The sequence below is a fragment of the Arthrobacter sp. sptzw42 genome (genome assembly GCF_059089685.1).
Genome location: NZ_JBNHEX010000014.1, coordinates 1 through 51,873, shown reverse-complemented (window position 1 = coordinate 51,873; position 51,873 = coordinate 1). Strand labels below are relative to the sequence as shown.

General features: G+C 57.3%; 71 protein-coding genes, 1 tRNA gene and 1 pseudogene (1 of these 73 only partly in view). 30 read left to right on the top strand and 43 right to left on the bottom strand.

Annotated elements, in window-relative coordinates:
• The 6 genes from AC5RT4_RS15535 to AC5RT4_RS15510 form a co-directional block, all read right to left on the bottom strand.
• Positions 1-1,368, bottom strand: partial view of a hypothetical protein gene (locus tag AC5RT4_RS15535; RefSeq protein WP_494106365.1) — the 5' portion only. Its footprint begins 519 nt before the window's first position; only the first 1,368 of its 1,887 coding nucleotides appear in the window; the start codon lies at positions 1,366-1,368; the stop codon falls past the left edge of the window.
• Positions 1,369-1,441: 73 nt separating this feature from the next.
• Positions 1,442-1,555: transfer RNA gene (locus AC5RT4_RS15530), tRNA-OTHER, on the bottom strand.
• Between the two features lie 269 nt (positions 1,556-1,824).
• Entirely contained in the window at positions 1,825-2,634 is an 810-nt protein-coding gene (locus AC5RT4_RS15525) for a hypothetical protein (RefSeq protein ID WP_494106364.1), read from the bottom strand.
• Positions 2,609-4,543, bottom strand: coding sequence for a phage portal protein family protein (locus AC5RT4_RS15520; RefSeq protein ID WP_494106363.1), 1,935 nt, complete (start codon positions 4,541-4,543; stop codon positions 2,609-2,611). Before AC5RT4_RS15520 ends, AC5RT4_RS15525 begins: the two co-directional genes overlap by 26 nt.
• A 16-nt stretch (positions 4,544-4,559) precedes the next feature.
• Positions 4,560-5,873, bottom strand: a complete 1,314-nt coding sequence (locus AC5RT4_RS15515; protein WP_494106362.1) for a PBSX family phage terminase large subunit — start codon at positions 5,871-5,873, stop codon at positions 4,560-4,562.
• Positions 5,845-6,387 (bottom strand): terminase small subunit, encoded by a 543-nt coding sequence (locus AC5RT4_RS15510; protein WP_494106361.1) that lies wholly within the window; start codon positions 6,385-6,387, stop codon positions 5,845-5,847. Before AC5RT4_RS15510 ends, AC5RT4_RS15515 begins: the two co-directional genes overlap by 29 nt.
• 66 nt (positions 6,388-6,453) lie before the next feature.
• Between AC5RT4_RS15510 and AC5RT4_RS15505 the strand changes: the two genes are divergently transcribed.
• Complete coding sequence (locus AC5RT4_RS15505) at positions 6,454-6,831, top strand: hypothetical protein (protein ID WP_494106360.1); 378 nt, start codon at positions 6,454-6,456, stop codon at positions 6,829-6,831.
• 63 nt (positions 6,832-6,894) lie between these two features.
• On the opposite strand, the gene AC5RT4_RS15500 is transcribed toward AC5RT4_RS15505, so the two are convergent.
• From AC5RT4_RS15500 to AC5RT4_RS15490, 3 genes are read right to left on the bottom strand one after another with little or no spacing between them, the layout of a single operon-like run.
• Positions 6,895-7,056: a hypothetical protein gene (locus AC5RT4_RS15500; RefSeq protein ID WP_494106359.1), complete on the bottom strand. Its 162-nt coding sequence runs from the start codon at positions 7,054-7,056 to the stop codon at positions 6,895-6,897.
• Positions 7,057-7,068: 12 nt separating this feature from the next.
• Positions 7,069-7,587 carry a hypothetical protein gene (locus AC5RT4_RS15495; protein WP_494106358.1) on the bottom strand — a complete coding sequence of 173 codons (519 nt, stop codon included), beginning with the start codon at positions 7,585-7,587 and terminating at the stop codon, positions 7,069-7,071.
• A 16-nt stretch (positions 7,588-7,603) separates the two neighbouring features.
• Positions 7,604-7,876 carry a hypothetical protein gene (locus AC5RT4_RS15490; protein ID WP_494106357.1) on the bottom strand — a complete coding sequence of 91 codons (273 nt, stop codon included), beginning with the start codon at positions 7,874-7,876 and terminating at the stop codon, positions 7,604-7,606.
• Between the two features lie 121 nt (positions 7,877-7,997).
• Here AC5RT4_RS15490 and AC5RT4_RS15485 point away from each other — a divergent pair, with 121 nt between their 5' ends.
• The 3 genes from AC5RT4_RS15485 to AC5RT4_RS15475 all read left to right on the top strand — a co-directional run bounded on the left by AC5RT4_RS15485 (position 7,998) and on the right by AC5RT4_RS15475 (position 10,465).
• Complete coding sequence (locus AC5RT4_RS15485) at positions 7,998-8,810, top strand: BglII/BstYI family type II restriction endonuclease (RefSeq protein WP_494106356.1); 813 nt, start codon at positions 7,998-8,000, stop codon at positions 8,808-8,810.
• Between the two features lie 62 nt (positions 8,811-8,872).
• Positions 8,873-9,712 carry a BglII/BstYI family type II restriction endonuclease gene (locus AC5RT4_RS15480; RefSeq protein WP_494106355.1) on the top strand — a complete coding sequence of 280 codons (840 nt, stop codon included), beginning with the start codon at positions 8,873-8,875 and terminating at the stop codon, positions 9,710-9,712.
• Between the two features lie 12 nt (positions 9,713-9,724).
• Entirely contained in the window at positions 9,725-10,465 is a 741-nt protein-coding gene (locus AC5RT4_RS15475) for an MT-A70 family methyltransferase (RefSeq protein ID WP_494106354.1), read from the top strand.
• 44 nt (positions 10,466-10,509) lie between these two features.
• Here the strand turns inward: AC5RT4_RS15475 and AC5RT4_RS15470 are convergent, their stop codons facing one another.
• The 4 genes from AC5RT4_RS15470 to AC5RT4_RS15455 are packed head-to-tail and all read right to left on the bottom strand — an operon-like array spanning position 10,510 to position 13,379.
• Positions 10,510-10,848, bottom strand: a complete 339-nt coding sequence (locus AC5RT4_RS15470; protein ID WP_494106353.1) for a YopX family protein — start codon at positions 10,846-10,848, stop codon at positions 10,510-10,512.
• Between the two features lie 3 nt (positions 10,849-10,851).
• Positions 10,852-11,799 carry a hypothetical protein gene (locus AC5RT4_RS15465; RefSeq protein WP_494106352.1) on the bottom strand — a complete coding sequence of 316 codons (948 nt, stop codon included), beginning with the start codon at positions 11,797-11,799 and terminating at the stop codon, positions 10,852-10,854.
• A gap of 54 nt (positions 11,800-11,853) precedes the next feature.
• On the bottom strand, positions 11,854-12,447 hold the full coding sequence (locus AC5RT4_RS15460; protein ID WP_494106351.1) for a DUF7255 family protein: 594 nt from the start codon (positions 12,445-12,447) through the stop codon (positions 11,854-11,856).
• A gap of 5 nt (positions 12,448-12,452) precedes the next feature.
• Positions 12,453-13,379, bottom strand: a complete 927-nt coding sequence (locus AC5RT4_RS15455; RefSeq protein ID WP_494106350.1) for a hypothetical protein — start codon at positions 13,377-13,379, stop codon at positions 12,453-12,455.
• 128 nt (positions 13,380-13,507) lie between these two features.
• Here AC5RT4_RS15455 and AC5RT4_RS15450 point away from each other — a divergent pair, with 128 nt between their 5' ends.
• Positions 13,508-13,792 carry a hypothetical protein gene (locus AC5RT4_RS15450; RefSeq protein WP_494106349.1) on the top strand — a complete coding sequence of 95 codons (285 nt, stop codon included), beginning with the start codon at positions 13,508-13,510 and terminating at the stop codon, positions 13,790-13,792.
• Between the two features lie 192 nt (positions 13,793-13,984).
• On the opposite strand, the gene AC5RT4_RS15445 is transcribed toward AC5RT4_RS15450, so the two are convergent.
• The 5 genes from AC5RT4_RS15445 to AC5RT4_RS15425 all read right to left on the bottom strand — a co-directional run bounded on the left by AC5RT4_RS15445 (position 13,985) and on the right by AC5RT4_RS15425 (position 17,486).
• On the bottom strand, positions 13,985-14,377 hold the full coding sequence (locus AC5RT4_RS15445; RefSeq protein WP_494106348.1) for a YopX family protein: 393 nt from the start codon (positions 14,375-14,377) through the stop codon (positions 13,985-13,987).
• Entirely contained in the window at positions 14,374-16,473 is a 2,100-nt protein-coding gene (locus tag AC5RT4_RS15440; protein ID WP_494106347.1) for a DEAD/DEAH box helicase, read from the bottom strand. Before AC5RT4_RS15440 ends, AC5RT4_RS15445 begins: the two co-directional genes overlap by 4 nt.
• Complete coding sequence (locus AC5RT4_RS15435; protein ID WP_494106346.1) at positions 16,470-16,781, bottom strand: hypothetical protein; 312 nt, start codon at positions 16,779-16,781, stop codon at positions 16,470-16,472. The genes AC5RT4_RS15440 and AC5RT4_RS15435 overlap by 4 nt, the downstream gene beginning before the upstream one ends.
• Before the next feature lie 70 nt (positions 16,782-16,851).
• Positions 16,852-17,130, bottom strand: coding sequence for an aggregation-promoting factor C-terminal-like domain-containing protein (locus tag AC5RT4_RS15430; RefSeq protein ID WP_494106345.1), 279 nt, complete (start codon positions 17,128-17,130; stop codon positions 16,852-16,854).
• A gap of 140 nt (positions 17,131-17,270) precedes the next feature.
• Positions 17,271-17,486 carry a hypothetical protein gene (locus AC5RT4_RS15425; protein ID WP_494106344.1) on the bottom strand — a complete coding sequence of 72 codons (216 nt, stop codon included), beginning with the start codon at positions 17,484-17,486 and terminating at the stop codon, positions 17,271-17,273.
• 924 nt (positions 17,487-18,410) lie between these two features.
• Between AC5RT4_RS15425 and AC5RT4_RS15420 the strand changes: the two genes are divergently transcribed.
• Both AC5RT4_RS15420 and AC5RT4_RS15415 read left to right on the top strand, forming a co-directional pair.
• Complete coding sequence (locus AC5RT4_RS15420; RefSeq protein ID WP_494106343.1) at positions 18,411-18,857, top strand: hypothetical protein; 447 nt, start codon at positions 18,411-18,413, stop codon at positions 18,855-18,857.
• Positions 18,858-18,947: 90 nt separating this feature from the next.
• Positions 18,948-19,736 carry a hypothetical protein gene (locus tag AC5RT4_RS15415; RefSeq protein ID WP_494106342.1) on the top strand — a complete coding sequence of 263 codons (789 nt, stop codon included), beginning with the start codon at positions 18,948-18,950 and terminating at the stop codon, positions 19,734-19,736.
• Here the strand turns inward: AC5RT4_RS15415 and AC5RT4_RS15410 are convergent.
• The 5 genes from AC5RT4_RS15410 to AC5RT4_RS15390 all read right to left on the bottom strand — a co-directional run bounded on the left by AC5RT4_RS15410 (position 19,733) and on the right by AC5RT4_RS15390 (position 24,045).
• The gene (locus tag AC5RT4_RS15410; RefSeq protein WP_494106341.1) at positions 19,733-20,284 is read right to left on the bottom strand and encodes an HNH endonuclease; all 552 of its coding nucleotides are present in this window, start codon (positions 20,282-20,284) and stop codon (positions 19,733-19,735) included. The two genes, AC5RT4_RS15415 and AC5RT4_RS15410, sit on opposite strands and share 4 nt — an antisense overlap.
• 10 nt (positions 20,285-20,294) lie before the next feature.
• Positions 20,295-20,765, bottom strand: a complete 471-nt coding sequence (locus AC5RT4_RS15405) for a hypothetical protein (protein WP_494106340.1) — start codon at positions 20,763-20,765, stop codon at positions 20,295-20,297.
• Between the two features lie 659 nt (positions 20,766-21,424).
• Entirely contained in the window at positions 21,425-22,933 is a 1,509-nt protein-coding gene (locus AC5RT4_RS15400) for a class I SAM-dependent methyltransferase (protein ID WP_494106339.1), read from the bottom strand.
• Between the two features lie 66 nt (positions 22,934-22,999).
• Positions 23,000-23,146, bottom strand: coding sequence for a hypothetical protein (locus AC5RT4_RS15395; RefSeq protein WP_494106338.1), 147 nt, complete (start codon positions 23,144-23,146; stop codon positions 23,000-23,002).
• 182 nt (positions 23,147-23,328) lie between these two features.
• Positions 23,329-24,045 (bottom strand): replication-relaxation family protein, encoded by a 717-nt coding sequence (locus AC5RT4_RS15390; protein WP_494106337.1) that lies wholly within the window; start codon positions 24,043-24,045, stop codon positions 23,329-23,331.
• 273 nt (positions 24,046-24,318) lie between these two features.
• Between AC5RT4_RS15390 and AC5RT4_RS15385 the strand changes: the two genes are divergently transcribed.
• From AC5RT4_RS15385 to AC5RT4_RS15280, 22 genes are all read left to right on the top strand, one after another.
• Entirely contained in the window at positions 24,319-24,603 is a 285-nt protein-coding gene (locus AC5RT4_RS15385) for a hypothetical protein (protein ID WP_494106336.1), read from the top strand.
• A gap of 78 nt (positions 24,604-24,681) precedes the next feature.
• Positions 24,682-25,581, top strand: a complete 900-nt coding sequence (locus tag AC5RT4_RS15380; protein WP_494106335.1) for an ERF family protein — start codon at positions 24,682-24,684, stop codon at positions 25,579-25,581.
• Positions 25,578-25,859, top strand: coding sequence for a hypothetical protein (locus AC5RT4_RS15375; protein WP_494106334.1), 282 nt, complete (start codon positions 25,578-25,580; stop codon positions 25,857-25,859). Before AC5RT4_RS15380 ends, AC5RT4_RS15375 begins: the two co-directional genes overlap by 4 nt.
• Before the next feature lie 2 nt (positions 25,860-25,861).
• Positions 25,862-26,272, top strand: coding sequence for a hypothetical protein (locus AC5RT4_RS15370; RefSeq protein WP_494106333.1), 411 nt, complete (start codon positions 25,862-25,864; stop codon positions 26,270-26,272).
• Positions 26,273-26,467 (top strand): con-10 family general stress protein, encoded by a 195-nt coding sequence (locus AC5RT4_RS15365; protein WP_494106332.1) that lies wholly within the window; start codon positions 26,273-26,275, stop codon positions 26,465-26,467.
• Positions 26,464-26,742 carry a hypothetical protein gene (locus AC5RT4_RS15360; RefSeq protein WP_494106331.1) on the top strand — a complete coding sequence of 93 codons (279 nt, stop codon included), beginning with the start codon at positions 26,464-26,466 and terminating at the stop codon, positions 26,740-26,742. Before AC5RT4_RS15365 ends, AC5RT4_RS15360 begins: the two co-directional genes overlap by 4 nt.
• A gap of 375 nt (positions 26,743-27,117) precedes the next feature.
• Entirely contained in the window at positions 27,118-27,312 is a 195-nt protein-coding gene (locus tag AC5RT4_RS15355) for a hypothetical protein (protein WP_494106330.1), read from the top strand.
• Positions 27,313-27,578: 266 nt separating this feature from the next.
• Complete coding sequence (locus AC5RT4_RS15350) at positions 27,579-27,830, top strand: hypothetical protein (protein ID WP_494106329.1); 252 nt, start codon at positions 27,579-27,581, stop codon at positions 27,828-27,830.
• Positions 27,830-28,909: an ATP-binding protein gene (locus tag AC5RT4_RS15345; RefSeq protein ID WP_494106328.1), complete on the top strand. Its 1,080-nt coding sequence runs from the start codon at positions 27,830-27,832 to the stop codon at positions 28,907-28,909. Before AC5RT4_RS15350 ends, AC5RT4_RS15345 begins: the two co-directional genes overlap by 1 nt.
• A gap of 129 nt (positions 28,910-29,038) precedes the next feature.
• On the top strand, positions 29,039-29,233 hold the full coding sequence (locus AC5RT4_RS15340; RefSeq protein WP_494106327.1) for a hypothetical protein: 195 nt from the start codon (positions 29,039-29,041) through the stop codon (positions 29,231-29,233).
• Between the two features lie 29 nt (positions 29,234-29,262).
• On the top strand, positions 29,263-29,547 hold the full coding sequence (locus tag AC5RT4_RS15335) for a DUF7695 domain-containing protein (RefSeq protein ID WP_494106326.1): 285 nt from the start codon (positions 29,263-29,265) through the stop codon (positions 29,545-29,547).
• Positions 29,548-29,650: 103 nt separating this feature from the next.
• The gene (locus AC5RT4_RS15330; RefSeq protein ID WP_494106325.1) at positions 29,651-29,833 is read left to right on the top strand and encodes a hypothetical protein; all 183 of its coding nucleotides are present in this window, start codon (positions 29,651-29,653) and stop codon (positions 29,831-29,833) included.
• Positions 29,830-30,063: a hypothetical protein gene (locus AC5RT4_RS15325; protein WP_494106324.1), complete on the top strand. Its 234-nt coding sequence runs from the start codon at positions 29,830-29,832 to the stop codon at positions 30,061-30,063. Before AC5RT4_RS15330 ends, AC5RT4_RS15325 begins: the two co-directional genes overlap by 4 nt.
• Positions 30,056-30,250: a hypothetical protein gene (locus tag AC5RT4_RS15320; protein WP_494106323.1), complete on the top strand. Its 195-nt coding sequence runs from the start codon at positions 30,056-30,058 to the stop codon at positions 30,248-30,250. Before AC5RT4_RS15325 ends, AC5RT4_RS15320 begins: the two co-directional genes overlap by 8 nt.
• 88 nt (positions 30,251-30,338) lie before the next feature.
• Positions 30,339-30,581 (top strand): helix-turn-helix domain-containing protein, encoded by a 243-nt coding sequence (locus AC5RT4_RS15315; RefSeq protein WP_494106322.1) that lies wholly within the window; start codon positions 30,339-30,341, stop codon positions 30,579-30,581.
• Positions 30,578-30,949 carry a hypothetical protein gene (locus tag AC5RT4_RS15310; RefSeq protein WP_494106321.1) on the top strand — a complete coding sequence of 124 codons (372 nt, stop codon included), beginning with the start codon at positions 30,578-30,580 and terminating at the stop codon, positions 30,947-30,949. The genes AC5RT4_RS15315 and AC5RT4_RS15310 overlap by 4 nt, the downstream gene beginning before the upstream one ends.
• On the top strand, positions 30,942-31,253 hold the full coding sequence (locus AC5RT4_RS15305; RefSeq protein ID WP_494106320.1) for a hypothetical protein: 312 nt from the start codon (positions 30,942-30,944) through the stop codon (positions 31,251-31,253). The genes AC5RT4_RS15310 and AC5RT4_RS15305 overlap by 8 nt, the downstream gene beginning before the upstream one ends.
• Positions 31,241-31,495, top strand: coding sequence for a hypothetical protein (locus tag AC5RT4_RS15300; RefSeq protein WP_494106319.1), 255 nt, complete (start codon positions 31,241-31,243; stop codon positions 31,493-31,495). The genes AC5RT4_RS15305 and AC5RT4_RS15300 overlap by 13 nt, the downstream gene beginning before the upstream one ends.
• A gap of 878 nt (positions 31,496-32,373) precedes the next feature.
• A complete protein-coding gene (locus tag AC5RT4_RS15295) occupies positions 32,374-32,730 on the top strand; it encodes an HNH endonuclease signature motif containing protein (RefSeq protein ID WP_494106318.1) in 357 nt (118 codons plus the stop codon).
• A 65-nt stretch (positions 32,731-32,795) separates the two neighbouring features.
• Positions 32,796-33,287: a DUF3846 domain-containing protein gene (locus AC5RT4_RS15290; RefSeq protein WP_494106317.1), complete on the top strand. Its 492-nt coding sequence runs from the start codon at positions 32,796-32,798 to the stop codon at positions 33,285-33,287.
• 5 nt (positions 33,288-33,292) lie between these two features.
• Entirely contained in the window at positions 33,293-34,123 is an 831-nt protein-coding gene (locus AC5RT4_RS15285) for an ArdC-like ssDNA-binding domain-containing protein (protein ID WP_494106316.1), read from the top strand.
• Positions 34,068-34,562, top strand: a complete 495-nt coding sequence (locus tag AC5RT4_RS15280) for a DUF3846 domain-containing protein (protein ID WP_494106315.1) — start codon at positions 34,068-34,070, stop codon at positions 34,560-34,562. The genes AC5RT4_RS15285 and AC5RT4_RS15280 overlap by 56 nt, the downstream gene beginning before the upstream one ends.
• Before the next feature lie 39 nt (positions 34,563-34,601).
• Here AC5RT4_RS15280 and AC5RT4_RS15275 read toward each other — a convergent pair whose 3' ends face one another.
• The 20 genes and pseudogenes from AC5RT4_RS15275 to ffh form a co-directional block, all read right to left on the bottom strand.
• Complete coding sequence (locus tag AC5RT4_RS15275) at positions 34,602-35,120, bottom strand: HNH endonuclease (RefSeq protein WP_494106314.1); 519 nt, start codon at positions 35,118-35,120, stop codon at positions 34,602-34,604.
• Between the two features lie 156 nt (positions 35,121-35,276).
• Positions 35,277-35,564, bottom strand: a complete 288-nt coding sequence (locus AC5RT4_RS15270; protein WP_494106313.1) for a hypothetical protein — start codon at positions 35,562-35,564, stop codon at positions 35,277-35,279.
• Between the two features lie 522 nt (positions 35,565-36,086).
• Positions 36,087-36,836: a DUF8548 family protein gene (locus AC5RT4_RS15265; protein WP_494106312.1), complete on the bottom strand. Its 750-nt coding sequence runs from the start codon at positions 36,834-36,836 to the stop codon at positions 36,087-36,089.
• 176 nt (positions 36,837-37,012) lie between these two features.
• The gene (locus AC5RT4_RS15260; RefSeq protein WP_494106311.1) at positions 37,013-37,837 is read right to left on the bottom strand and encodes an ETEC_3214 domain-containing protein; all 825 of its coding nucleotides are present in this window, start codon (positions 37,835-37,837) and stop codon (positions 37,013-37,015) included.
• A gap of 61 nt (positions 37,838-37,898) precedes the next feature.
• Positions 37,899-38,882 (bottom strand): annotated as a pseudogene (locus AC5RT4_RS15255) (YifB family Mg chelatase-like AAA ATPase); the annotation flags it as partial.
• Positions 38,883-39,239 (bottom strand): YraN family protein, encoded by a 357-nt coding sequence (locus AC5RT4_RS15250; RefSeq protein ID WP_494039947.1) that lies wholly within the window; start codon positions 39,237-39,239, stop codon positions 38,883-38,885.
• 144 nt (positions 39,240-39,383) lie between these two features.
• Positions 39,384-39,710 (bottom strand): DUF2469 domain-containing protein, encoded by a 327-nt coding sequence (locus AC5RT4_RS15245; protein ID WP_013601392.1) that lies wholly within the window; start codon positions 39,708-39,710, stop codon positions 39,384-39,386.
• Between the two features lie 52 nt (positions 39,711-39,762).
• Complete coding sequence (gene rnhB, locus AC5RT4_RS15240) at positions 39,763-40,542, bottom strand: ribonuclease HII (RefSeq protein WP_494106310.1); 780 nt, start codon at positions 40,540-40,542, stop codon at positions 39,763-39,765.
• Between the two features lie 2 nt (positions 40,543-40,544).
• On the bottom strand, positions 40,545-41,372 hold the full coding sequence (lepB, locus tag AC5RT4_RS15235; protein ID WP_494106309.1) for a signal peptidase I: 828 nt from the start codon (positions 41,370-41,372) through the stop codon (positions 40,545-40,547).
• Positions 41,373-42,050: a signal peptidase I gene (gene lepB / locus AC5RT4_RS15230; protein WP_494106308.1), complete on the bottom strand. Its 678-nt coding sequence runs from the start codon at positions 42,048-42,050 to the stop codon at positions 41,373-41,375. It lies immediately after the preceding gene.
• An 83-nt stretch (positions 42,051-42,133) separates the two neighbouring features.
• Positions 42,134-42,493 (bottom strand): 50S ribosomal protein L19, encoded by a 360-nt coding sequence (gene rplS, locus AC5RT4_RS15225; protein ID WP_494039951.1) that lies wholly within the window; start codon positions 42,491-42,493, stop codon positions 42,134-42,136.
• Between the two features lie 259 nt (positions 42,494-42,752).
• The gene (trmD, locus tag AC5RT4_RS15220; RefSeq protein ID WP_494039952.1) at positions 42,753-43,565 is read right to left on the bottom strand and encodes a tRNA (guanosine(37)-N1)-methyltransferase TrmD; all 813 of its coding nucleotides are present in this window, start codon (positions 43,563-43,565) and stop codon (positions 42,753-42,755) included.
• Positions 43,566-44,111, bottom strand: a complete 546-nt coding sequence (gene rimM, locus AC5RT4_RS15215) for a ribosome maturation factor RimM (RefSeq protein ID WP_494106307.1) — start codon at positions 44,109-44,111, stop codon at positions 43,566-43,568.
• A 102-nt stretch (positions 44,112-44,213) separates the two neighbouring features.
• Positions 44,214-44,456 carry an RNA-binding protein gene (locus AC5RT4_RS15210; protein ID WP_013601399.1) on the bottom strand — a complete coding sequence of 81 codons (243 nt, stop codon included), beginning with the start codon at positions 44,454-44,456 and terminating at the stop codon, positions 44,214-44,216.
• Between the two features lies 1 nt (position 44,457).
• Positions 44,458-44,874 (bottom strand): 30S ribosomal protein S16, encoded by a 417-nt coding sequence (gene rpsP, locus AC5RT4_RS15205; RefSeq protein WP_494039954.1) that lies wholly within the window; start codon positions 44,872-44,874, stop codon positions 44,458-44,460.
• 203 nt (positions 44,875-45,077) lie between these two features.
• The gene (locus tag AC5RT4_RS15200; RefSeq protein WP_494106402.1) at positions 45,078-45,518 is read right to left on the bottom strand and encodes a hypothetical protein; all 441 of its coding nucleotides are present in this window, start codon (positions 45,516-45,518) and stop codon (positions 45,078-45,080) included.
• 131 nt (positions 45,519-45,649) lie between these two features.
• The gene (locus tag AC5RT4_RS15195) at positions 45,650-46,525 is read right to left on the bottom strand and encodes a VOC family protein (RefSeq protein ID WP_494039955.1); all 876 of its coding nucleotides are present in this window, start codon (positions 46,523-46,525) and stop codon (positions 45,650-45,652) included.
• Positions 46,526-46,628: 103 nt separating this feature from the next.
• Positions 46,629-47,711, bottom strand: coding sequence for an amidohydrolase family protein (locus AC5RT4_RS15190; protein ID WP_494106306.1), 1,083 nt, complete (start codon positions 47,709-47,711; stop codon positions 46,629-46,631).
• 80 nt (positions 47,712-47,791) lie between these two features.
• Complete coding sequence (locus tag AC5RT4_RS15185) at positions 47,792-48,526, bottom strand: alpha/beta hydrolase (RefSeq protein WP_494039957.1); 735 nt, start codon at positions 48,524-48,526, stop codon at positions 47,792-47,794.
• Between the two features lie 102 nt (positions 48,527-48,628).
• Positions 48,629-50,212: a signal recognition particle protein gene (gene ffh / locus AC5RT4_RS15180; RefSeq protein WP_494039958.1), complete on the bottom strand. Its 1,584-nt coding sequence runs from the start codon at positions 50,210-50,212 to the stop codon at positions 48,629-48,631.
• A gap of 84 nt (positions 50,213-50,296) precedes the next feature.
• On the opposite strand from ffh, the gene AC5RT4_RS15175 reads away from it, so the two are divergent.
• Positions 50,297-51,700: a glucose-6-phosphate dehydrogenase gene (locus AC5RT4_RS15175; protein ID WP_494039959.1), complete on the top strand. Its 1,404-nt coding sequence runs from the start codon at positions 50,297-50,299 to the stop codon at positions 51,698-51,700.
• Positions 51,701-51,873 lie beyond the last annotated feature (173 nt).

The following is a 51,873-nucleotide window of genomic DNA, read 5'->3' as shown; positions in this document are numbered from 1 at the left end:
GATGCCGTTGTTCTGGTCGCGATAGCTCCCATCCCAACCCACCTTGCCGTTGGCATTCTGGATCGACAGGTCTAGGTCAATGCGATGCTTCGGGACATTCTCCCAGTGGATACCAGCGACCAAGTCTTCGGCGACTTCGACGTAGGTCCCGGTTGGAAGGTTACCCGTGAACTGCTTCTCAGTAGCCGGCAGCCCGTACTTGAGGCCGGCAGGAATGTAGATCTTTTTGCCAGCGACGTTCGGGGCAATGCTGTCCACGACTGACTTCATGATGAGTTTGTAGATTCTCTCCGCGCCCTGCTTGTTAGCAAAGCTGAAGTCCTTGGCGAACGACTTACCGTTGCGAACCCGGTACAGAATCGAATCGGCATCGGTGGTGCGGAACTTGAGTGCGTAAGCCAAGCGGATTTTGCGGAAGACATTGGTGCTTTCCAGTGCCCTGGTGAAGTCAGCGGCACTGACGGCCTCGCCACGCTCTAGACGCGACGTGATCGTGTTCAGCAGGTCCTCAGGCATCGGCTTGTGGTTGGCAACCGCGAGTCGGCGGACCCTGTTGATGCTCTTCTTCAACTTCGTGTTGCTGCGCAATGCCAGGAAGATCGGTTTATGGCGGTAGAAGATCTCAGCAAGTCGAGCCAGGCCAACCTCGTGGTCGTACTGGTCGAAGTAGCGGGCGATGTCGAGATTACGCTGTGCCTTGATCTCGTCGATCAGCTCGCGGTTCTTGATGAGCAGCGTCTTGCCGGTCGAACGGAAGACGACGAATCGCAGGAACTCGACTGGCTGACTCGGCACGATCCCGAGGTAGTCGTATAGTGCCGCCTTCACTTCCTTGTTCTTGACCTCCTCTAGGTCGTCTTCATCGAAGCCAACAAAGGTGGCCACGTCTAGCCCGTCAGTTACGGTGCGCTCAGCCAGGGCAACCCCTGAAGTGAGCAGCCTCATCAGCTCGACCTTGAGCTCGTCCTTTGTCAGGCCGCGGATAACAACAACCCTGATGCCCTCACCTAGTTCTGGCGCATCGAGTGCTTCAGCAGGGATATAGACAGACTCTTCGCTGTAAACACCCAAATGCTCAGCGCCGTAGGTGGTCAAGTAGTGCAGCATCTGCTCGAAAACCAGTTGCTGGGTTGAAGCGTCTCGGACCTTGGCAAATGACTTGTGGAAGGTTGCGTTCAACTCGTCGGAGCTTCGTCCGTATGCCTGATTCACTTGATCGATCAGGTACTTAGTGTCTGGGTAAGCTGCTATAACTTCAGGCGCAAAGATGAACCCTTTTGCAAGAGTTGCTTTAGCGAGCTCAGCATTTTCAGCATGCCCCTTTGACTCGACAGGCAAAGCTTTGAATAGTCGAATGGTTGATAACATTTGGATTGCTCCATAATTTCTGGGCGGGTGGTAGTACTTGGATGCCTAACCGCTCGGCCACAGACCGAAGTCTGGCAGGATTCGAACCTGCGTAACACCTGTTAGGAACCACGGGTGCCCTTATTGTTTATTGCTTCATGAAATGGGCGAGCAGTAAAACCAGTCTTGCGCTCTAACCAGCTGAGCTACCCACCGATGGTCGGCGGGGCAGGACTCGAACCTGCGACTTCAAGATCCAAAAAAGATAGGAACTGCTTGTGCCCAAAAATGAATGTAACGAAGCGGCGGAGCCTGATAGCTCAACGCCGCGTATTTAAGGTGCTAGGTGGCGAGTGGTAAGTTCATAGCAATTGATTTTTGATAGGAACCACTTGTGCCATGTTTAGTGTATAACTTGTGGCACATGATGCACAATAACTTAGTACAAAACTACAACACTACTAATTCGCGCCATTGCTAATATTCATAGATAAGGCTGCACCTACAACGGGGATGTCCCGCAGGCCTGTCGATATTGCGGCCATTCGCCAGAACAAACAGTTCGTCGATATCGATTGTCTTCCCTATAACCGGAGAACAAATTTTGCACGCACCGCTCAAACCATCCCAGGTCTTCTTCTTCGCCCCGGTCTGTTTCGCATAGTGCTTGAGTCCGGTTTGGTAGGCGTTGACGGGCTCTGTTTCCGAGATCAGGCGCGCGCGGATTGGGTTATCGATGACGTTCATCAGGCGGACGGTTGCTTCGTTGACGTCCTCCCCCATCGAGATGCTCTTGGCAATGGATTCTCGGATCAGCTTGCGGCTCGTCTCCGTGACATGCGAGACGAGTTCAGCAGTGTGCTTCCTGGCCGCATCCATGATCGCCGCATCTAAGGTGGCGTATTCAAGGGCAGCATAGCCAGCAGGTATGCCGTACAAGGCTTCTCCTGCCACCGCTCCCGTGGCTACTAGGTCCGTGATGATGTCGATGACGGCAGCAGTTAGCAGGGCCATTTCTTCTCGCCAGACGGGATCGTCATTGTTCAGCACCGGTCCGTTGTCTGCCTTGACCGGATCGGGCAGCCTGGACCAGTCCACATAGCCTGGCGCTCGGCTGGCTAGCTCATGCAGATATTCGCCTGTGGCTGTTTCTAAGCGTGCCTCAAGCGTGAGGAGCAGCCGGAACGTGTCCGGGTTCGACTTATAGCTCTCCTGCCACTCTTCAGCGGCGTGAATGGCTACGTGCAGTTCTTCGCGTGCCTTAAGCAGCTCTGCTCTTGTCGCCATAGAGGAGCCTCGTTAGTGATGCTGAGACTTTTGTAGCCAGGCTTTTCAGCGCACTGGCTTCTTTAGCACCACCGTCACCCTCCGGTAGGTCGCCGTAGTTGATGCCTGTGGTCTTGATCGTCTTGCCGTTGTGGGCAGTGCCTAAGTAATCCACCCAGTCATCAATGTCCGCATCCTTCGAGACGTACGCGAGTGTTAGGTGTGGCCTGTATTCACTGAAGGTCTGGATGTGCGGGAGTAGCGTCAGTCGTTCATGTCCGTCGATGAGTTCGGGCGTCTTCTCGATATGAGCAATCACCGCGAAGCTGTCGCCCACGTCGAAGTAGTCAACGTCCGCAATGGTGACAGACTCGAGGGACCAGTCCTTGAGAACCGCATCAACCTTGTCCTTCCAGATATTGCCGTTCTCTAAGAGCCCGTACAGCAGGGTTACATGAGCTTCAGTTTCAGCAACTGCGCCCATGGCATGATCACCCGGTTTAGTCGCCTGGATCAGGTCATCAGCAAAATCAGCAGGAAGATGCTTCATCACGTCCAGCGTCTCGGTGTCCATCATGATGCATCCCAAGTTGTTGGGGTCAATGTCTGTGCCGTCGTAGAGGCCAGGGATGTCCCTCGCACTTACTTGGGCCACAACGCCAGCAGCACTCTTGCGGCTATCGGCTTCAACTTTGGGCTTCGCCGCCTTGGAGCTGCTTCGCTCCTTCTTGTCCTCGTCACTAAGCTTCGGGAACTCGATCAGCTGACGGACGTGGTCCTCATCGGCCTCGGTAGGTGTGATGACGCCAGCCTTCACGAACTTCTCTACAGCGGCAGCAAGTGCTGTGACATCCTTCTGATTCACGTCGCCATGCTTGATCGTCGGGTACTGATCGACAGTGAAGTTCAGATCCACGAGGGTCTTCACGACGTAGCCGAGCGTGTCAGCAATGTAGTCGAGTACAGATTCGATGGACTGGTTGAGCAGGATGTGCTGATCTTCGCTCACTGAGCGGGCGCCACTCGCACCACTTGAACCGAGCTCTAAGAACTGGGCCAGGACGTTCTTAGTGATCTGCCGGTCATGACGGTCACGGCTTGGTCCGATGTCCTTAAGACTGTGTGCCTGCATGTCCATGAAGCTGATGTCCCAGCCTTCAGGCTCTTCAACATAGGACTCTTCGTTTGCGCGTAAGTTGCGAACCACAGCCCTAGCGGCTTCGCGCTCAGCGTCTGTTGCAGTCCGGGGATACTTGATCTTGGGTACACCGAGAGAGTGGCGCTCGTGTCCAACAGCGTCGATCTGATCGAACTTATCTACATAGAACCAGTGCTTGTAAGCAGTACGCAGGATGCTGACGCCTTCGTAGTTGTCGCCTTCCTGCTCATTGGTGAAGACGATCAGCTTCTCAAGAGGGATGGCCACGCTCTTGCCATCCGACTTGCGGAAAGTGATGCCCGGTGTGTCCGGACCCGCCTGCCAGGACTCTAGGCCGGACTGCTTACGAAAGCCCAGCTTGGTGAGCACGATGCGCTCAACACCGTCGACATCTTCAACCTCGAAGACCATCTCGAAGAGGGAGTAGCCCATCTCCAGGTAAGTCAGGATCTCGCCGAGCACCTTCTTCCACTTGAGCCGGCTGAACAGGTTCCAGTGAACAAAGTCCGACACTTCAACGTCCGCGGCATCCTCAGTTGCTGGAGCCGCAAAGAACTTGGTGGCCTTGATCGGGTACTTGATCGCTTTTAGTGACGCACCAACGCTCGCATCAGAGCGGCGCATTTCTTCCCAGACCCTGAGGGCTTTACGACCCGTGAGATTGAAGTTGTACTCTTCGCCAGTAATTACGCCCGAGAAAATACTCGTTCCAGTGTCTCCCATTTCTGGGCCGACTAATTGCGTTCGCTTTCTCTTGGTATTACTGGCCATCTACTTGAAATATAAACTAGAACCTAGTGTTTAACAATCCTGACGTGATGCCACCACCGAAGGCATTTGATGAAGTATCAGGAGCATAATCAAATGGTCCGATGGCATTGTTGTAGAAGCACATGATCAGGGCGTCAGCCTTATCCGGTGACCTAAAGCCCCGCTTCTTGTAGTCGTCTTTACTCTCGACTGCTCGCCGTCCCTTGGAGTCCATCTTCCACTGGCGACTCGAGAGCTCCATGAGTAGGTCGTCGTCCATCTCGATGTGGAGGGTGTCGATGATGCTTGCCAGGTAGAACCAGGCCTCGCTGATGAGGTTCGGATACTTGTCTGGATCTGATGCTTTGGCTCCGAAGTTGGTGGCCATGACTCGGTAGCCGCGGGCGATCATCTCATCTGTGACTCCCCCGCCGACGCCAGTGTCATCGATCTTGAGCAGGACCGACTTGTCATAGTCAACGAACAGCTCAAGCTTGTCGCATACCTCTGTTGTCCGCAGTTTCGTGTAGGTCTTGGTCGCCATTTCTTTGAGACCCTTGCGCTTCTTGAAGACGGTGCGGTCACTCCCCATGCGGGCCACGTCGACGCCGACTTCAATAGCCCCTTCATCATCCACTTTGCGCTCCATAGCCGACAGGATGGCTTCACGGCTGAGGATGGCGTTATCACCCTGAGCAACCGGTTCACCCAGCCAGACGTGAGCGTAGAGATCCAGGGACACTGCTTTGTCGGCTTCCATCTCCTCACGCAGTTCTGCGGGGAAAAGGCCGGCTCGCTCCAGAACGTCATAGTTGACCTTGCGAACGTAGGTGCGGGCACGTTCCGTCTTGCAGTAGCGGACGTAGACCGGGTCCAACTCGTTCATACGGTTGAAGGTGTAAATCAACTGGCTGCCGGGCTTACGAATTGTAGGGATGAGCAGCTTCAGGCTCGACTCGCTAATGCTTTGAGCTTCTTCCACCCAAGCGATGTCGATACCTTCCATCGACTTGATCTCGGTTGAGTTGTGCCGCAGACCCTTGAAGAGGAACTCAGTCCCGGTGATGGTGTTCCGGATCGATTTCTCGGTGATCTCGTAGTCAGTGAAGCCGTACTCGTTGATGATGTCGGATAAGAGCTTGTGGACTGAATCAGCGATGGTGTTCTGCAGCTCGCGAGTACAAAGGATGCGCAGCTTCTTTTGCCGGCCACGGAGAGTTAGGGCAAGACCAACATGCCGAGACTTACCTGAACCACGCCCGCCGTAGAAGACGATGTTGCGCCAGTCTTCGTTGAAAAGCTCCTCGTATTCTTCGAGGAACTTAATCCTGACTGTCGGCTCGGTCCCCACTTCGGACGATCTCCACAAGCGCCGTCATCGGCTTACCGTCGGTGGTGTGGTCGACCTCTGTTTTGTCTTTCCACTGAGCGTTGTTCTTCAGCCAGAAGATGGAGGCGGAGCCAGGAGCGGCACCGCTGAGCATGCGCTCTTCAACTTGCTCGTTGACTCGGGCTTTCGCCTCTTTTATAGCGTCGGAAAACCTGTCACCTGAAGGGTCGGTGTCATCGCGGTCGTCGTACTTCCCTGACTCGTAATCGATAAGCGTGTCGCGGGTCGTCTTGAGTGCCCTTGCAAGGCCAAGAACGGTGTAGGGCCGCTGTTCGGTCATCACTTCACGAGTTGCCCAATTGGTTGTGCCGTCCTGCTTGACGCCCGATTCTACGCGGCGCATCTCGGTGTGAGGATCACAGGTGTTGAAGTAGGTCTCAATCTGCTGTTTCAGCTCAGCGACCGTTTCGAACTTCAATGGGCGTCCGCCCTTGTTCTTTTCTTCTGGTGATTCTTGAGTAGATGCGTCTGCCATATTGCCCTATTTATGACACAGGCAACGGAAAAAAGAAAGGCTGATATATGCGCTAAGGTTATCTTTATGGAGAATGCAAAGACACCGAATAAGTCCGATATCGTAATTCAGTGGTTCAAGAGTGAAACCTTCTGGCAAAGCGTTGCTGCTGGCACCCTATCCACAGGAGCATTGTCTATTGGCGCTCTAATCGTCGCCACTGCAGTCGGAGTGGTTGACTTGCTTGCGCTCGTGGCATCAGTTCTCGGCTTTGTACTGGTTGCTTGCGCAACGTGGGTGTACGTTACTAGTCATTCAACCTTGGGGAAGCAGCACGCGAAGGTCAAGAAAGTGCTATCGAACGAGCAGTCGGGAGTATCACCCGGTCCAGCATGGATCGGCATACTTGTGTCATTGTTTGGCTTGCTTGCTATCTGGATCTCACAGCTGGCCCTACTCAACTAACGCTCTTGCATCGGGGGACAAAAATAAAAGAGCCCACTGATGGAGCTCTTTTACCCGAAGAATCTAGTCGCTTTTCTTATCCCGCTGCTGGGGAGTCGCAACACCTTGGAGGGTTGTCGTCTTCTCCTTGTCGTTCGAGCTGAACTGCGACTGGTAGACCGTCGAAGGAATTTGAACCTTCGGCTTTGCGTCGTACTTCGGCTTGTCGTCTTTCTTATCAGCCATGGGGGCCTCCTGCTATATCCATGTCACGGCCTTCAGCCAGGAGATAATGACCATTGATAGCCACATCCCGAGAAGTACGAAGTACCCAACCGTTAGTCTCGCGGCAATCTTACCGAGTAACTCCTGCTCACCGCTCAGGGCAGTGATGTTGTCCTCCACAATCCGCCACTCGATGCTGTACGGTTCGGCCGTCAAACGTTCTTGGAAGAGACTCTTTGGATCGCACTCAGGGCCTGAAGATGGCCACATCGTCCACAACCCAACCGCCGCCACGATGACCGACAGTCCAATGCTGATGAACTGCCACCCGGACTGGAGGCTCGTAGTCTGGATGGTCGCCAGGACGCCAGCAGCGGTAACCAGGACTGCTGCTCTTGTGTGCAAAGCATTTCGACGTGCGGCGATTGCCGTTCGTTGACGATCAACTTCTGCATGGACAAGCTTCAGCTGCTCAGTTGGAGACGGCGTTTCATCTGATTCGGTGGTCAATGCAAGCTTGGGAGCGTTGAAGGCAAGGCGGATTGAAGGCATGAAGGGACTCTAAGACCTAACCCTGGCGCTTCAGTTCATCCCAGTGGACACCCACGAGGGCCATCTGAATCGTACTCTCGGGGTTGCTGGCCGTCACACGGTCGGGATCGTCCAGGACCTGAGCAGAGGCGGTGTAGCGGCCCGCCCTGGCGTTCTCTCCGCTGTCGGCAATGATGATCTCAACTTCTTCGTTCGAGTCATTCAGGTAGCCGCGGAACGTCCGAACTTCGGCCACTTCAAAGAGGCCCTGCTTGCGAATGATGTCGATAATCTCAGTGGTGTCTTCCATAGGTGCCTCCCGGTGTCGTTTGAACGTCTGCTTGATCGTATCCAATTGGCACTACTTGAACCTAGGCACTAGTCCGAGGCGCTGCGTCATCTTGTCCTTGACTTCTACTACTGTCAGACCCATGTACATCACCAACAGCTACGACGACCCCGCGGTTGTCCCTGACTTCATCCGCGAGCGCTACGAGTGGCTTGAGATCGGCAATGCTTCCGCGATCCTCAGCGCCGTTGCTCCAGTAGAGTTCAACGACCTCCTGAACGTGCTTGACGACTTCAAGCTCACGCCGAACGAGTGGCTGGTTAAGGGCGGCAACAAGGGTGACATCGCCGCTAACTTGGATGACCGCTTCAGGAAATTCGGCTGGAAGGAGACCCGCATCGACACAGAGATCAGGGGCTACTTCTTCACCGACTTCCGGCAGGTAGGCAGGAACTACGTGCCTCATTGGAAGGAAGAAGTGCCATCCGTCTATAGCGAAGGTTTCCGGGTGGACAACCACAAAGGACGCATGATCGTAGACATCGAGTGGAACGCCAAAGACGGCAACCTCGACCGCGACCTCGCTGCCTACCGTTCCTGGTACGAGCACGGACTGATTGACGGCGCGGTCATCATCACTAAATGCCGGCTTCCTCTGCTGCGGCTTGCACGCGCCATCTGGCGGGACTACCAGGCCACGCTTCCGGAGCACAGACGCAAAAAGGGATTGCCAATCGATCTGAGCACGTCTACGGTGACGGCCTTCGACAAGGCAGAGATTCGGATCAACCGCGGCGAAGCCGGCAACTGCCCGGTGATCATCATTGGAGTGACCGACAAGACTTGGGATGGCACACCATTTGATGCGTATGAAGAGGAAGAAGTAGAGGCTCCAGATAGCCCGTCTGGCCTGTCAGATGCGCAGCTGGCAGCGATGATCGAAGAGCTCGAATAGAGTCCTCCCACTAGTTCGCGGCGCGGCCTATCTTGTCCGTGCCTTCTACTAGTGTCAGACGCATGGACTTGACCTACTCGTATAAGAACGTGCTTCCAGCGCATCTAATTGAAAAATACAACTTCCTCGAGACCCGTAACGCTGCAGCCGTGCTCAAAGCTAGCAACCCGCAGCACTTTGATGACCTAATCAACGTGCTCGATGAGTTTCAGTTGTATGACGCCGACCTGCTCATCCCAGGGGGTAACCGCGGGCAGATTCCGACGCGACTGGACAAGCACTTTGACAGGCTCGGCTGGCGAGCAGTTCGAGTAAACACTGAGTTCAAGTTGGTCGGCAAGATGAAGTCCAGCCTCACTGCCAATGCCTTCGACGTCGACTTCTTGGAAAGCTCCGTGAAGAACCCGGGCTTTGAAGTGGACAACATGAAGGGCCGCGTCGCCATCGATGTTGAATGGAATGCCAAGGACGGCAACTTGGACAGGGACCTTGCTGCCTATAGGTCCTTTTATGAGCTTGGTCTCGTCGATGCAGCTGCTCTGATCACTCGCGATCATGAAGGAATCCGGCAGTTGGCCGGTGACGACCTGCAAAGTACAGACGCCTACCGTCGCCTGGGCACCACCACAACCACCAACATGACCAAGCTTCAAGACCGCATGACTCGTGGAGACAGCGGTGGATGCCCCTTGTTCGCCGTGGGCATCACCCGAAAGACCTGGGCAGGCAGGGGCGTCCCACGCCCTGGAGAAGAGCACACGACTGTCGAAGAACTGCTGGAAGCCTACAATCGAGCTCAAGCAGCCAAGGCGAAAACACCCGGCGCCAAAGCCGAACTGACTGACGAAGAGATCGATAAGGTCATCGAGTCGGTCGAAGATGAGCACAGCCACCTCGACTAGAATTGTCCGATCATGCCTAAGATTTCTCGCCCTGCTCCGTTGCGCGCCGACGTAGAGCCCACACCGTTCACCCCGCTTCCGTCAGTAGAGGGTGGTTTCCAGACTGTTCTGGCCGATCCGCCCTGGCGCTTCCAGAACCGGACCGGCAAGGTCGCACCTGAGCACCGTCGCCTCGATCGCTACGACACGATGACGCTCGAAGACATCAAGGCGCTGCCCGTTGAAGCTAGCCTGTCGAAGAATGCTCACCTCTACTTGTGGGTGCCTAATGCACTCCTGCCCGAAGGTCTAGAAGTCATGAAGGCTTGGGGTTTCCGCTACGTCAGCAACGTCATTTGGGCGAAGCGCCGTAAAGATGGTGGTCCTGATGGTCGCGGCGTCGGCTTCTACTTCCGCAACGTCACTGAGATTCTGCTCTTTGGTGTGCGCGGTTCAATGCGGACCCTCCCCCACGCTCGTAGCCAAGTCAACATGATCGAGACTCGTAAGCGTGAGCACTCTCGGAAGCCGGACGAGCAGTATGAGTTCATCACTAACTGCTCTCCAGGTCCTTACCTCGAGATGTTTGCTCGCAACCAGCATGACGGCTGGCACGTTTGGGGCAACGAGTCTGACGTTGAAGAGGTTCGAGGCAAAGTGCACAAGGGCTATGAAGGTGGAGCTATCAGCTGGCCTGTCATGCCGGACGCTGAGGACGACGCACCGCTAGAAGATGAAGTCGAGATTGAGACTCTTGAGCTAGTAAAGCAGTAGATCAAACAAGAAGAGCCGGCCCGGTTGGGTGCGGCTCTTCTTGTTCAATCTATTAGTTGCGGCGACTCGATGATGTTGCCGACGACCTCATAATGGCTGCTGCTGTCATGAGATAGTGGCCAAGCTGTCGCGCCCTCACCCTGCGCCAAGATGTAGCGGGCGGACTCGAACCTCACGACGCAGTGATTACCGAGCCGGTCTTGCAGGACATCGCCTTCAAAGATGTCCTTGCCGTTCTTATCCTTCACGCCGGTCATCTGAGTCAGGCTGGAATCATCGACATCCCGATCAACTAGATCCGACACCTTATCCAATGGACGCAGGCTGAAGTAGGCCCAAGTACCTTCGCCTTTGTCCCACACTCGAAAACTGATATCTCGCATCCGCTACAGCCCCGCGATGCCTTGCTGCATCATAGTATTCAGTGCATCAACGCCGCCCTGAACGGTTCCGGTGGCTGCAAGGTCTACCAGCTTCAAAAGCAGCGCCTTCACCTTGCCGCCGTCCGGAGCCTCCGAGTGGATCTCTTCTTCTACTTGGTTCGCGACAATCTGAGCTTCCGTGGTGACGTCCTGGGTGACACCAAGAACCATCGGGTTCAACATGGCGCGTACTGAACCAAGGATGCGCTCGACTACTTCAACCTGACCGTGAGTCATGGAGTTGGACTGGGTGACATTGGAGCTCAGCAGAGCGACGTTAACAGCCTGAGATCCCGTAATGGTGACGTTGTTCGTGACTCCAGCTGCTTCCAAGGCTCTATTGACTGAATGTTCAGCCTCTATGACCTTGCTGCCTTTGGTGGTGATGGTCGGCCGCAACAACTCAGCACCCCATGTCTTGGTTCCGTCGATATATTCCTCGTCAATCAACCAGTTTGAAGCGCGGGCCAGTTCCTCTTCTGAGTAGGGCTCGCCCAGGAAGTGATTCTTGGAGCTCTTAAGGAAGTCGCTGATGCCGAACACGTTGGCGCCGTTCAACTGCTCGTCGTAAAGCCAGTTGAGCACAGCATCGCGTATCTCCTTGACCCGGCGCCGCGGATCATTCCGAAAAGTCTTGAAGTCTTCCGCGGCATCTACGCCCAGCTGAGTCAGAACAACAAAGTCAATGCCTCCACCTGGCTTTTCAAACCATATCCATCTGCGCTCTTGCAGGGCTTCGAGGTCGCTCGTAACGCTTTCTCGAGGGCGTCCCTCCAACCTCGCGACGCTGTACAACTCAGTGACATCCACCTGACGTTCACCACTGAGCGGCAGCCAGTCAACCAAACCGGAAAGCAGCTGTAGGTGCCGGAGTCCGGACGTGGTTTGAACTAGTGATTCAACTGTGGACAACAATTTCCCCTTTTAATTTGAGCGACTTCTTTGCCAGTCGGTGGTGTCTCTTCCCTAGATGGCAAGAGCGGCGGATATTCGTTCTCGGTTCAATGCCCAGGCAAGTTCCGGTTCCCGATCGATAACCTCGATCCGGATGACATGCCGCTTACCCATGGCGGGCAGGACCAGATCTTTCATGGCGTCATAAAAGGCTCGCTGCTTCGCCCGGCTCCTCGGACCGAAGTTCACAGTGTCCTTCGCAGCCCAGCCAGTCCGATCTATTCGAGGGCCGTGCAGCCGGCAAAGAGCTCGGTACTCTTCCAGATCAAACCCGTAGTCCACTCCTGGTTCATAGAAATCCAACATCTTCAGGCGATGAGTACTGAAGTGCTGCTCCTCATCCACTTCGATGTGGATGCCCGTCGGTTCATGGATCAAGTCAAAGTCAGCGCGCTTTGTCCGCCTTGGTGACCGCATCACATCCAAGTACCCATCAAGAGCTCTCGCCATCTCTAAGACCGTGTCGAAGAGTGGTCCAGATTGAGTCGGCAGACCAAATGGCCCCCTGGTGCCTATCCAGTCGTAATTACCAGCAGGCACCAGAGTCACGCCGTCTTTAGCGGCAGCGATAAGGAACCGCTGCTCGCACTCCGGCAACTTCCTCAATGGACCTACCCGAGAGTCTGCAGGGCCTGTTCAATGACGCTGAAAACTGCGGTTGCGACGCCCTTAGCGCCGTACTCGGTGACAATCTCCCCTAGCCGCTCAAGGCCCTTACGGATCTTGCCTGGCTCGGCGTTTTCGTCGGCAACCTCTTCCTCAAGTTCGCCAACAAGCGTCTCTGTGTCGAGGAGCTGCTGCTCAGGGAGAGCCAGGGCCGCGCTCAAGGCCCGGTAGGACTCAACCACGTCATTGATCTTGCTGACCTGTTCCTTGGTGAGCGTGTTGCTCTGGGTGACGTTCTCACTGTCCTGAGCGACGTTGACGTTCGTGGAACGTGAGATGTTGATGCTGCGGTCGGTCAAGTTGATTCCTCCTGCGTGCCAGTCGTTCACAGAACGGCCACTTTCAACGGCGCGAGTGCCCTTAGAAGTGATCTCTGCGTAGTAAATGTCGTTATCGGCGGTCTTCCTACCGTCGATAAAGCCCTCTTCGTCCAACCAGTTCTTGGCGTCTTTGAGTTCCTGCTCACTGTACGGCGAGCCGTAAAAGGTGTTCTCGCTATGGAAATCACCCGGAGCGTCGTCGCCCTCGTACATCCAGTGCAGGTAAGCATCCCGGCACGCCCTGTTACGGCGAACCTTGTTCTTCATGAAGGCGCGGTATTCCTTGGCCGCATCAAGACCACCCTGCTTGATGATGACTGAGCCGATGCCACCGAAGGAAGCCCAAAAATCTACCCATCCCCAGCTCTTCATGACTTCGAGGTCGCTCTCCAGCGAGGATGTTGAGAAGCCATACTGAGCTGGGTCCTTCTCCAACGCCTCAATCTCGACCTGATGATTGTCGTCTACCGGCTCAAGCCCTGACAGGACGTCAATCAGGCGCAACTGACGCTGACCAGACGGTGATTGGATAAGCGATTCAACTTCGGACAAGTGCTCCCCCTAATGCGCAAACTATCTGACTCCACCACTCTAGCTTTGGGGTCTGACACACCCCGGCACATCGCCTGTGGATAGACCCGTGAATGACCGCATTCGAACATATGTTCTATACTTTTCCTGTGATCAAGGGTGGAGCTCCGGAGGATGTCGAGCGCATGATGGCTCGCATGGAGGCAGAGGCGAGCCGTCCGATTGATGACCCCGCTCCAATCAGAGAGTTCCCCAAGTTCGGCCGGCCCCTTGTGTACGTAGGCGGGATCTACGGCAAAGCTGTGGGATGGACAAGCAGCTACGGCCTGATTGAATGGCTCGACTCGTCCGGCAAGTACCACATGGGTTGGGCGCACTCATCAAGCATCAAGCGAGTGACAGAGGAAGAGTGGAAGGGTGCTGGCGGACTGTAGAGCCAGAAAAAGAGGGAGCTAAGTTGTACCCTCACTTTGCCCGTTGCAACGACTCGTGCAAGCTCTCTATAAGATCCGTAAGCAGCGGCTGACCACTTATTCTGCTTGCCAGAAATGCTATCCACACTGCTATAAATACGAGTATTGCCGCTGCGAAGATAAATGGAACTGACAGAACGTGACGGATAAGCCTCACGACCTGGCCTCCAGCAACTCCGGATTCTCGTACATGTTCCCAACAATCCGCATGTCTTCTTCGCAATCGATGAGGCCATCCATCCCTTGGTACTGGGGAACACCGTCCTTGATCCAAGTGGCCCGGAAGCCATGGTCACGCCACTCCACGAGGTAGATGTCGCGTGGCTGCGAATCTTCAAAGGGCGAGACGTATTCGAGTATGTCACCGTCGAAGATGTCCGCTCCGGTCATGTCCTGGCAGCCCGTGAAGAGACGGCGGGCGAGGATCTCCAGCTCGTACACGAACTCGTCAGTCTGGATCTCGTCCAGGGTCACTACTTCGTGAAGGATGGTGCCGGCCTCGTCGTTGTTCTTGTAGACGTAGTCGAACTTGAGTGGAGGGGTCATGCTGCTTGCTCCAGCGCCGTATGAGCCTTTGCCTGCTTGTATTTACGGATATAGCGCCCAACCTGCGCTTTCCGCGAAACGAGCGTCGCGCTAACGCCAAGATGTTTGCCTGCCTGGGTACTGTTGCCGAATTTGTAATAGGCAGCGGCGGCAATAGCTGAGGTCACGGGACGCGGATGATCATCGAGATAGCCGTAGGCATCGAGCGCTCTATAGACGTCCGTATAACGGCAGCCGAGTACGCCTTGCAGGGTAGCCGTCATCTGGGCGATGTCGCCACCAGTTTCCCGGTAGATTTTGTCCAATGCCTCCCGAGATATGACGGGAGATTTTCCCCATTTGCTCTCGTAGCCGAGACTTTTGAGTCGCCGCATGATCATTGCCCGGTCCGCGCTCAACCGACGAGCGGTCTCACGGTGGTTGTAGCCACTTGCCTCAAAAGCTTTCACAATCTCGTCGTCAGTAAACCGCGCTTTGGGATGCGGAATGGTTTGATAGCCAGCACGACGCAGACGGTCGATAATCGTGGAACCGTTGACCCCGAAGTGGGCGCCAGCTTTTTTAGCCGATCTAAGTTCGTAGTAGATGCGGGCGATTTCCTCGATGTCGTAGTTATCGTCAGCAGCCTTCGTGGAAATGCCTGCTTTCTTGAGGTGCTTGTAGACGGCGGTGGTACTCACCGAGTACTTCTTGGCGACCGCCGACACGCTCTGCAGCTCCTGGTAGGCAGCCACGACAATGTCTTGAGTGAGGTGGGGCGTGAACTTGAGGGCGTTGTAGCGCTCAAGTATTTCGATGGTTTGGTCTTCAAACTCGAAGTTGTTGAGGCTGAAGTGGGCGTGCTCGATGGCGGTAGGACCATGGGACTCATTGCGGGCGGTGCCACCAGCACTGATACCTCGCTCGCCTTGGATGCTTTTGACAGTGTGTCCGAGCTCACGAACAAAGTCGATACGTTCGACGTTGGCTACAAAGTCCAGCACCGTGACAGTGCTCTTATTGGCTGACCGCCGCAGGCCGCGCCCCAGCTGCTGCTCGAAGACGGTACGGCTTGAGGTGCTACGCAAAAAGACGATCAGTCGAGCGTCAGGAATGTCGATGCCCTCGTTGAACATATCGACGGTGGTGATGACTTGGAGGCGGCCGACACGAAAGCGCTTCAGGATGTCGAGACGTGCTTCACGATCAATATTCGAGTGGTAGGCCTCACCGCCGAGAAGAGTCGCCATACCTTCGGCCATTTCGACGTTCTGGCAAAAGACGATCGTCTTTGCCTTCTCGAGACCAATGGCATGGCGGCGTTCCATGACGTTCTTTGCGATCACTTCGTTACGGGCACGAACAGAAAAGAGCTCACGAATTTGCTTAGTAGTTTGGAAATCGAACTTCTTATTCATCGCTTCTCTAACAGTCTCATCAAGCATGATGTGATAATCGACGGCGCTCAGCCAACCTTCCGCCATGCCCTCTGCCAGTGTCTTCACATACAATGGTTGTCCGAAGTAGGCGAAAATATTTAGCCCGTCGGCGCGCTCCGGCGTCGCCGTCAACCCGAGTTCGAAGCAAGGTTGGAAGAAACCACGTACCTCGCTAAACGTGTCGGCTTCAATGTGGTGAGCTTCATCCCAGATGATGTAATCGAACTGTTGAGGGTCAAGCTCGTCGAGACAGCGATACAAGGCTTGGAAGGTGGCAAAGACCACGTCATGCTTGCCTAGGTCTGCAGCATTGGCCCGGCGGAAGAGTGCAGTGTTAAGGTCACTACCCACTGCCGTAAAGGTCTGATTCGCCTGGGCCGATATGTCGGTCATGTGCGACACGAACAAAACCTTGCCCCCAGGCTTCTCTTCGCGGAGGTAATGAAGCACGTCAACCGCGGCAACCGACGTCTTGCCGAGTCCTGTCGCCAGGCTCACGAGCGCGCGGCGCTGACCGTTATGAGAGCGCTGCTCCCAGAGGTGTTGCCAGACTTCGATTTGATAGTCGCGCAGTTCAAGGGCTGCACTTACGTTCGATCGCACCCAGTCGCTCACCTGCGTCTCGCCAAGCTCGTACAGCTCCGGTGCTAGTCCTGGTGGAGCAGTGATCTCGCTCATGAGAACTCTCCATTCATGAAGCGGTAGCCCTCGACGGTCATGAAGTGACCATCACTCGGATTGACCGTTTCCTGCTTTGCCTCAATCAAGGCCCAGAAGTCCTCATGGCTAATCTCTCGGTCGTACTCGTCAAAGATGGTCTTGTCATTGAGCCAATCCTTCAGCCCGGCAACATCCTTGTAGTAGTCGCCGTCGTTGTATGCGAACAGGAACTGCCAGCCGAAGCTACTTTTCCCGAGGTGAATCTCTTCCTCTGGTCGATGGCAGGCCGGGCAGATGTTAATCCGTGCGTAGTAGTTAGTTCCCATTTATCACCTCCTTACAGGTACTGCTTTTTGATTCGGTCGAGGGCTCTCGCATAGCCCTCGACTTTTTTGGTTACCACCAGTGGCCCACGTCCTGTCCGTTGATAGGAATGCGAGCCAGCCAGTGAGCTTTTGCTGCCGCCCAGGTGCCGTAGCGACGCAGCATGTAGTTTTCCCAAAAGACTTCCTGACAAGCGCGGTTTGTCTGCCAATCAGGGCAAGCCTTCACGAGTTCGCCGTTGCAGTCCTGGCCCAGGCCAATACAACCGATGCTGTTCTCGTTGTCTAAGCGGTTGGTGCTTTCCTTCATGTAGATGAAGGCCTTAGCTTCCGCTTCAACGTCAGCCGGCACTTGCGCTGTGGGCTCGTTTCGTACGCTCTGAGGCGTCTCTACGGCTTGAGCCGGTTCATCAGTCGTCCTGGCAACTTCGACGTTGCTGACGGGCTTTTGAATGTTCTCCGCGTTGGTCTTAGTAGCGTCCGCGGTCTTCGCTACTTGGCTTCTTTTGACACGATCTGGATGTCTTGGATGACGGCTGCACGAGCATCACCGTGAATGTTGATCGCCAGGAAGTAGCCGCCGATCAGTCCGATTGCTACGGATGTAAAGGCGGTGATGGCGTTGGTCTTCACAGCTTCCCAGTTGATGCCCTTTTTAGTCGTGATGTCCTGAGGACGTAGCAGTTCGTTGGTGTTTGGCTTTGCCATGTTGGTGTTTCCTTGCCCGAGAGGGCGTTATTTGTTTGTTTCGGCTGTAGAGCCGGTGCTGGCCGCCAAGGGTGGGCATCGACGACCAGGACTCGCTCTACAGAAGCTTGAAAGCAGGTGGCCGAGCGCTCGGGCCTAGGGCTGGTTTACTAGTACCAACCTGCACCCGAAGTGTGATCGTCTGATGCATCAAACTTCAGCTACACCCGGTCATCTACCTTCAATGTTGAGCGCATGGTGCTAGTAGCAAGGCAAGGCATTTCACCCTGCACGTTGGTCTCTCGGCGTTTACTTAGCTGGGAACGGTTTGCAACCCTTAGCCAGTCAGACTTCTGCTTTGCTTGTTCTTGTCGTCACAGAGGAACTCCTGATGGCAGACCGCTGCGTCTATACTTCCGCCACTAACTACCAGCACTACTGCGCTCAACCGAATTGTCAAAGTTCTCTTGCTCAATAGCCTTTACCCGCACACCTTGACGCTATTTCGACTCTTACGTTATCGAGTCTTGGGACGGGTTACACGTCCGGCTAGGTTCGTTGTCCAGGTAAGGACTATTGAGCTTTATAACCGCTTGTCTGTCCAGCCTGTATATCTGCTGCGCTTTGGTTATGTTTTTACTATAGCAAAATAGCTTGAATTTGCAATAGAATTGGTGTAGTGGAATAAGCAACGATAATAAGTTTACAGAGGTAATCGAAGCTCCCAAGCTAGCCAAAGAAAACCAACTGCTATACCTATATAGCTAAGCGGTCGCCATACTTCACTCTTGAAGGCGAGCACCACCGCATAGATCATGCAAGCCAGGGCGACAATGGAGGCGATGGGTAGTATCCAGGGCACGCACTAGTTCTCCGTTTATATGCTGAGCCCCATTATGAACGGCGCTGACCTGGTTGCAAGTAGAACGCCCATACACTTAGCCCATGAGTGATGTAACAACCGAAGAGAAGAAGGTTCGTCCCTGGCAGTGGCCAGGCGAGTGGTTCAGGGATCAGAGCTTCTGGAGAGATGTCGGCTCCCGCACTTTGTCGGGCCTGATCGTTCTATTCTTCGGCTACTGGGCAGCTCTGCTCCTTGGCTTCATCAAGTCGCCCGACAATTTCAAGAATGCTTTCCAAGTGACAGCCGTCGTGCTGGTTGGAATCGGAACCATAGTCTGGAACGAGAAGCTTCCAACGAAGCCCCTACGCCTTAGGCTCCAAGCACGCTTCCCCGCGCTCAATGGATCGATCGGCGGTGTAGTGACCTACCTGATTGCCTTCGCCATCCAGACCGCCATACTTTTCGTGATCGTTCTCGTCGGTCTTGTTATGCTCCGGCTGATCTTCACAGCAGCCGCTGCCCTTCTAGGCATTGAGCCTAGGTTCTAGCGGCCGACAGGCCTTCGACCTCTTTACTTCGGATCTGTTGACGCGATAGGCGTCCCACCTATTGTCAGCCCCCGTCAGTAGGCTTGAATCATGACTTCTCGTGATCCGCTGCTTCCGGACAACTCGATCCTCACTTCAGCAGCATCGACTGGCCTGGCCGGCGTCTGGGGCAAGATGGACGCGTCGGTTCTTGTGGCGAAGCCCTTCATGTTCGACATGGGTAGTCTGATGCCTGACTACAGCAAGCTAATGGAACCCCTCGCCCTTCAGCTCTCAAAGAGCGTCGCGAGTTTTGTCGCGGCAGCTTATCCCAACCAGACGATCGGCATCCAGAAGATGATCATGGATGCCTCCGGGGTGAACAACGTCTCGAAGATGTTCATGGACTCGCACGACAAGATGCTGCGTGGCATGTTCCCATCTATAAACGTCATCCAGGGGCTCGGCCTGGCGGACCAGATGCAGTCCTCCATTGGGGCTCTTACGAAGTCCCTGGCTACATCCATCGACACCTCATACGTCAGCTCGATCCTGGCTAACGCGGCAACCCTCCGGGACCGATTAGCCGAGGAGGACTACGAGGAACTGGCTGGCGAGTTCTTCGAGAACCAACCGGACCTGGCGCAATCAATTGCGGAGTCTCCCGCGCTACATGCCCTTTCCATTTCCGACCGCCGCTTGATCGTCTGGTTCGTCGGCATAATCGTGACGCTTTACGTCGGAAACGCCCTGCTCCATATCGGGACCGACTACCCCGAAGTGAAGGCCATGATTGATGCCTTTGGACTTGACGCTGGCGGCGGTGTGCCCGCAGGTCTGGCCGCAGCAAAGGCCACGGATATGGCGCTGGAGAGGCTGTCGGAAGTGGAAGGCAACTAGCCCCTCACACTCGCTGCCAGCAATCCATATTCTTTCGGGAAGTTCAGTTCTGCGTCAGCGCCGAACTGGCTGAAAGCTGCACAATCGTAGGCGCGGGCGGCATCACAATCCTTCTCGAAGACGCCTAAGTACTTCCGGCGGAAGACGGCATAAAAGCGACCCGACTTGCCTGGTTGCACGCCTCTAAAGCGTCGAGTCGACTTACGACCTGACTGAGCCCTATTGACGGCGTTGATGCGAGGCGAAACGGAACGCAAGTTTAAGCTTCGATTGTCGAGCTTATCGCGATTTATGTGGTCAATCCATTGACCCTTGAGGGGCTTACACACCATGTGATGCAGATACACATTCCCGGTGCAGCCATCGTTTGCTATCGTTTTGCGTCGGTACGCGTACCCGTTATGCCCCAAGTACCACGTGAACGTACTCAAATACTCAGCGTCATAGTCACCATCAACGAGAACGTACATTCCTCTACCAAGTTTCCCGCTCAGCGGTATACGGACGTAGCCGATATCATCCCAGCTAAGCATAGTTCCATCGACCATCAGCACGATACTAAGCCCTTCGCTCTTCGACGACGAAGCCTGGCAGCACAGTGGGCTTGCGGCCATACATGCGCTTGATCGCACCTTCAAAATCACCTGCTCCCCTATTCTCTGTCGTTCTATTGTTATTCTTGTACGAACTTTGTTCACCCTTCCCGCGAACTTTGTTCACCCCACTACGAACTAAGTTCACCCCCTTTTGGCCGACAGGGGCTACTGCGACGTTGAAGTACCTGTCCGTTGTCTTGAGGTGGCCTTTTATGTTTCGCTTGAGGTAGCCGGCCTCTATAAGCCGCGATCGCATCTTTTGTAGGCCGCGGGGCGTGATGCCCATGTCGTCGGCCGCCGATTCCACTGACTTAGTGCACCATCGATTGTGCGATAGTTGGTGCACCATATCCAGGTAAAAATACTCAGCAATAGATACGTCGAGCTGCTTGCGGACGTTATACCTGAGATGAGCGTACAAGTCTTCTTGCACGAAAAAGTCCCCTACTTTCCTGACGGATATCGGGGACTTCTTAGGATTCTTTACAGTCCTATTTAATCAAGATGCCCCTTGGTCGTCAATAACTTATGTGATTTTGATGGCAAGAGGTTGTAAAGAATCCTGCTATCTCTCTCAAATATGCCTGAACCGGCGCAGTATTTCAATAGCTATAAGTGAGGTTTCTAATGGTTCCATCTATTCAATAGGCGTAGAATATGCGACCATGAGGGCATGACCGATCTAAAACAACTAATAAACAAACGCATAGCGGTGCCCGAGACTAAACACCTTCGCTTCGGACCGACCCCAGCGGAGCATCGAAAAGCAAAGGCATTGAAAAATTCCCCAAATTGGGCTATACCTGTTAGGAAGCCTAGCCTGGCAGTTGGCAATGATGGCACCCAGCAGAAAAGCCCCGAGTCTTAGGATCGGGGCTTGAATGTTTGTTGGGAGCCTTTAGAAGGTGAGACCGCCAATTACGAGGGCGATAGTGACGCCCAAGGCGAGCCGGCCAGACTCAGTAGCGAGCTGACGTTGTATCCAGGGCCGGCGCCTACGCCTGTAGTCGTATCTATGAGGCTGTGCTGACCCGATCCGGGCATATTGCCGGACCACTTCACCGCTCGTTGTATCGATGACGTGATAACGGCTCATGCTGCGGCACCTGCGCCAAGGGCCAAGGCAAGATCTGTACGGGCTGCGTAAAAGTCCTGGTTCTCGACAGTATCCGCGTAGCTTTCTGCGCCCTCGAAGTTATCGACAATCTCCTGGTGCTCGGGAGCCATCGCCTCATAACTCGTCTTGCCATAGTTTGGAGGCAACCAACCCTTACTCTGTGATCCTATGAGGTTAAACTTCTTTAGAAGCTTGGGATCGCGGAACGTGATGTGCGTTGTGCCCTTCTTGTAGAAGTCGACAGTGCAGTACGGGAGCTTTACGCCTCGGGTGGTTCCCGTGTTTTCGGCCGCTTTGAGCGCGTCAGTAACAACGGACAGATCATTGGACAGTGTGCCATCCAGGTAGCTAAACACCTTATGGATGTCCGCCATCTTTTCAGCAACAACCGAACCGGTTGCGTCGAACCGCCCGAAATAGTTCCAAGCTGAGCATCGCGTGATCACCTTCTTATTCACGACGTAGGCCTTGTTGGTCTTCCATCCGTTGTAGTAGTGGATGTTGTTTGACTGTTCATCCCAATACTGGTTTGAGAACTCGTCGAAGAGCCGCACGATTGAGTCATCGAGAGATTCAAGCATCGACTGCGAAAGCTCGAGCTGCATCTGCTTGATGTTCGCGACGTTGAACTCGTAGCGGCCCAGCTCATCGATTCGACTCTGGTAGTCGCTCCGCGTCTTCGATGTGAAGAGCCGGCCAAACTCTGAGGCCTGAAAGAGTTCTTGCCAGTACTTCATGCGGGTACGGTGCACAAGAACATTCCGGTTATTGCCGTATCGCTCCCCATCTACGGTCACCTCGATCATGGACCAGTCCTTAGTACTAAAGCTCTTGCTGAGTAGCGGCTTCAGCGCTTCGTATTCGTCAAGGAACTTCAAACCCGCAGCAACCTCCAGCTCGTAGCGTCGGACAGCCCCGCGAATATAGTCGCCTTCGACTACTTCGCCGGTATAGTCTTCCGCCTGTTCCTCAAGCTCCTGTGCCGCAACGAGGTTTCTTAAGATGTCGCTCGTTGCCTGGCGCTTCGGGACCGTGAGGCTAATTAGTGCAATTTCTACGCTGGTCTTTCGGTCCGCATCCGTGAAACCGTCCGAGATGTACTCAATGTCTGCGCCGTACTCCTCAAGTAGTGCCGTAAGTTCTCGGCGACTATTGGTGTAGGGGTTTCGGATGCTTTCCGCGTTTAGAAGGCAGACGATCTGGCCGCCGTCTCTCTGCAGCTGCAGCGCCTTCAGTAAATGCTTATCGCCATCTGAAAAGGGCGGGTTCATAATGACGAGGTCGTAAGTGCGGTACGTCTGAAAGTCGAGGAAGTCATGCGCTATTGGTTTATAGCCTTTACCTGCTAGGACCATAGATAGCTCGGCGTCTAGTTCGATGGCATCGATAGAGATCTTACGTCCGTACCTGGTGCGTTCTGCCATATATTCGATGATGTCGCCCCGGCCTGCTGACGGTTCGAGAATGGACTCGACCGCATCCATCTGCACCTTTTTCAACCATGCGTGTAATGAGTGTGTGAGGCGTTGGGTAAAAGTCTTTGCCGAACATTAGACGAGCCTCACGCGGTACGTTTCTACGTGGCTGTAGATGCTTGCGCCCTCACCGTATCCAGGATTGTAGCGGCCGCCCTGGTTTTTGATCTTTTGCAGCTCCTCGACTGTTGGCTTGAACCATTCGCTTACGTCAGGGCTCATACCGTCGATCATGCTGTCAAAGGATGCGCGGCGTTGTAGTTCTATCTCACCCCTTCGCGCTTTTGCATATAGTTGATTGAACGTCATTCTGATATTCTCCAGTTATCTTTATTACTCTCCTATTATCTGATTAACTGCGAACATTTGCAATAGAATTAACCCCTGTTAAGTTGTAGTTAAAGCTACTTAAGACGCGCGGCATAGCCTTCGATATGATCCACCGCGAAAAGGTGCTCATACTCCCCCAGCTTGCCATGCATGTAGTTCTTGAGGTTCACGAGGCCGAGGTCAGTGTCAGCCAGGAACAGGACTTCAGGCACGGGGTCTATCTCCGCTTTGGTCACGCCCCTATAGACGGCCACATAGTCACGAATCTTTCGCTCAATCTCCGGACGGTTCTCTTTATCCCGGTCTACCTCTATCCAGAGGCGCAGCTGCTCACTGGTGGCTATAAGTTCAATGTCTGCAAAGAAGTCAGGTCGGACCGTCACCCCGGCAAGCTTCATGTGGGTGTCCGGCTCCGTGTAGTAGCCCCGTATCTTGATAGCGCCCGCATCTTCTTGCTCGCAGAGCTGAACAAAGGCGTCAGCAACCTTGAGACGGTGCTCTGAAACAGCAGAGAAGCGCGGCCTACTATATTTTCCTCTCTTACCAAGGAACAACCAGCCATTGGCACCAAGCTGGTACACAGCTGGACCCGTTCCCCGGCCATGACCGACCACGGCACGCTGCCCCATGCGGATAAGGTACTTCTCGGCAACTAGTGCTTTCTGTGCTCTTCTAAATGAAGTTTCGCTACCAGCATCACCAAATAGTAGGGCTTGTATCTGCTTACTATCGAGCTGCCCGAAGCTATCTACGAACCGCAAAATGTCGGCATGTCGGGCATTCATACGCATGTCCGCAGTATAGAACAGGTTAGCCCCGCGCCCTATACCCGGTTCTCCCTTGTGCTGACGTGGTCTGAGTGTGTCGCCAAGGACACATCAGCGACACGTCTAGCGACACACGGAAAAATGTCTACTTCTCCACACCCACTGATGCCTTTTCTACATCAGCAATTCTATTGCAATTCTGAACGCTTCGATCATAATGAAGCTCAGCACACGGGCCACACCCCGAAAGCGAAGATTAACAAGCTGGACTAACAACTAAACAAGAAAGGAGGGTCTATGAACGATCCCCAGTATCCAGAGCGCCAGTACGGCCTAGAACGGGCCAACATGAGCATTGACCCGCCTGCAGCGTTCAAGAGGGCTATGAAGCTCTACCAGGCACACCACAAAGCCAAGTTCGGCTATCCACCCTCACAGACTGACGTGATCGTCACTTCAGTACTTCAACACAACGATAAGTTTCGCCGCATCTTTCAAGATGAGGAGAAGAAGGGAAGCAAGTATGGCAAAAGGTATATTGATTGCGTCAAGACACAGCAAGCTGGTAAGTCGGCACGCTAAATCACTGGCTGCCATCCGTTCTCGTCGCGAGGCGGTGAAGAACAGGGTTTACGTAGCGAAGCGTCGGGAGTTCACTGTATGAGTGAACCAGTAGAAAAGACCGACACCACCGTAGACTCACTCTTCGAAAACATCCCGGAAGATATCGCAAAGGCTCTAATCGGCCTCCAAGGCGAAGTGCAAGCACTCGGTAAGACCGCTAAGAACGATCACTTCAAGAACACCTACGCGCCCCTCGATGAAGTCATGGACAACGCGCTACCGCTGCTCTCGAAACACCAGCTGGGGCTCATGCAGTGGCCGGTGACGGATCAGGACAAGCACTACCTTCGGACCACCCTCTTCCACGAGACAGGCGTGAGTATCAAAGGCGATATTGAGCTGCTGCTCGTAAAGCGTGATCCCCAGGGACTCGGTTCAGCGATTACCTATACTCGCCGCCAAACAGTCATGGCAATACTAGGCCTCTCTGCTAAAGACGAGGACGACGACGGCAATAAGGCGAGCAACAACTTGCAGCCGGCTAGCCCCGAACAGATCGAGTACATCAGTCAGATGTGTAAAGACCTGAAGTATCCGGAGGACCAGGTTCAGAAGCGATTGCGCACGGTGAAGACCGAGGAACAAGCTGTCGTCGCCATCCATATTCTTCAGCAGGCAGTAAGCCAGCGAGCTAAGAAAATAGCGACTGACGCAGATGCCGCCAAGAAAATACCGGTAGAAGCGGAAAATCAGGAACCGACCAACCGAGATACTGAGGGGGCTGTAAAACAACGCCTTCAGAGCTTCGGCTTCGCGTCGACCAAGTACATATCAGCCTTCATCATGACACAGACGAAGAAGCCGTTACTGGGCAACTGTGGACCTGAAGAGCTAAAGATTCTCAACGAAGTCCTAGATCGCGTTGAACGCGGGGAAGAGAAACTTCCTGGGGATTGGCTGGAGGCAACGTCCCAGGGTGAGGAGTCAACTGCATGACAGAAGCACTTACCCGAGATGAAGTAATCCGCACAGTCATCATCGACCGTGCGGAACTACTAGCAGCAGATCAGCTACTCGACCTGGTAGATCATCTACCCGTCGATATTGAAGAAGCAATCAAGGACTTCAGCGGCACAGTGGAGCTAACTGCTGCAGAGCAGAAGGTCCTAATCAAACACAACGTCAGCATCGCCTGGGAGCTCCTCGAGTTCGCCAAGGAGAAGGAGCTGTACGGACCAAACTTTAAGGTGGGTAGGCCACCAAGGAACAAGTAGACATGTCAAACAGCAAAGTCACAGCTAAGGAGTTTCAGGCTATAAAGAGGCGATTTAAAGATAAAGCCACTGCCAAAGAGGTACAGGCCGAGTTCAAGCGCGGCGAGACAGTCATTCGTCGCATCAGGAAGGCTCGCAGCTGGCCAGCTTACCAAGCAGAAAACAAGGCTCGCACTGAACGCCGTGAAGCCCTAATTGCTTTAGATAAGCAAACTCAGTCTCAGTCCTTCCAGGCCATGCCGATCATCAACATTAAGGCTAGCGCGGAAGATCCAGACAAAGAACGAGCCGATCGTCTCCAGCGCGAGCTAGAGGGTTACCACAAACGAGATGCTCGCGAACTCGCAAAGAAGGCGAAGCAGGAACGTAGCCTCATTGGACGCTTCCTGGCCCGTTTTAGGAGGACCGTCTAAATGCCAGGAACAGTCGAAGGCGGCAAGAAAGCTGCAGCCAAGAATTTAGCCAACGATCCTAACTTCTACGCTAGGATCGGCCGTATTGGTGGAAGCAATGGTCGCACAGGTGGCTTTGCAGCTAATCCAGAATTGGCGCGCATCGCAGGTGCAGTGGGTGGTCGTAAGAGCCGCCGCAAGAAGACGGTCGCATGAGTGATCAGCAGCTACCAATGTTTGACCTGGCTGGCGAAATGAACCGAGCAAATCTCCGTTTACGGACGAAAGCAGGCGCATTGACGGCCAGTACTTTGAAGGCTGTCCAGTGGTACTGCATCGAGCATGGACTAAAACCTGACGCCTCTAGCGCACTTCCGCTGCTGCAATTTACGGATGCTGCTGGCAACCATCACGAAGCCGACATTGCGGACGTGGTGGCTGCCTACGCTGACTTCAAAAAGGAAAAGCACGGCAAGCGCCGCAGCGCCTAGTAATCCCCCGGCCTTACACAGCGCCGGCAGACGAAGGTAAGTGATCCCAGGTCATCGTCTCGCTTCAGCTCACGCATGGAGCAAGGAAAGGCCGACCACTTCTCGCACTGAAAGCAGTAGTGCTCATTCAAGCCATTCTCGACCATCCAGGCAACGACACGACGCCGAAGAGGATCACCAGCAACAGCGGGAGCGCGTTTAGGACGAGGACCAAGATACTTATTCACGGCCTTCTGAATAGCCCGCTCCCCCACGCTTAGTCCCAGGTCTTCGATGATCTCTGAAGCAGTCTTGCCCGATTCGGCAAGAGCGAGGACTTCGTCTAGATCATAGTGGCGGCGTGGCATATATACGACTAATTATAAAGGAGAGCCTATGAACAAAGAACAGTACAAGATCGTCAAGACGATCCTGAATATGGGAGGCGACCCTAAGAAGTTCGCGAAGTTGCTCAAGGTTGAGCTGTCGGAAGTGCTTCGCGTCCAACACACAGCAAGCTTTGATGCATACGAGCAGCAGGGCAAAGAGCCTCTAGACATGTCGGACTTCCTCAAAGCCTTCGGCCTTTAGGCATAGTTCGCGATAGTGTGCATCAGCAAATGACCATTGTCCGACCCATAAAAGGCACCTGTTAACAGAGGTCAGGCAGTGAAAACCCATAGCAGCCCATCGTGGCGCTGATTCTGCAACTAGACAAACAAAGCCGAATGTTGCGTCGTAGCCATGTTTTACAGGCTTAGACCATCAACACCGAACGCCGTCAAGTGACGGCAAAAGCTCGGACTTTTCCACAGGAAGGTGGTGAGCAGTTACACAACTAAATAAGGAGAAATCAAATGATCAGTGAAGAACTAACCAACAAACGAGCCGAAGTTACGTTGAAGCTTATGGGTGACCTGTCCGCTTCCGTAGACAACCTGCTGAAAGAGGGCAAGGCAGTAGAAGCCAGCAAGGTTGCTGACTCACTCACCCTGCTCATCGTCAAGACGCATGAGGTTGAAGCAGTCAACAGCGTCGCTGACAGCGCCGAGCGCGTCGCCCGAGCCCATCGCCTCGGTCGCAAGCATGACTTGGGAGACCTTGAGTAATGGGTGCCTACGACGACATCCTCAGGGAGCACATGCATAGTTACGTCTTTGGCACTACGACGGAGAGCTCAACTCCCAAGCAGAAGTACAGCTGGGTCGACGGATTGAACCGCTGCCCTAAGTGCGACGAGGACGTTACTGACTGCAGGTTCTACTGCAACGAGTGCGATTACGGCAAAGACAAGAAGACGAAGCCACCGAAGATGCAGGGGTACGAGTTCATCGTCACCGACGAGTTCCCGCACGGCAAGTACTTCCGTTCCGCTGACAAGAGCTTGTTCGAGACAGTCATCATGGAGCCCTACAAGAAGCAGATGATTGTCGAAGCACTCTCACTCGTGGAGAACAACGACCTGATCTTCAAGCAATGGGGCTTCGAGGACACGATCGAGAAGGGGACCGGCGTCTCACTGCTGTTCCACGGGCTTCCTGGAACCGGCAAGACACTGATGGCCCAGGCCATCGCTGACTACCTCGGCAAGGAGCTGGTGACCATCACCGCCGCTGAGGTCATGGACAAGTACGTCGGTGAGACCGAGAAGAAGATTGCTCAGATGTTCGACAAGCATGCAGAGGATGTCATCCTCTTCGATGAGTGCGACTCTCTGCTGAACAGTCGCGAGAATGCCCGCGCATCCTGGGAGGTGTCCCAGGTGAACGTGCTACTCAACAAGCTTGAGAATCATCGCGGCGTCACCGTCTTCACCACTAACCATTCCAGCAACCTAGACAAGGCTCTCGACCGACGTATCGCCGTCAAGGTGAAGTTTGAGATGCCGAGCCAGGAACTACGTAAGCAAATCTGGCAACGTATGTTCCCCAAGAAGGCACCACTGGCTGCTGATATCGACTGGGATCTCTTGGCTGCTTACGAGGTGACAGGTGGCTACGTGAAGAACACCGTTCTTCGGGCTGCTCGCATCGCTGCCTTCCGTAAGCAGAAGGAGATTACCTTCGCCGTGCTGAAGGAAGCCCTGAAGCAAGAGCTGACGGCGCTCATGGAGTACGAATCAACCGGCGCCGATTCAGAGCTGGCAGAAATACCGGTCAAGGACCAGGCAAAGGCCTTGGCCAGATAGCAACAAACGTAAGGACGGCTAGGACCGTCAAGGAACAACAAGATGTCACTATACGAAATACACGATCTAAGTAAGTACAAGATCGAAAAGAACATACCAGTGCCGCAGCGAGACTCAAACACGAGGCGCATGGTTCAGATAATCGGAAAGATGGAGGACGGCGACAGTATCGTTCTTCCAATCGAACTGCTCAACGTCACGAGAAACGTCACCGCCGCGTCAGAGAACAAGTTTGCAATCCGTGAGATCAAGAACAAGCACGGTGCCGTCGAACGCTTCCGTGTTTGGAAGAACCCGTTCTTGACGGACGAGACAGATAACTAAGGACGGCTAGACCGTCAAGGAACAACCACATGGAAACGGACTACGTTGAGTTCACGACCATAGATACTCCTGCGGCTGAGCGAAAAAAGCTCGATGTAGGAGACATCTTCATCAATCAAGCGAAGTGCCTGGCCTGTGGCTGGATCATTCGCAGCAAGAATCGTCACGACTACCGCTCCTGCAAGTGCGGGAAGCTCAGCATCGACGGCGGCAGCTGGTACCACAAGCTAGTCGGCAGCGACCTAGAGACCAACGCTGAAAGCCACGTTGTCTATTATCGCGAGCTTCATAAAGACGAGGACGACGAGTCATGAGCCTCTTCCAGCGAATCCTCCACAAGCTCGGGTACTGCCCACGGCAGCAAGCTAACTGGCCATGCAGCGGTGAGCCAGGTCGCTGCGGATGGGAGTGGAAGTCATGAGCGACAACACACTAATCGCGGTCGCGTTCGTCGTGAGGATACTCGGAGGCGTCGCCATAGTACTTGCCGGGGCTTACCTGCTAATGAATCAGCACCCCGTTGCCGGTGGCTGGACGATTTTCGGCGGCCTACTTATCGCAACTGTTTCCATTAGCAACTCAGGAGGCGAAAAGTCATGAGCGAACTAGCTCCACGACCGAACGATCTTGAAACACAGATCAAAGAGAAGTTCGCCGGCTACACAGACGGCCAGATCATGCGCCGCATGGAATCAGCCGAGGCCTTTCGATCTGATGATGAAGAGTACGAGCTCACCCGCCGTCTCGGAGCAGTCGGTCTTTCCTGGCGATGGTCATCACGGAACAAAGTGCTGATCTACGACCCAGCGGAGGAACTACGCGATGAGTGAGCAAAAGACCCAAGAGTTCAGAGCTCGAATAAAGACCATCAGGAACATGGCAGCTGCTCCGGAGTCACGCGAGATCTGCTCGCTGCTGCTGGAGTTAGTCGATCACTTGGGGCAACCGGATGAACCGGAAGAGTGTGGCTTCACAGGGAATAGCAACGTAAAGGCGGCTGAGCCCGTCAAGGAATAACTCGTATGGGAGAACTCGTACTCATATTCGCGCTCATCGGATTCGGCCTATCGGCGTTCGTGTCTGGATTCAAAGTGGGGAGACGGCGATGAGCCTGCTGGACCTACTGAAGCCGGCACCTAAGGAGTCACAGACTCACCGGATCTTGAAGCACCTGAAGAAGAACGGCAGCGCCACTAACCGAGAGTTGAACCGCTACTGCTACCGATATGGCGCTCGACTGCACGACCTTCGAGCTGAGGGCCACATCATTCTGTCTGAGCAGATTAAGGGTGGGCTTTGGCGATTCGTCTATATCGGTCACGAAGATGACCAGGAGAAAGCAGCATGAACGTCGCCTCATTAGAACCGTGCAGGGAGCTGTATGCGCTCGGCGGGTGGAAGGACGGCGTGGAGCACGTCTACTACTCAAATGCCGGAGAAGTAAATGCTGAGAACGTCTGGCCTCTAAACGCTGTGTTTGACAAGCCTGGCAACGTCCCCGCCTACGACCTCGGCTATTTGCTGCGGAATCTCGGTAAACCTACGAGGGTACTTGTCGTCAGAAACAGTTTTGACAAATGGTTCGCTAAAGCTGAAAACGACGCAACAGGCACGGTCTGGGAAGCGCAAGCTGATAGCCCAGAAGACGCTGCGACCAAGCTAGCCATCAAGCTCTTCGAGCAAGGCATCCTGACCAAGGACGGTGATCGTGAGTGAGCACTACGTATCAGTCCGCGACGAGTTTCGGCGAGCCAGGGACCGCGCTGCCGCAATAGAGCGCGAGCATGCAGCCGTCGATAGCTACTACGAGCTGGACGAGATTCAGCTGGTGCACCGCTACGACGAGGTCCACGAACTAGAACAGTGGGATCTCCTCGACGAGCAGCGTCAGATGGTGGCCTTCATCAGCAACGCCTTGCTGAACCGCATCGAACACAAGATCAGCCCAAGCTTCCGGCAACAGCTAGAGCAAGAGGCACAGCAAACTAATCAACCTGAGGAGGTGACGTGGGTGAATTAATCCAACTACATAACCGAGAACGAGAAGAACCAGCTAAATCGCTCTCACTAGAGCTGCGCTTAGAAGCTCGTGTGCTCGACGGCTACCAAAATCTCGGCCCTGCCGACCTGATCGCTAAGGCTGAACACTATCTAGAGCTTGAGCAGACGGATCTGACTCCGCGGCAGCGTCAGGATGTCGAGACAGTTCTGAATTACGTGCTAGGTGAAATGGAGATGCGTGACGCGGAGGGTGCGTGGTGATGACAAAGACTAATCCACCCACCGGACAAGACCACACGAGGCAGGAGGCGAAGAAGAGGCTAGAGATCCTTATACCCAGAGGCCAGCTAAGAGACGAGGATAGTGTCCCATATAGCAACGATGTCCTCTGGTCGCTCATCGACCAACTCATCGAAGCGGAAGCCACACGCCGTGTCGCTTATGAATTGCGCCAAGTGCAGTCTTGTGAAACCTATGCACGGCAAGATGCGTACATGAAGCAGCGACTAGCAGAACTTGAGTCACAAGGAGAGCAGGGATGAAGTACTACGAGAAGCTGTTTATATTGGGCTGGCTTGCAGGAGTGATCGCCTTTGTCGCCTGGGTATTCATCACGCACTAGGCCGGAGCGAGACTATTGACTAAAAGGCCTGGATAATTCATCATCTGGGCAGGAGAACTACTATTAGTAAACTATCCGATCTGAAGTTGCACTTCGAAAAACTAGACTCTGAAGACTTCTTTGTCCAGCTCGCCAAGACGAACAAGCGACGGAAGCTTCAGTCATCCAAGTAGAGAACTATCACGGTGCTCGTCGTATCCCCTCGGGGAGACGTAAAAGACCATGCTTCCATTTTGCAGCACCGGATATTCTCCACGTTCCATCCAGCGTCATCAGTCCCAATAGCCGCGAGTCATCGTGGTCCCAAAGCTGGTGGCGCTTGATGGGTAGACGATTGCTGTATTCGTCTACTTAGCACATTCTGACTCAATTGCATGGGATCTCCTCCCGCAATAACCACACAACACTCGCACCAGGTACCTATCAATTCGTTTGTCCTGGTGCACCTCGTCACGCTTACCAAGGGTCGCAAATCTCTTTGGCCGGCGTGACCGGGTAAAAGGACCCCTCATGACGTATGGCTGTAGAACGCCTCTGCAAGATCTGTGGCACCCACATCCGGGTCTACAACACCATTCAGAACAAGTGCCGCGAGTGCACGCTCAAGAACACTAAGCCAATCCCCCAGCGCGGCAAGCACGCCCATCTGTGGGCAACCTTCCGTGACAAGGTGGCTATCCCGTACCTGGATAAGAAGTACGGACATGTGTGCAGTAAGCCGGGTTGCTCAGTCACGACCAATCTCGACGTCGACCACATCAAGAAGCGTGGCTCCAACCCCGGCCTTCGATACGACGTGAAGAATCTCCGCTACCTGTGCCGGCCCCACCACATTGAAGAGACCGATCAACTTCACTGGTCAAAGAAGTCCTGATCGCGGGCTTCATCCTGTCCTCAACCGAGGCCAGGTAAATCCCACGATCGAAGGAAGTGGTTCGCGTGATCCACGCAATCCTCGTCCCAGCGGACGAAGAACGGCCCCTTTACAAATTGGAAGTGAACGACCTCTCCGGCATGCAGGCAGCGGTTGGTGGCCTCATCGAAGCCATCGACCTCGGCCCTATTGGTTCCACCTTCTTCGTGAACGAGGAGGGCAAGATCAAGCGCGAGCCGGTAAACCGTCGCGCAACCCTGATGTGGTGGCTGCTCAACCCGAGCGCTGTCCACATGGATGTAATCGTTGGCCCCGCCCTCCTTGTGGGAGCGCCTGACGAAGACGGCAACAGTACGGATGTCCCCAAGGATGTCACCAAGCTGCTGTTTGAAACCAAGTCCTACAAGGCCGAGTTTCAGACATACGACGACAGCAACCGGTTCTACGGCAACCAGCGCCGCTTTGAGAGCTACTTTGAAGCGATCAACCACGCGCTGGGCAAGGCCGAGTCTTGGACCGCAGTTCAACGTGTCCGCGTCGTCCCGGCTGAGGACTGATCCTAATGACCACTCAGCGGCTCACAACGCCGCCTCACTGGTCTGATCTGCTCAAGACGGCACTAGAGCTGCCTGGGCAGGCTGGGAACACGTACAACCGCTTCAGGCGGTTCTCACTGGGCAACCAAGCACTGCTGATGATGCAGGGCGTTATGGAGCCGGTGCACACCTACAAAGGCTGGCTCTCGCTGAACCGACAAGTCAAGCGAGGCAGCAAAGCGAAGGTGATCTACGTACCCATGTTTCGCAAGGAAACGACAGAGAAGGGCGACGAAGAGAAACGGCTATCCGGCTTCAAGCTGGTGCCGTCAATGTTCGGCGTCTCCGAAACTGAAGGCGACGATCTACCGGAGTACGAGCCGCCAGAGTGGAGCAAAGAGCGTGCGATGCAGAAGCTAGGTATTACCGAGGTGCCATTCACGGTGCTTGATGGAAACTGCCAGGGCTTCAGTATCGGCAAGTCCGTGGCGATCAATCCGGTCGCCAAGTACCCCTTCAAGACGCTGATTCACGAGTGCGGTCACGTTGAACACGGCCACACAAGCGAGGAAGGTCTGAAAGAGTACCGCGTGCATCGAGGAATTATGGAGTGCCAAGCAGAGGCCACAGCCTACTTGGTTCTCAATGAACTCGGTGCAGTTGACCAGTTCGACCCCGCAGAAAGCCGGGCATACATCGCTGGATGGCTTCGAGGTGAAGAACCACCTGAGCAAGCCATCAAGCGTGTGTTTTCCGTCGCCGACCGCATCATCAAGGCAGGTTTGGAAGAACCGGAAGGAGATGAACCTAATGTCGAGGGCAATCTTGATACCAGCGGACAACTCCAGGCCGCTTGAGGTTTGTGAGTTCGCGGACATCAAGGCCATGGAGGACGTGCTGGGTGGCACTGCCGAACGGTTTGCCATGAATCGGCCGGATGCATCGCTATTCCGTAACGAAAGCGCGCCGTACCTGGATCTGCCGACCAACCGGAGGGCGACGTTGGCGCTTTGGTGCCATGCCACCTCTCGGAGAGGAAAGCAACCAATAGTAGGTGACTCAGTTCTTACTGGGCCGCTCACTGAGCAAGGTGACCTACAGGACGTTCCACAGTGGTACGCAATGCTGTTCCTTGAGACGGACCGTTACAAGGTTCATGCACAGCGACTTGAAGACATGGCTTGGCGAGAGCACGAGCGCGTCTTTGAGGATTGGCAGCAGGCGTACACATCCGTCTTGCTGCACGCTGAGAGGAACGCGATGGTAGTGCATGTCCGTGTTGTTCCTGCTGACTAGATCGTGGAAGAGCCTCAGTTCAAAAAACTGAGGCTTCTTTCATTGGTAGGAAAAGTTTAAGAGGGCAAACTCGCCGTGAAGCTCGATAGCCCATTGGTCATACATCCACGCTGCCTCTAGCTCATCATCACAGCGTCCGATGTAAAAGCGCTGTCCATCGACGTTGATGTATGTCATCCAAGGCTTGCCGTTAGAACGACCGGTCTTAGCAACTCCCTTGTACTTCGATGTACAACCCTCAAGGGGCTTTCTATTCATTCCATTCTGACCCTTTGTAGCAAGTCGAAGATTAGACCGCCTGTTATCAAGTTTGTCGCCGTTGATATGATCTACATACTCGTGCCGTAGGAGCTGCCTCTCTAGAATGCGCTCCATGATCAGCCGATGCATCCGCATAGGTGTACCGCCAGGCGTGCCACTGTAGCACTTCGCATAACCCGTATCCCCCAAGTGCCACTGACGGGTTGCTGCCCACTTCATATCGCACTCACTGACTTGAACTCTGCTTCTTGTGATTGCCATTATCGGCATGATTCTCCTTTCCTGCTCGGAGATCATGCTTTATAATGAAGACATGATAATCCCGTGGCAGCGGGGTTATTTTTTATGTCCTAATTATCTCATTCTTGCGTGCAATTTAAAAGGGAGTACTTGCGCGAGCTAGGCTCCAGCGCAAGTACTCCCGGTAGATGTGGATCACACAGCCCTTCTTGTTCAGTCGCCTTGAGGGCGATACCCGTTACGGCGACCCCTGATCGAGTCGGCGTTTGCCAGGACTTCCTCAGTAGCAACCTTCTCGAAGTCACCCTTGTTGACGATGATCTCTTCCGAGCTTCCGTCAGGGTGGCGCAGTTCCAGTTCAACCACGTTGGTCACGCGCTTGAGTGGAGCCAGCTCTTCAGCCGTTGCGTCAAAGAGTTTCCCGAGGCTGCGAACAACCACGGTGATAACTTTGTCGTCATCAACGATCTGTCCGCTGATGTCACTCGTGCGCTTGGACACGTATCCCATCTTTTTCACCTCCTAATAGGAGCGGTACGAGTAACTACGGAATTGCAGTCACTTCTGCCGCGTATTATGAGGCAAAGCTTAAATAAGTCAACAAAAGAGCGTATAATTATACGTAGATGAATGAAGGTTTTAATTTACACGATTTCGTGAAGAATAGCGCAGCTTCTAGCGGCGTTCCAGTTCGCGTGAAATCAAAGGATACTCTTCGGGCAATCGCCCGGCTCATCCAGCGCTAAGGCCGATAGTCCGTAGGGTGGCGCTTCTGATACGTCCAGCTATCCCGGTAGATGACCACGCCTAGTGCAATCAGATAAGCGACGATAAGAGCAATGAAGGCAGTCCATACAGGGATGCCGATAAGAGACGCTATTCCCATAGCGATAAGCAGGACCACGAAACCGAATATCGAGGCGACAATCATGAGCTATTTTCGCACCTATAGCCGCCTGTTGCTATAGGGATAATGCTCGTTAGTCCCTAATTCACTTTTGCCTAGGGCACAGCAATGCCTGGCTACATGGCGGCATCTGCCATGATCGAGGTGACTTCCTCTTTCCGGAAGACCTCACGGCCTGAAACATGACGCCAGATCACGTGATCGAGTCGCCTGGGCTGGGTTGGGTAGAGCTCGGCAACCTGCGTGATCAGCTCAGCGGTTTCCATAGGCGTCAGCTTCTTTGCATCAAGCCCTGCGTGCTTCGCCACGAACCGGATCACCATTCGGTCAGGCTTCACTGACTGGAAGCCGGCCAGGATCAGCAGGTAGTTGTACGTCACTCCTGACCGCTGGCTGGGCAGGTCCAACCAGGTCTTCTTCAACGTCTTTCGGCGCTCTTTATTGGCGTACGCGGCTCGCAGTTCATCCTGCGTGGTGATCTGAAGATCTTCCCCCTCCAGCCGCTCGGCAGCCATGCGGATGACCTCTGCCTTGAGTGGAGCGTTTTTCTTCGTGTGTGCCGGTTTCCGGTTGTTGACGAGTTCAGCCCACCCCGCACTCCCTCCAGCCTCTTTGAAGGTCTGTAGCAGTTCGCTGGTGCCGTCCCGGTCAGCATCCCCGCCCTGGGCTTTTCTGTAGGCGCGATATGCGTTCACGACATTGATGACGGCCTTGTACTTGGAGCCCGTGGAGTAGATGGAATCGATGATTGAGAGGGCAAGGCTATCCGGGTAGCCGTCTGCCGTAATCCATCGAGACTCATCCTTAAAGATGGAACGGCACACTTCAGTCAGTCTTTGGGCTTCTCCAGCGAAGTCAGTCGTCATTTCGCGACTGTAGCAAGGTTTGATCAAGAGTCTCAGGACTCAGATATGAATACCAACGCAGCTCATCGAGAGTGCTGGGGTTGATAGAGAAGCCAGTCTCCGGATCGAAGGAGCAGACTGGCTCACTCCCCTGGCGTTCAACCGAGGAGGCTCCGCCGTCGTAGGGAGTGAGGTCATCACTTTCCATTGCCGTCTCCTAAGGAACGCTTGTTCTGCCATCCGTGCTTTTTCTTGAACCGGTGAAGGAGCCGCATTTGGTCTGACTTGGCGACAGGCCACAGCAGCCAGGAGTTGTGCGTAATCTCGTCCCTCTGCCACGAGACGATCATCGTATTGACCGTGGTTTCAGACCGATGAGAGCCATCAACTGAAGCCGGGTACTCCTCTCTGTCATCAGGACGGTGGAAGTCGCCTACACGTACATCCCTGTTGCCGCTTGGCCGAAAGTTTCCAATGCCCTCTTCGTTGTGCATGAAGATGTACGTTTGATAGCCCCCGGGATTACCGAAGGAAGCCGATTCGGCATAGGCCCCAGATCTGGCACCACTGGACTCGTACTTACCGGAGGGCGTGGCGAGAAGCTCGCCAAACGTGACTCGACCAAGCTTTCCCTTGGCCTGGCCAAAAGTGACATCTTCTAGATCCCACCAAAACTTCGGGTCGGTAATGGTGACGGACCAGGCTTCAAGCCGATCCTCGATCCTCCTGGTTACGACCCAAGCGTGCGGCGTTGAGAAAATGTGGTCAACCCATTTGGGCTTCTCGTCATCCTCGACCCAGATGCCTGGAGGTTCATGGTTCTCAAAGACAGGCGTACCCAGAAGATTCTCTACGTACTGAGATGTCGCCCCATTGGCCAATTGGTTCAGCTTGTTGCGCCAAACCGCCCGGCTCCCACGGCCCTTCAGATACCAGTTTCTGACTCCGGCTCCGATTGTCCGGGAAGCAATCAGAGCAGCCAGAATCGCACCGATCAACTTCAGAGTCTCAACAAGGTCCACCCTGCAATGATCCGTGAGCGGCGTGCCATTACTGGGGAACGGCGCTCCGACTGGGGTGACCTAGGTGATTTCGTTGACGCTGAAGCGGGGTATGCCCTAGATTTGACGCCTCGTCCAAAAACAGGACGCCCCGGTGCGCGCGGGAGGCAGCGCCTGGCCTGGGGAGGCCCGAACCGCCGCCTATGATGGCTGCGGCCGTAGCCGAGTGGTGCGGGCTTTCGAAGGGAGGCCGCCGCAGCAGCTGGACCGCTGACGACGGCAGGCCGCACAGTGAGTGGATGGCAGTGACTTCCATGGCCTCGTGGTCCCCCAGGTCCGGCAGGAGTCCGGGGAGGCGCTCCGCCAGCATTGTTTTGCCGGCACCGGGAGGTCCGGTCAGGAGCAGGTGGTGGGCTCCGGCGGCCGCGACTTCGAGGGCCTGCCGGGCATCACCCTGGCCTGAGACGTCCGCCATGTCCGGATGCACCGCCGCTTCCTCCGGACCGTCGCAGGGAAGCTCAGGGTCTTCCGGTTCGAAGTCCAGCGCGAGTTCCTGCGGGTCTGCACCAGAATCCAGTGCCAGCCGGGCAAGGGTCCGGTATCCCCTGACGTTGGCGCCGGGCACCAGGGCGGCCTCCGCAAGATTTGCCTGTGCTACAACGACGTCCGGATACCCTGCCTGCACAGACGCCATAACGGCCGGAAGGATTCCACGGACCGGGCGCAGCCTGCCATCAAGTCCCAGCTCCGCGATAAAGACGGTATTGCCGGTGGGCTTGATATCGTTCGCGGCGCGGAGCACGGCCATGGTGACCGCGAGGTCGAACCCGGACCCTCGTTTAGGAAGGGAGGCAGGAATCAGGTTCGCGGTAATTTTCCGGCGGCTGAGCGGAATACCGGAGTTTTTGGCGGCAGACCGGATGCGTTCCTTGGCCTCGTTCAGGGAAGCGTCCGGCAGGCCGAGGAGCACAAATGCCGGCAGCGTTTGGCCGATATCAGCCTCAACTTCCACGATGTACCCGTTCAGGCCCACCAGCGCGATGGAGTACGTTCTTCCGAGGGCCATTTATCCCACCCCCTTGAGGTGCTCCACGAGGGGTTCACCGGCGCCGCCGTCCACAACTGCGACCACGTCCACGCGCCGCAGGGGCATCCGCAACTCCCGGTCCCGGCACCAGGCGGAGCCGAGCCGGTGAAGTCGTGCAAGCTTCTCCGGGCCCACCGCTTCGAAAGGGTGGCCGTAGTCGAGGGAACGGCGCGTTTTGACTTCGGCAATAACCAGGGCGTCACCGTCGAGGGCCACGATGTCGATTTCGCCCTCGGTGCAGCGCCAGTTGCGCTCCAACACCAACATGCCCAGCGACTCAAGATAACGGGCCGCGAGGTCCTCGCCGTGCCGGCCCAACAGGTCTTTTGATTTCATCTTCTACCTCCGCAACCAGCCTGAGGCTGCAGGGTTGCAAAGGTAAGGGAGCCTGTTTCCTATGTGTACTAAGGCCCCTGTGCAGGAAAAGTCAGCAGTTAAGGAAGTGCCGGAAGCGCACGGAAGGCCGAGGCATGTCCGGGACTACTGGCCCAGGTCGACGTCCTTGGGCAGGGCCAGTTCCTCATTGCGCGGCAGTTCTTCCACGTTGACGTCCTTGAACGTGAGGACCCGGACGCTTTTGACGAAACGGGCGGACCGGTATACATCCCATACCCAGGCGTCCTGCAGGGTCAGGTCGAAATAGACCTCACCGTCGGCACTGCGCGCCTGCAGGTCCACGTGGTTGGCCAGGTAAAAGCGCCGTTCGGTCTCGACAACGTAGCTGAACAGTCCGACGACGTCGCGGTATTCACGGTAGAGCTGCAGCTCCATGTCGGTTTCATAGTTTTCAAGATCCTCAGCACTCATGTTTCCATCTTGCACCATTGGCGGTGCCGCTGGTGGCCGTGCCCGGACGGAGTCAGGCTTCGATCCCCGGTTCGTCTTCGCCGGCAAGCCCGCCGTCCAGCAACTCCCCGCCGAGCAGGCGCCAGCTTACGCGGTGGTAGGGCGTGGGCCCTGCCGCCCGAAGGACATCCCGGTGCAGGACGGTGGCGTAGCCCTTGTTGATGTCCCAGCCGAAGTCCGGGTACTCAGCGTGAAGATTGCGCATCATCCTGTCCCGCTCCACCTTGGCGATGACGCTGGCGGCGGCAACGCTTTGGCACTGCATGTCGGCCTTGATCTTGGTGTGCACAGGCGCGTCGCAACCGGCGTCAAGAACCGGCCCGTCAAACAGCGACAGTTGATCCGCGGGTGAAAGCCAGTTATGGCTGCCGTCCAGAAGCACCAGGTCGGGGGTGACTCCCGCGGCCAAGATTTCCTGCCATGCCCGCGTTCCGGCCAGCCGCAGGGCAGCGATGATGCCGACGTCATCGATTTCCTGCGCGGACGCGTGGCCCACGGCCGAGGCGACACTCCACCGCCGGACCAGCGGGTCCAGCCGTTCCCGTTCTGCGGGGCTGAGGAGCTTGCTGTCCCTCACACCGGCGAGCGGCTTCTGGCGCTCCAGGTCCACCACCGCGATTCCGACACTTACCGGACCTGCAAGGGCGCCGCGTCCCACTTCGTCAACGCCGGCAACCAGCCGCGCTCCCTGGGCCTTGAACGTGCGTTCGTGCCTCAAGGTAGGGGCTTTTGAGGCTGCCTTCGGGGAACCGGTCCTTGCCTTGGCGGCGCCGGCCTGAACTGCGGAGGGCATGGTCAGGGCGCCGCCGGTACGTTCTCGAATACGTCCTCGTGGTTGTCGAGGGCAGTGATGCGGTTCAACGGCCAGGCGATGACCGCGGCCTTGCCTTCGAGGTCGGCGATGTCGATGAACCCGCCATCGGAGTCCATATGGGCCCTGGAATCGGCGGAGTGGTTGCGGTTGTCGCCCATTACCCACACCTTGCCTTCGGGGACAGTCACATCGAAGTTGCGGATCTGTGGAACCTCAGCGGAATTGACGTAGCTTTCGTCAATGGCAGTCCCATTAATGGTCACTTTACCGCCGGCATCACAGCAGACCACATGGTCCCCCGGCAGCCCGATGACCCTCTTGACCAGATGCTGTTCGGAGTTGTCCGGGAGCAGGCCCACGAAGGTCAGGCCGTCCTGGACCCAGGTGAACGGTCCTTCAGCCCTTTCCTCCGCAGCCGGCAACCAGCCCTTGGTGTCGCGGAAGACCACGACGTCCCCGCGGCTCAACGAGAACGGTTCGGGCACCAGGAGGTTGACGAAGATCCGGTCATCGATGTCCAGAGTGTTGACCATGGACTCGGAAGGGATGAAGAACGCACGGAACAGGAAGGTCTTAATCAGGAAGGAGAGCACCACGGCGATCACCACCACGGTGGCAATTTCCTTCAGCCAGGCGAGCACCTGGCTTCCGCCGGCCTTCTCCCCGGCCCTGGCTGCGGCGCGGCTGCCCGCCGCCTCGGGGGCAGGTACTCCGGAATCCGCGGCGGCTGCCTCAGGTGCGGCGCCGGCCCGGGACTCGGAAGCTCCGTCGGGACGCGGTTCGGGTGTCCGCGCGTGGTTCTCGGGCATCTACTGTCCGTTCTCTGTTATGGTTCCTGCCGCTGGCGGCCGAAGTACTTCAGCAAATCTATCAAGCGGCCAGATGATCTGGACCGGTCTGCCGACAACCCGGTCCACCGGAACCATTCCCCCGCCGGGAGCGCCGAGCAGGCTCCGGGAATCAGCGGACAGCGAGCGGTGGTCGCCCAGCAGCCACAGCCGCCCGTCCGGCACCTCGGCAGCGAATTTTTGCGTGCTGGGAGCGTCTCCCGGGAAAAGGTAGGGCTCAGTCAGCGGCTGGCCGTTGACCGTGATCTTCCCGTCGGGCCCGCAGCAGACTACCGTGTCCCCGGGCAGGCCGATCACCCGTTTTACGTAGGTGGTGTCGCTGCCGGTAAGGCCAAGCCATTGCGCCGCTGCCGCAATGGTGTCCACCAGCGGACCCTTGCCGCTGTTGAGCGGGGCGAAGGTTCCGCGTCCGTCGAACACCACGATGTCGCCCCGGCGGATCGGTTCGGCCCGGAAGTCGGTCCTGGACACCAGGATGCGGTCCCCGCCTTCAAGCAGAGGTTCCATGGACTCGGACGGTATGAAGTACACATCAAGCCACAGCGAGCGGACCAGCCCGCTGATGGCGACGGCCAGGACAAGGGCAAGGAACACAAAACGCCAGCCCGTTTTCCCGGGCTGGCGTTTTGTGTGGTCCATAAGTCCGTATCCTGGCGCTGGTGCATGGCTCCGGCGCTGGCCGGATACGGCTGCGGCCCTGCCTTTGTAGGTCCGCGAAGGACTTACTTGGCGGTGCTGAAGTCGCGCTTTTCCTTGATCTTCGCAGCCTTACCGCGCAGTGCGCGCATGTAGTAAAGCTTGGCGCGGCGCACGTCACCCTTGGTGACGAGTTCGATCTTTTCGATGATCGGGGAGTGTACCGGGAAGGTACGCTCCACGCCGACGCCGAAGGAAACCTTGCGGACCGTGAAGGTCTCGCGGACGCCGTTGCCCTGGCGGCCCAGGACGAAGCCCTGGAATACCTGGACACGGGTGTTCTTGCCTTCGATGATGTTCACGTGGACCTTGAGGGTGTCACCCGCGCGGAACTCGGGAACATCGGTGCGCAGCGAAGCTGCATCTACGGAATCGAGAATATGCATGATTTGCACTCCTGGTGAACGCCACGGGTCATTCACTTTGGGTCACGGCAGTCAAGCCCGGACGCTTTGCAGCGCTGCCGGAAATTACTGCCGAAAGGTAGGTCCGCCCCCTTGCACTGATTGAAGAGGACAGTTGTCTTAGCTGTTGGTTGCGCTCCCCCTGTGGCAGGTGCGGACCCAGCAGACACAAGGACCAATTTTGCCACACTCCGCCGGGTACGGCTAATTGACGCAGCCTTCCGGCGGAGCCGGTCCCCGATCAATCCGCGTGTTCACCCGGCGCGTCCGGGCGGCGCACCAGCCGGCCGCCGACGACGTCGTACCCCAGTTCCTGCAGCGCGGCGCGGTCCGTGCGGGGCAGCTTCCCGGCGTCGAACGTTTCGAGCAGGTCCGGGCGGCGCTCCGCCGTCCGTCGGAACTGCTCGCTGCGGCGCCACTGGGCGATCTTCCCGTGGTTGCCGCTGAGGAGCACGGCCGGCACCACACGATCCCGCCAGACGGAAGGCTTGGTGTAGACCGGGTATTCCAGCAGCCCGTCCGAGTGGGATTCCTCCACCAGCGACTCGGGGTTGCCCACGACGCCCGGCAGGAGCCGGCCAATGGCCTCTACCATGGCCAGTACGGCGACCTCGCCGCCGTTCAGGACGTAGTCGCCCAGGCTGACGGGGCGCACGGTGAAATGCTCCCGGGACCACTCGATGACCCTCTCATCAATGCCCTCGTAGCGTCCGCAGGCAAACGTGAGGTGTTCCTCCCCGGCCAGTTCGTAGGCCAGGGCCTGCGTAAACCGCTCTCCGGCGGGCGAGGGAACAATCAGGACCGGCTTCCCGGCGGCTTCCGGACGGTCAGCGGCTACGGAGGACAGTGCCTGCGCCCAGGGTTCCGGCTTCATCACCATTCCGGCGCCGCCACCGTAGGGTGTGTCGTCCACCGTCCGGTGCCTGTCCGTGGTGAAGGAGCGGAGATCGTGGACTCGGAGGTCCAGCAGCCCGTCCTGGCGCGCCTTGCCGATCAGCGACAGTTCCAGCGGCGCCAGGTACTCGGGAAAGATGCTGACGACGTCGATCCGCATTTACGCTTTGCCTTCAGTTTCCGGCGCCGCGGTATCGTCCGAGTTGACTTTAAAGAGGCCGTCGGGCGGAGTGAGGAGGATGAACCCTTCCTCGATGTTGACCTCGGGCACGATCTGCTCGACGAACGGAATCAGAAGCTCTTCCCCATCCGGGGTGGTAACCATCAGGAGGTCCTGCACAGGCATGGTGTTAAGTGCCGTTATCTTGCCTACGACGCGGGAGCCGACGCGGGCCTCAAGTCCGACCAGTTCGTGCTCGTACCAGCCTTCGTCATCGTCCTCGTCGAGCTCTTCGGTTTCGATGAAGAGCTTGGCTCCGCGGAGCGTTTCGGCTTCATTCCGGGTTTCAATTTCGTCGAAACCCAGCAGGAGGATGTCCTTGTTCCAGCGGGCGCTGCTCACGGTGAGCGGGCCTGCGGACACCGGTTCGACCACAAATTCAGTACCGGGCACAAACCGGTCCTCAGGGGCGTCGGTCAGTACCTGGACCGTGACTTCGCCGCGGATGCCGTGGGGTTTGCCGATTCGTGCCACCTGGAGCTGCATGTGTTCCTCTGTCTTGAATGTGGTTGCGGTGTTCCGGGGAAAGCACTCCGGCCCCTCCACCGCTGGTGGAGGGGCCGGAGCAAAACTGGTGGTGCTGAGCGCTCAGCGGCGGCGGTCGGTGTCGACGACGTCGACCCTTACCGGTTCGCCGCCGGCCAGGGCTGCCACAACGGTGCGCAGTGCGCGTGCCGTGCGGCCCTGACGGCCGATCACCCGGCCGAGGTCGTCCTGGTGGACCCGCACCTCGAGGGTGTCCCCGCGGCGGTTGCTCTTCGAGCTGACCTTGACGTCATCCGGGGAATCGACGATCCCCCGGACCAGGTGTTCCAGCGCTTCTGCCAGCAACTTACTCAGCCTCGGTGGTCTCTGCCTCGGCCGGTGCCTCGGCTGCGTCAGACTTGGATGCCTTCTTGGTGATGGCTTCCGGGATGATCACGGAACCCTTTTCCGGAGCAACGAAGGCGTCCTTCGGAGCTTTGGTTTTCAGGGTGCCTTCCTGGCCCGGGAGGCCCTTGAACTTCTGCCAGTCACCGGTGATCTTGAGGATCGCGGCGACCTGCTCGGACGGCTGGGCGCCGACGGACAGCCAGTACTGGGCACGCTCGGAGTTGACCTCGATGTATGAGGGCTCTTCGGTGGGGTGGTACTTGCCGATCTCCTCGATGGCGCGGCCGTCACGCTTGGTGCGTGAGTCCGCGACGACGATGCGGTAGTACGGTGCGCGCATTTTGCCAAAGCGCTTAAGGCGAATCTTTACGGCCACTTTTGTGGTCACTCCTGTTTCAGAAAGGGGTTGAACCCGGCGTTCTGCACCCGTGGGGCGGGCCGTACTTGCGGGTTCGAAGGACAGGATCCGGACGCGGAGAGAGGGGCCACGCGGATCGAGTACCTGTTTATTGTGCCAGATGAAGGCCGGGATTTCGACTTGGCGCCCCGCCTTCCGCTGCCCGGGATGCTTCGGGGGCGTCAGGAGGACCAGACGTACAGGCCGGTACGTTCCGTATCGTCGATTCCGCCGGCCAGTTTTGCCAGCTGCTGAACGTAACCGCGTGCCTCGTCTGCTCCAAACGGCATGTCGTCCTGGGCGGCCCACTGCTCGGCAACGTCGTCGAGGACGTTGCCCTCCCCCTCGGTTTCATAGGAGAGCAGGTCCGCCAGGGCACGGACCATGGCTGCGGGGACCGCCAGGAGCGAGTCGCTGGCCACATCCACCATGGTCAGCTCGTAATCAGCCCCGCCGGCGTGCACAGCAGTGCCCGCCAAGTCACCGAGCTGTTCCACTTCGAAATCGCTGATTCCCTGGATCCTGACGGCGTCGGCGGCAGGCGCCTGTCCGCCCTGGTCCAGGAGTGCGGCGCGCTTAAGCGCGCCATCGTGCGTGGCCACAAAGATTTCGGTGAAGCCCATGGGAATTGCCCTCATTCCGTCGACGGTACGGCCTTGGGGAGATCGGCATCCGCCGCCCCGGCCGTTCAGCTTCAGCCTATTACACAGCCCGCCGCTGCCTGGCGGCCGACCTGGGCGCGGGCACGCCGGCGTTAGTGGACCGCTACCCGGATGCGGTTGCGCCAGGGATCCTCGAACCGCAGTTCGGCGCCGGTGTGGTGCGCCGGCACGCCCGCGACCTTCAGCCTGTCAGCCAGCGCCCCGACGTCGTCGCCGGACGGCACCTCGATGAGCACCTCGCCGAGGCCGAGGGTGTCCTTGCGCGGGCCGGCACCACGGCTGTTCCAGACGTTCATGGCCATGTGGTGATGGTAGCGGCCGGCCGAGACGAACAACGCCTGCCCGTGCCAGCCGGCGGTTTTCTCGAACCCAAGGATTCCCACATAGAAGTCGCGCGCCGACTGGACGTCGCCCACCTGGAGGTGGACGTGGCCCACTCCCGCCGCGGAGCCGTGCTGGCGCTCAAGGGATTCCTCGGTGAGGTGCTGTTCCAGGTAGCGCTGCGGTGGCAGGGCCAGGCTGTCCATGACCACGTCCGTGCCGTTCCATGACCAGTTGCTCCGGGGCCGGTCCCAGTAAAGCTCTATGCCGTTGCCCTCGGGGTCGTTGAAGTAGAAGGCTTCGCTGACTAGGTGGTCGGCGCTGCCCGTGAAGGAGCGGGGTTCGAATTGGGCGGCAGTGGCGATGGTGGCCGCGAGGTCTGCCTGGTTTTCGAACAGCAGGGCGGTGTGGAAGAGGCCGGCCTCTCCCCTGCCCGGGAGGTTCAGCCCCGGCCCGGGCGCCAGGTGCACCAGGGGCTTTTGCAGCCGGCCCAAGTACAGCCCGCCGTCCTGTTCCGCGACCACCTCAAGCCCCAGGGCGCGCTGGTAGTAATCGGTCATCACCTTCATGTCCCCCACTTTGAGCATTACGGTGCCCATGGTGAGTTCGGCAGGAAGAAGATCCTGGGTAGCGGCTTCTGTAGTCATCAAATTCTCCCGGTCCTTGGGCCCTTGGGGTACGCAGGCCTTTGACTGTTAAAATTACTTGAAGCTTCAATTTATTCCAAGTGGTGAAGCCGAATACCCTGGATCAGCGAAGCACGCGGCCTCCCAGGACCACATGCGCGGGCGCGCTGATGGTCTCGGGTACCCTCCGCGGGTCCTCCCGGCACAGCACGACGTCGGCACGGGCCCCCTCCTGCAGCGCCTCGGCGCCCAGCCAGTTGCGTGCTCCCCAGCAGGCGGCATCAAGGGCGGCGGATATGGGCAGTCCCGCGTGGTGGAGGGCGAGGATTTCTTCGGCGATCCTGCCATGCCGGATAACGCTGCCGGCATCGGTGCCGGCGTAGAGTCGCACTCCCGCCTCATACGCTTCCAGCACCCGCTCAGCCCGGCGCTCCCACAATGTCCGCATGTGTGCGGCGTACCGGGGAAACTTGGGTTCCGCCTGCGCCGCGATGTCCGGAAACGCGGCGATGTTGATGAGGGTGGGGACGATGGGGACGCCCTGCTCCACGAACCGCGGGAGGTGGCGCGGCAGGAGGCCGGTGGCGTGTTCGATGCAGTCGATGCCTGCGTCCAGCATCTGGTCCAGGGTGTCTTCGGCGAAGCAATGGGCGGTAATCCGGGCGCCTTCGTCATGCACCGCCTGAACGGCGTCCCTGACGGCGGCGGCGGGAAACGACGGCGCGAGGTCGCCGGCCTCCCGGTCGATCCAGTCCCCCACAAGCTTGACCCAGCCGTCGCCGTCACGGGCCTGCTTCCGGACGGCTTCAACAAGGCCGTCCGGTTCCACTTCTTCAGCGAAGCCCCGCAGGTACCTCCGGGTCCGGGCAACATGCCTGCCGGCGCGGATCAGTACCGGCGCGTCGTGGCTGTCCTGAAGGAAGCGCGTGTCAGCCGGGGAGCCGGCGTCCCGGACCAGCAGTGTGCCTGCGTTCAGGTCGGTTCTGGCCTGTTCCGCGGCCGTCGCCGGATCCACCGCGCCGCCGGGTCCCAGCCCGATGTGGCAGTGGGCGTCCACGAATCCGGGAAGCACCCAGCCGTCCAGGACTTGTTCCGGCTTCCCTGGCGGCCGGTGGAACGTGAGCCTTCCGTCCACGGACCACAGCCCGCGCTCCTGGCTGTCGGGACCAGTCAGGACGGTTCCAGTGAACTGGATGGTTTTTTCCATGCACATGCCTCTTTCCGTCCGGAAGCCCTTACCGGCCGCGGCCATGGGCTCCCGTACAACGCCGCGGGGTACCGGAACGCCTAGGAGGCCTGCGCCGACTGGACCCGGTTGACGCCGCTGATAAATGAGCGGATGATGCGGTCCCCTTCAAGGGAGTCGTGGGGCCGGTGCCCTCCCGCCGCCGTCCGGTGCAGGGCCCCGGTTTCCCGCAGGTAACCTGCGATCTCCTCGTAGAGCGGCTCCCATCCTCCGGTCAGGACGAGGGTGGGAACGCCCGGGACAATGTGCAGCGGGGCTTCCCAGGAGGGGGCCTGAAGCCGGAGCCGCCTGGCGGATCGCTTTTCCTCCGCCGTGGCCGGCTGCTGCAGGTCCGTGGCGTAGACCCTGCGGACGAATTCGCGCTGGAAGTCCTGGTCGCTCATCTGTTGCCGGACGTCGAACAGGGGCTGCATCAGCCCGATGTGCGCTGCCGTGGCCGGCAGCTCGGCCGTCAGTGACAGACAGGCGGGCTCAACCAAGGTGAGGGAAAAGACCAGGTCGGGCCGTTCCACGGCGGCCATCATGGCCGCGATGGCTCCCTGCGAATGTGCCACGACATGACCTCCGGCAGCACCCCTGCCGTCGTCAGCCAGGGACCGCAGCACAATGGCTGTGTCCTCTTCGAAAGAGGCCTGGACAGGCTCCGCCAGGGGGTCGTAGCCATGGCGGCGCAGGAACAGTGCGTCATAGGACAGTGCCATGCCGTGCTGGCGCGGCCAGGCAGCGGAGCCGAAGCTGCCGGCACCGTGCACGAACACTACCCTCTGCTTGAACATGACCCAACCCTATTCGACTCCGCCGACTTCACAGCCGGGCTTCGCCCGGTGTCGCTGTGAACCCTTCACAACGACCCTTGGCGGGGACTGGTTGCGGACGTGTTACTTGCCGAGGAACTTGTCAAAGCCCTTGGGCAGGTTCAACTGGGAAGGGTCGAAGTCGCCTCCCTGCTGGCCGAAGGCGGCTCCGGTGGGCAGTGCCTTGGCAGCGTTTGCGCGGCGGGCTTCGGCATCCTTACGCTCCTGCGCAGCCTTTGCAGGGTTGCCGGACTTGGCCTTTTTCTTGGGGGCGTTCTTTGCGTTCTTCCGCGCGCCGCCGCCCGCACCGGGCATGCCCGGCATCCCGGGCATGCCGGGCATCCCGCCCTGGGCCATCTTCTTCATCATCTTCTGGGCCTGCGCAAAACGCTCCAAAAGGCCGTTGACCTCTGAGACGTGCACACCGGAACCGCGGGCGATGCGGGCCCGGCGGGACCCGTTGATGATCTTGGGAGCCACGCGCTCGTGCGGCGTCATGGACCGGACAATGGCTTCGACACGGTCGATTTCGCGCTCGTCGAACTGCTCGAGCTGCTGGCGGATGTTCTGCGCGCCCGGCATCATCATGAGCATCTTCTTCATGGAGCCCATGTTGCGGATCTGCTGCATCTGGGCCAGGAAGTCGTCCAGGGTGAAGTCCTCCTGGTCGGCGAACTTCTTCGCCATCCTGGCGGCTTCGTCCTTGTCCCAGGACTTCTCGGCCTGCTCGATGAGCGTGAGGACATCACCCATATCGAGGATGCGGGAGGCCATCCGGTCCGGGTGGAAGAGTTCGAAGTCGTCCAGGCCCTCGCCGGTGGACGCAAACATCACGGGCTTGCCGGTGACCGACGCGACCGAGAGGGCGGCACCGCCGCGGGCGTCGCCGTCCAGCTTGGACAGCACGATGCCGGTGAAGTTGACGCCCTCATCGAAGGCGAGGGCCGTGTTGACGGCGTCCTGGCCGATCATGGCATCGATGACGAACAGGACTTCGTTGGGAACAATGGCGCGGCGGATCTGCCGTGCCTGCTCCATCATGTCCGCATCGACGCCCAGGCGGCCCGCGGTGTCCACGATGACGACGTCGTGAAGTTTCTGGCGTGCTTCCTCAACACCGGCGCGGGCCACCGCTACCGGATCCCCGGCAGGGTGCTCAAGCTCGGAGTACGTTGCTCCGGGGTGGGGCGCGAAGACGGGCACCTTGGCCCGCTCGCCAACCACCTGGAGCTGCGTGACGGCATTGGGGCGCTGCAGGTCACAGGCCACCAGCATGGGGCTGTGACCCTGGGCCTTAAGCCACTTGGACAGCTTGCCGGCGAGGGTGGTCTTGCCGGCGCCCTGGAGGCCGGCCAGCATGATGATGGTGGGGCCGTTCTTGGCCAGGCGGATGCGGCGTGTTTCGCCGCCCAGGATCTCCACCAGTTCCTCGTTGACGATCTTGACGATCTGCTGGCTGGGGTTCAGAGCACCGGAGACTTCGGCGCCGAGGGCGCGTTCGCGGACCCGGGCTGTGAATTCACGGACAACGGGGACGGCAACGTCGGCGTCCAGGAGGGCGCGGCGGATCTCGCGCACTGTGGCGTCAACATCGGCCTCAGTGAGGCGGCCCTTGCCGCGGAGATTTTTGAAGGTTGCTGTCAACCGGTCAGAGAGTGAATTGAACACGCGCCGTGCACTTCTTTCAGTGGATGATCGGGACTCGACTATCAAGGGTACCAACTCGGGCCCGCAAGGTGGCATGCTGGCAAAATGACGAGCCAAACAACAGTGAAAACCCTGCTCATCCTCGGCGCTTCCGGCGACCTTACCGGCCGGCTGCTCCTGCCCGGTCTGGCACGGCTGGTGGCAACGGGCCGCTCGGCCGGGCTCCGGCTCGTCGGGGCAGGGTCAGATCCCTGGACCCCGGAACAGTGGCGGGACAGGGTTCGGACGTCCTTTGCGGCCTCCGCCGAGTCCGCGGGCCCGGATGGCCTGCAGGCACTGGAGGACCTGGAAAAGGAGACGGTCTACCACCAGCTGGACGTCACGGCGGACGGGGCGCTGGCATCGCTGCTCGCTGCGCTGGACGGTCCCACTGCTATCTACTTCGCCCTGCCGCCCCGAATCAGCCAGCTTGCCTGCGAGGCACTCCGGCCCGGGCAGGTTCCGGCCGGAACGCGGCTGGTCATGGAAAAGCCTTTCGGCTCCAGCGAGGAATCAGCGCGCTCGCTGAACCAGACCCTGGTGCAGCTGGTACCGGAGGACCATATCCACCGGGTCGACCACTTCCTCGGCAAGGCAACGGTGCTGAACATCCTGGGCCTGCGTTTCGCCAACAACTTCCTCGAGCCGGTCTGGAACCGTCAGCACGTGGAAAAGGTGGAGATTATCTTCGACGAGGATCTCGCGCTGGAGGGCCGGGCGCGCTACTACGACGGCGCTGGCGCACTCCGGGACATGATCCAGAGCCACCTGCTCCAGATTATGGCTTTGATGGCAATGGAGCCGCCGTCGAGCATCAGTGAACGGGACCTGCGCGACGCCGTTTCCACGGTCCTGCGCGCCAGCAGCGTGCGCGCCCCCTATGCGGCTTCCACCCACAGGGCGCGCTACACAGCCGGAACCGTTGGCGGGAAGGAAGTGCCGGACTACGCCGGGGAGGAGGGTGTGGATGCTTCACGCGGCACCGAAACCCTGGCGCAGATCCAGGTGGGGATCGATAGCTGGCGCTGGAAGGGCGTTCCATTCATCCTGCGCTCCGGCAAGGCCATGGGCGCCAAGCGCAAGGAGGCCGTGGTGACGTTCCGGCCGGTCCCCCACCTTCCCCAGGGCTTTACGGGCGTGGACTCGCCAAACCAGCTGAGGATCGGCTTCGGGCCGGACACACTCCAGTTCGACGTCGATGTGAACGGTCCCGGCGACATCCTCAGCCTTAGCCGGATCACGTTGGAAGCCGAACTCAGCGCCTCTGCACTCCTGCCTTACGGTGAAGTGCTGGAGGGGGTGCTGGCCGGCGATCCGCTGCTTTCGGTCCGGGGTGATACGGCGGAGGACTGCTGGCGGATTGTCGAGCCGGTCCTGAAGGCATGGCAGGAGGGCACAGTTCCGCTGGAGGAGTACGACGCCGGATCGTCCGGGCCGGCGTCGTGGGCAGGTACCGCGCGGGCTGAGTAGGGCGGGAAGCCTGATCAGCTGGCCCCAGCGGGCTCCTAAGCGGAGGCGGGCAACAGAGAAGCGGGGGGGGGGGAAGGGGGGGGGGGGGGCTCTTTCCCTTTTTTTTTTTTTTTTTTTTTTTTTTTTTTTCCCCTTTCTTTTTCCCCCCCTTTCTCCCCCCCCCCCCCCCCCCC

Excerpts from the sequence above, each read along its gene's own strand:
- AC5RT4_RS15325 (WP_494106324.1), top strand. The coding sequence starts at position 29,830 with ATGAGCGAACTAGCTCCACGACCGAACGATCTTGAAACACAGATCAAA.
- lepB (WP_494106309.1), bottom strand. The coding sequence starts at position 41,372 with ATGCCCGAGAACCACGCGCGGACACCCGAACCGCGTCCCGACGGAGCT.
- AC5RT4_RS15310 (WP_494106321.1), top strand. The coding sequence starts at position 30,578 with ATGAACGTCGCCTCATTAGAACCGTGCAGGGAGCTGTATGCGCTCGGC.
- AC5RT4_RS15410 (WP_494106341.1), bottom strand. The coding sequence starts at position 20,284 with ATGGTCGATGGAACTATGCTTAGCTGGGATGATATCGGCTACGTCCGT.
- AC5RT4_RS15420 (WP_494106343.1), top strand. The coding sequence starts at position 18,411 with ATGAGTGATGTAACAACCGAAGAGAAGAAGGTTCGTCCCTGGCAGTGG.
- AC5RT4_RS15435 (WP_494106346.1), bottom strand. The coding sequence starts at position 16,781 with ATGGGAACTAACTACTACGCACGGATTAACATCTGCCCGGCCTGCCAT.
- AC5RT4_RS15525 (WP_494106364.1), bottom strand. The coding sequence starts at position 2,634 with ATGGCGACAAGAGCAGAGCTGCTTAAGGCACGCGAAGAACTGCACGTA.
- AC5RT4_RS15175 (WP_494039959.1), top strand. The coding sequence starts at position 50,297 with ATGACGAGCCAAACAACAGTGAAAACCCTGCTCATCCTCGGCGCTTCC.
- AC5RT4_RS15295 (WP_494106318.1), top strand. The coding sequence starts at position 32,374 with ATGGCTGTAGAACGCCTCTGCAAGATCTGTGGCACCCACATCCGGGTC.
- AC5RT4_RS15355 (WP_494106330.1), top strand. The coding sequence starts at position 27,118 with ATGAACAAAGAACAGTACAAGATCGTCAAGACGATCCTGAATATGGGA.
- AC5RT4_RS15480 (WP_494106355.1), top strand. The coding sequence starts at position 8,873 with ATGGACTTGACCTACTCGTATAAGAACGTGCTTCCAGCGCATCTAATT.
- AC5RT4_RS15345 (WP_494106328.1), top strand. The coding sequence starts at position 27,830 with ATGGGTGCCTACGACGACATCCTCAGGGAGCACATGCATAGTTACGTC.
- AC5RT4_RS15485 (WP_494106356.1), top strand. The coding sequence starts at position 7,998 with ATGTACATCACCAACAGCTACGACGACCCCGCGGTTGTCCCTGACTTC.
- AC5RT4_RS15500 (WP_494106359.1), bottom strand. The coding sequence starts at position 7,056 with ATGGCTGATAAGAAAGACGACAAGCCGAAGTACGACGCAAAGCCGAAG.
- AC5RT4_RS15520 (WP_494106363.1), bottom strand. The coding sequence starts at position 4,543 with ATGGCCAGTAATACCAAGAGAAAGCGAACGCAATTAGTCGGCCCAGAA.
- AC5RT4_RS15350 (WP_494106329.1), top strand. The coding sequence starts at position 27,579 with ATGATCAGTGAAGAACTAACCAACAAACGAGCCGAAGTTACGTTGAAG.
- AC5RT4_RS15360 (WP_494106331.1), top strand. The coding sequence starts at position 26,464 with ATGAGTGATCAGCAGCTACCAATGTTTGACCTGGCTGGCGAAATGAAC.
- AC5RT4_RS15195 (WP_494039955.1), bottom strand. The coding sequence starts at position 46,525 with ATGACTACAGAAGCCGCTACCCAGGATCTTCTTCCTGCCGAACTCACC.
- AC5RT4_RS15415 (WP_494106342.1), top strand. The coding sequence starts at position 18,948 with ATGACTTCTCGTGATCCGCTGCTTCCGGACAACTCGATCCTCACTTCA.
- AC5RT4_RS15445 (WP_494106348.1), bottom strand. The coding sequence starts at position 14,377 with ATGACCCCTCCACTCAAGTTCGACTACGTCTACAAGAACAACGACGAG.
- AC5RT4_RS15265 (WP_494106312.1), bottom strand. The coding sequence starts at position 36,836 with ATGACGACTGACTTCGCTGGAGAAGCCCAAAGACTGACTGAAGTGTGC.
- AC5RT4_RS15490 (WP_494106357.1), bottom strand. The coding sequence starts at position 7,876 with ATGGAAGACACCACTGAGATTATCGACATCATTCGCAAGCAGGGCCTC.
- AC5RT4_RS15340 (WP_494106327.1), top strand. The coding sequence starts at position 29,039 with ATGGTTCAGATAATCGGAAAGATGGAGGACGGCGACAGTATCGTTCTT.
- rplS (WP_494039951.1), bottom strand. The coding sequence starts at position 42,493 with ATGCATATTCTCGATTCCGTAGATGCAGCTTCGCTGCGCACCGATGTT.
- AC5RT4_RS15245 (WP_013601392.1), bottom strand. The coding sequence starts at position 39,710 with ATGAGTGCTGAGGATCTTGAAAACTATGAAACCGACATGGAGCTGCAG.
- AC5RT4_RS15440 (WP_494106347.1), bottom strand. The coding sequence starts at position 16,473 with ATGAGCGAGATCACTGCTCCACCAGGACTAGCACCGGAGCTGTACGAG.
- AC5RT4_RS15385 (WP_494106336.1), top strand. The coding sequence starts at position 24,319 with ATGAACGATCCCCAGTATCCAGAGCGCCAGTACGGCCTAGAACGGGCC.
- AC5RT4_RS15470 (WP_494106353.1), bottom strand. The coding sequence starts at position 10,848 with ATGCGAGATATCAGTTTTCGAGTGTGGGACAAAGGCGAAGGTACTTGG.
- rnhB (WP_494106310.1), bottom strand. The coding sequence starts at position 40,542 with ATGCCCTCCGCAGTTCAGGCCGGCGCCGCCAAGGCAAGGACCGGTTCC.
- AC5RT4_RS15250 (WP_494039947.1), bottom strand. The coding sequence starts at position 39,239 with ATGAAATCAAAAGACCTGTTGGGCCGGCACGGCGAGGACCTCGCGGCC.
- AC5RT4_RS15395 (WP_494106338.1), bottom strand. The coding sequence starts at position 23,146 with ATGAGCCCTGACGTAAGCGAATGGTTCAAGCCAACAGTCGAGGAGCTG.
- AC5RT4_RS15510 (WP_494106361.1), bottom strand. The coding sequence starts at position 6,387 with ATGGCAGACGCATCTACTCAAGAATCACCAGAAGAAAAGAACAAGGGC.
- AC5RT4_RS15370 (WP_494106333.1), top strand. The coding sequence starts at position 25,862 with ATGTCAAACAGCAAAGTCACAGCTAAGGAGTTTCAGGCTATAAAGAGG.
- AC5RT4_RS15330 (WP_494106325.1), top strand. The coding sequence starts at position 29,651 with ATGAGCGACAACACACTAATCGCGGTCGCGTTCGTCGTGAGGATACTC.
- AC5RT4_RS15495 (WP_494106358.1), bottom strand. The coding sequence starts at position 7,587 with ATGCCTTCAATCCGCCTTGCCTTCAACGCTCCCAAGCTTGCATTGACC.
- AC5RT4_RS15380 (WP_494106335.1), top strand. The coding sequence starts at position 24,682 with ATGAGTGAACCAGTAGAAAAGACCGACACCACCGTAGACTCACTCTTC.
- trmD (WP_494039952.1), bottom strand. The coding sequence starts at position 43,565 with ATGCGGATCGACGTCGTCAGCATCTTTCCCGAGTACCTGGCGCCGCTG.
- rimM (WP_494106307.1), bottom strand. The coding sequence starts at position 44,111 with ATGCAGCTCCAGGTGGCACGAATCGGCAAACCCCACGGCATCCGCGGC.
- AC5RT4_RS15285 (WP_494106316.1), top strand. The coding sequence starts at position 33,293 with ATGACCACTCAGCGGCTCACAACGCCGCCTCACTGGTCTGATCTGCTC.
- AC5RT4_RS15475 (WP_494106354.1), top strand. The coding sequence starts at position 9,725 with ATGCCTAAGATTTCTCGCCCTGCTCCGTTGCGCGCCGACGTAGAGCCC.
- AC5RT4_RS15280 (WP_494106315.1), top strand. The coding sequence starts at position 34,068 with ATGAACCTAATGTCGAGGGCAATCTTGATACCAGCGGACAACTCCAGG.
- AC5RT4_RS15200 (WP_494106402.1), bottom strand. The coding sequence starts at position 45,518 with ATGGGCTTCACCGAAATCTTTGTGGCCACGCACGATGGCGCGCTTAAG.
- AC5RT4_RS15505 (WP_494106360.1), top strand. The coding sequence starts at position 6,454 with ATGGAGAATGCAAAGACACCGAATAAGTCCGATATCGTAATTCAGTGG.
- AC5RT4_RS15390 (WP_494106337.1), bottom strand. The coding sequence starts at position 24,045 with ATGCGTATGAATGCCCGACATGCCGACATTTTGCGGTTCGTAGATAGC.
- AC5RT4_RS15335 (WP_494106326.1), top strand. The coding sequence starts at position 29,263 with ATGGAAACGGACTACGTTGAGTTCACGACCATAGATACTCCTGCGGCT.
- AC5RT4_RS15315 (WP_494106322.1), top strand. The coding sequence starts at position 30,339 with ATGAGCCTGCTGGACCTACTGAAGCCGGCACCTAAGGAGTCACAGACT.
- AC5RT4_RS15365 (WP_494106332.1), top strand. The coding sequence starts at position 26,273 with ATGCCAGGAACAGTCGAAGGCGGCAAGAAAGCTGCAGCCAAGAATTTA.
- AC5RT4_RS15320 (WP_494106323.1), top strand. The coding sequence starts at position 30,056 with ATGAGTGAGCAAAAGACCCAAGAGTTCAGAGCTCGAATAAAGACCATC.
- AC5RT4_RS15190 (WP_494106306.1), bottom strand. The coding sequence starts at position 47,711 with ATGGAAAAAACCATCCAGTTCACTGGAACCGTCCTGACTGGTCCCGAC.
- AC5RT4_RS15275 (WP_494106314.1), bottom strand. The coding sequence starts at position 35,120 with ATGATCTCCGAGCAGGAAAGGAGAATCATGCCGATAATGGCAATCACA.
- lepB (WP_494106308.1), bottom strand. The coding sequence starts at position 42,050 with ATGGACCACACAAAACGCCAGCCCGGGAAAACGGGCTGGCGTTTTGTG.
- AC5RT4_RS15400 (WP_494106339.1), bottom strand. The coding sequence starts at position 22,933 with ATGGATGCGGTCGAGTCCATTCTCGAACCGTCAGCAGGCCGGGGCGAC.
- AC5RT4_RS15425 (WP_494106344.1), bottom strand. The coding sequence starts at position 17,486 with ATGGCAAAGCCAAACACCAACGAACTGCTACGTCCTCAGGACATCACG.
- AC5RT4_RS15185 (WP_494039957.1), bottom strand. The coding sequence starts at position 48,526 with ATGTTCAAGCAGAGGGTAGTGTTCGTGCACGGTGCCGGCAGCTTCGGC.
- AC5RT4_RS15375 (WP_494106334.1), top strand. The coding sequence starts at position 25,578 with ATGACAGAAGCACTTACCCGAGATGAAGTAATCCGCACAGTCATCATC.